At 42.1% G+C, this 57,671-nt stretch carries 50 protein-coding genes, 4 pseudogenes and 1 other annotated feature (2 of these 55 cut by a window edge); of the genes and pseudogenes, 18 read left to right on the forward strand and 36 right to left on the reverse strand.

Annotated features, from left to right (window positions below):
- From BM415_RS07660 to BM415_RS07685, 6 genes are all read left to right on the forward strand, one after another.
- Window positions 1-557, forward strand: partial view of a hypothetical protein gene (locus BM415_RS07660; RefSeq protein WP_091156475.1) — the 3' portion only. It extends 163 nt beyond the left edge of the window; the window shows 557 of its 720 coding nt (coding positions 164-720); its start codon lies off the left edge, out of view; it ends in the stop codon at window positions 555-557.
- A 193-nt stretch (window positions 558-750) separates the two neighbouring features.
- Complete coding sequence (locus BM415_RS07665) at window positions 751-2,064, forward strand: extracellular solute-binding protein (RefSeq protein WP_091156478.1); 1,314 nt, start codon at window positions 751-753, stop codon at window positions 2,062-2,064.
- Between the two features lie 57 nt (window positions 2,065-2,121).
- Window positions 2,122-3,003, forward strand: a complete 882-nt coding sequence (locus BM415_RS07670) for a carbohydrate ABC transporter permease (protein WP_091156479.1) — start codon at window positions 2,122-2,124, stop codon at window positions 3,001-3,003.
- 135 nt (window positions 3,004-3,138) lie between these two features.
- On the forward strand, window positions 3,139-3,963 hold the full coding sequence (locus BM415_RS07675; RefSeq protein WP_244533265.1) for a carbohydrate ABC transporter permease: 825 nt from the start codon (window positions 3,139-3,141) through the stop codon (window positions 3,961-3,963).
- Window positions 3,964-3,996: 33 nt separating this feature from the next.
- Complete coding sequence (locus tag BM415_RS07680) at window positions 3,997-5,766, forward strand: sensor histidine kinase (RefSeq protein WP_091156484.1); 1,770 nt, start codon at window positions 3,997-3,999, stop codon at window positions 5,764-5,766.
- Window positions 5,763-7,325: a helix-turn-helix domain-containing protein gene (locus tag BM415_RS07685; protein WP_091156487.1), complete on the forward strand. Its 1,563-nt coding sequence runs from the start codon at window positions 5,763-5,765 to the stop codon at window positions 7,323-7,325. Before BM415_RS07680 ends, BM415_RS07685 begins: the two co-directional genes overlap by 4 nt.
- Before the next feature lie 91 nt (window positions 7,326-7,416).
- On the opposite strand, the gene BM415_RS07690 is transcribed toward BM415_RS07685, so the two are convergent.
- Entirely contained in the window at window positions 7,417-7,845 is a 429-nt protein-coding gene (locus BM415_RS07690; protein WP_091156489.1) for an EamA family transporter, read from the reverse strand.
- 369 nt (window positions 7,846-8,214) lie between these two features.
- Here BM415_RS07690 and BM415_RS07695 point away from each other — a divergent pair, with 369 nt between their 5' ends.
- The 3 genes from BM415_RS07695 (at window position 8,215) to BM415_RS07705 (ending at window position 11,336) form a co-directional block, all read left to right on the forward strand.
- Entirely contained in the window at window positions 8,215-8,643 is a 429-nt protein-coding gene (locus tag BM415_RS07695; protein ID WP_091156492.1) for a MarR family winged helix-turn-helix transcriptional regulator, read from the forward strand.
- A gap of 384 nt (window positions 8,644-9,027) precedes the next feature.
- Window positions 9,028-10,224, forward strand: coding sequence for a TraB/GumN family protein (locus tag BM415_RS07700; protein WP_091156493.1), 1,197 nt, complete (start codon window positions 9,028-9,030; stop codon window positions 10,222-10,224).
- Window positions 10,225-10,433: 209 nt separating this feature from the next.
- Window positions 10,434-11,336, forward strand: coding sequence for an SDR family oxidoreductase (locus tag BM415_RS07705; RefSeq protein ID WP_091156496.1), 903 nt, complete (start codon window positions 10,434-10,436; stop codon window positions 11,334-11,336).
- 91 nt (window positions 11,337-11,427) lie between these two features.
- On the opposite strand, the gene BM415_RS07710 is transcribed toward BM415_RS07705, so the two are convergent.
- On the reverse strand, window positions 11,428-11,898 hold the full coding sequence (locus BM415_RS07710; protein ID WP_091156497.1) for a hypothetical protein: 471 nt from the start codon (window positions 11,896-11,898) through the stop codon (window positions 11,428-11,430).
- A gap of 172 nt (window positions 11,899-12,070) precedes the next feature.
- Between BM415_RS07710 and BM415_RS07715 the strand changes: the two genes are divergently transcribed.
- On the forward strand, window positions 12,071-12,796 hold the full coding sequence (locus tag BM415_RS07715; RefSeq protein WP_091156500.1) for a PadR family transcriptional regulator: 726 nt from the start codon (window positions 12,071-12,073) through the stop codon (window positions 12,794-12,796).
- A 476-nt stretch (window positions 12,797-13,272) separates the two neighbouring features.
- On the opposite strand, the gene BM415_RS07720 is transcribed toward BM415_RS07715, so the two are convergent.
- Both BM415_RS07720 and BM415_RS07725 read right to left on the reverse strand, forming a co-directional pair.
- Window positions 13,273-13,602 (reverse strand): hypothetical protein, encoded by a 330-nt coding sequence (locus BM415_RS07720; protein ID WP_091156501.1) that lies wholly within the window; start codon window positions 13,600-13,602, stop codon window positions 13,273-13,275.
- Between the two features lie 324 nt (window positions 13,603-13,926).
- Window positions 13,927-14,433 carry a DUF2247 family protein gene (locus BM415_RS07725; RefSeq protein ID WP_091156504.1) on the reverse strand — a complete coding sequence of 169 codons (507 nt, stop codon included), beginning with the start codon at window positions 14,431-14,433 and terminating at the stop codon, window positions 13,927-13,929.
- A gap of 485 nt (window positions 14,434-14,918) precedes the next feature.
- Here BM415_RS07725 and BM415_RS25445 point away from each other — a divergent pair.
- Both BM415_RS25445 and BM415_RS07740 read left to right on the forward strand, forming a co-directional pair.
- A pseudogene (locus BM415_RS25445) lies at window positions 14,919-15,123 on the forward strand (NADPH-dependent FMN reductase); the annotation flags it as partial.
- A 432-nt stretch (window positions 15,124-15,555) separates the two neighbouring features.
- Window positions 15,556-16,140 (forward strand): hypothetical protein, encoded by a 585-nt coding sequence (locus BM415_RS07740; protein ID WP_091156508.1) that lies wholly within the window; start codon window positions 15,556-15,558, stop codon window positions 16,138-16,140.
- Window positions 16,141-16,690: 550 nt separating this feature from the next.
- On the opposite strand, the gene BM415_RS07745 is transcribed toward BM415_RS07740, so the two are convergent.
- The gene (locus tag BM415_RS07745) at window positions 16,691-17,602 is read right to left on the reverse strand and encodes a tyrosine-type recombinase/integrase (RefSeq protein WP_091156511.1); all 912 of its coding nucleotides are present in this window, start codon (window positions 17,600-17,602) and stop codon (window positions 16,691-16,693) included.
- A gap of 167 nt (window positions 17,603-17,769) precedes the next feature.
- Between BM415_RS07745 and BM415_RS07750 the strand changes: the two genes are divergently transcribed.
- Both BM415_RS07750 and BM415_RS07755 read left to right on the forward strand, forming a co-directional pair.
- Window positions 17,770-17,973 carry a cold-shock protein gene (locus tag BM415_RS07750; protein WP_091156513.1) on the forward strand — a complete coding sequence of 68 codons (204 nt, stop codon included), beginning with the start codon at window positions 17,770-17,772 and terminating at the stop codon, window positions 17,971-17,973.
- 113 nt (window positions 17,974-18,086) lie between these two features.
- On the forward strand, window positions 18,087-18,359 hold the full coding sequence (locus BM415_RS07755) for an HU family DNA-binding protein (RefSeq protein WP_091156516.1): 273 nt from the start codon (window positions 18,087-18,089) through the stop codon (window positions 18,357-18,359).
- A gap of 765 nt (window positions 18,360-19,124) precedes the next feature.
- Here the strand turns inward: BM415_RS07755 and BM415_RS07760 are convergent.
- From BM415_RS07760 to BM415_RS07770, 3 genes and pseudogenes are all read right to left on the reverse strand, one after another.
- Window positions 19,125-19,265, reverse strand: a pseudogene (locus tag BM415_RS07760) (helix-turn-helix transcriptional regulator); the annotation flags it as partial.
- A 196-nt stretch (window positions 19,266-19,461) separates the two neighbouring features.
- Window positions 19,462-20,118, reverse strand: a complete 657-nt coding sequence (locus BM415_RS07765) for a hypothetical protein (protein ID WP_091156520.1) — start codon at window positions 20,116-20,118, stop codon at window positions 19,462-19,464.
- A gap of 108 nt (window positions 20,119-20,226) precedes the next feature.
- On the reverse strand, window positions 20,227-21,171 hold the full coding sequence (locus BM415_RS07770; protein WP_091156523.1) for a DUF4097 family beta strand repeat-containing protein: 945 nt from the start codon (window positions 21,169-21,171) through the stop codon (window positions 20,227-20,229).
- Between the two features lie 221 nt (window positions 21,172-21,392).
- On the opposite strand from BM415_RS07770, the pseudogene BM415_RS25450 reads away from it, so the two are divergent.
- Window positions 21,393-21,685: pseudogene (locus tag BM415_RS25450) on the forward strand (IS4 family transposase); the annotation flags it as partial.
- 15 nt (window positions 21,686-21,700) lie between these two features.
- On the opposite strand, the gene BM415_RS07780 reads toward BM415_RS25450, so the two are convergent.
- Window positions 21,701-22,294 (reverse strand): TetR/AcrR family transcriptional regulator, encoded by a 594-nt coding sequence (locus BM415_RS07780; RefSeq protein WP_091156525.1) that lies wholly within the window; start codon window positions 22,292-22,294, stop codon window positions 21,701-21,703.
- Between the two features lie 348 nt (window positions 22,295-22,642).
- On the opposite strand from BM415_RS07780, the gene BM415_RS07785 reads away from it, so the two are divergent.
- Window positions 22,643-23,107, forward strand: coding sequence for a transposase (locus BM415_RS07785; protein ID WP_280142867.1), 465 nt, complete (start codon window positions 22,643-22,645; stop codon window positions 23,105-23,107).
- An 829-nt stretch (window positions 23,108-23,936) separates the two neighbouring features.
- On the opposite strand, the gene BM415_RS07790 is transcribed toward BM415_RS07785, so the two are convergent.
- From BM415_RS07790 to BM415_RS07815, 5 genes are all read right to left on the reverse strand, one after another.
- Complete coding sequence (locus BM415_RS07790; RefSeq protein WP_170862398.1) at window positions 23,937-25,817, reverse strand: alanine--tRNA ligase; 1,881 nt, start codon at window positions 25,815-25,817, stop codon at window positions 23,937-23,939.
- 110 nt (window positions 25,818-25,927) lie between these two features.
- Window positions 25,928-26,171 (reverse strand) — a binding site (T-box leader).
- A 783-nt stretch (window positions 26,172-26,954) separates the two neighbouring features.
- The gene (locus BM415_RS07800; RefSeq protein ID WP_091156532.1) at window positions 26,955-27,854 is read right to left on the reverse strand and encodes a CPBP family intramembrane glutamic endopeptidase; all 900 of its coding nucleotides are present in this window, start codon (window positions 27,852-27,854) and stop codon (window positions 26,955-26,957) included.
- A 105-nt stretch (window positions 27,855-27,959) separates the two neighbouring features.
- Window positions 27,960-29,132 (reverse strand): hypothetical protein, encoded by a 1,173-nt coding sequence (locus tag BM415_RS07805; RefSeq protein WP_091156535.1) that lies wholly within the window; start codon window positions 29,130-29,132, stop codon window positions 27,960-27,962.
- 528 nt (window positions 29,133-29,660) lie between these two features.
- Window positions 29,661-30,443, reverse strand: a complete 783-nt coding sequence (locus BM415_RS07810) for a hypothetical protein (RefSeq protein ID WP_139236966.1) — start codon at window positions 30,441-30,443, stop codon at window positions 29,661-29,663.
- A gap of 764 nt (window positions 30,444-31,207) precedes the next feature.
- Window positions 31,208-31,600, reverse strand: a complete 393-nt coding sequence (locus tag BM415_RS07815; protein ID WP_091156539.1) for an SDR family NAD(P)-dependent oxidoreductase — start codon at window positions 31,598-31,600, stop codon at window positions 31,208-31,210.
- Window positions 31,601-32,038: 438 nt separating this feature from the next.
- Between BM415_RS07815 and BM415_RS07820 the strand changes: the two genes are divergently transcribed.
- Window positions 32,039-32,590 (forward strand): TetR/AcrR family transcriptional regulator, encoded by a 552-nt coding sequence (locus tag BM415_RS07820; RefSeq protein ID WP_244533179.1) that lies wholly within the window; start codon window positions 32,039-32,041, stop codon window positions 32,588-32,590.
- A gap of 491 nt (window positions 32,591-33,081) precedes the next feature.
- Here BM415_RS07820 and BM415_RS07825 read toward each other — a convergent pair whose 3' ends face one another.
- The 12 genes and pseudogenes from BM415_RS07825 to BM415_RS07880 form a co-directional block, all read right to left on the reverse strand.
- Window positions 33,082-33,336 carry an RHS repeat domain-containing protein gene (locus BM415_RS07825; RefSeq protein WP_170862478.1) on the reverse strand — a complete coding sequence of 85 codons (255 nt, stop codon included), beginning with the start codon at window positions 33,334-33,336 and terminating at the stop codon, window positions 33,082-33,084.
- 179 nt (window positions 33,337-33,515) lie between these two features.
- On the reverse strand, window positions 33,516-34,055 hold the full coding sequence (locus tag BM415_RS07830) for a cysteine hydrolase family protein (protein WP_091156544.1): 540 nt from the start codon (window positions 34,053-34,055) through the stop codon (window positions 33,516-33,518).
- 943 nt (window positions 34,056-34,998) lie between these two features.
- On the reverse strand, window positions 34,999-35,475 hold the full coding sequence (locus BM415_RS07835) for a GNAT family N-acetyltransferase (RefSeq protein ID WP_091156546.1): 477 nt from the start codon (window positions 35,473-35,475) through the stop codon (window positions 34,999-35,001).
- Between the two features lie 50 nt (window positions 35,476-35,525).
- Window positions 35,526-37,619: a preprotein translocase subunit SecA gene (locus BM415_RS07840; RefSeq protein WP_091156549.1), complete on the reverse strand. Its 2,094-nt coding sequence runs from the start codon at window positions 37,617-37,619 to the stop codon at window positions 35,526-35,528.
- A 332-nt stretch (window positions 37,620-37,951) separates the two neighbouring features.
- Window positions 37,952-38,506 (reverse strand): DUF4825 domain-containing protein, encoded by a 555-nt coding sequence (locus tag BM415_RS07845; RefSeq protein WP_091156550.1) that lies wholly within the window; start codon window positions 38,504-38,506, stop codon window positions 37,952-37,954.
- The gene (locus BM415_RS07850) at window positions 38,506-39,177 is read right to left on the reverse strand and encodes a hypothetical protein (RefSeq protein ID WP_091156553.1); all 672 of its coding nucleotides are present in this window, start codon (window positions 39,175-39,177) and stop codon (window positions 38,506-38,508) included. The genes BM415_RS07845 and BM415_RS07850 overlap by 1 nt, the downstream gene beginning before the upstream one ends.
- Window positions 39,174-39,524, reverse strand: coding sequence for a PadR family transcriptional regulator (locus tag BM415_RS07855; protein WP_091156556.1), 351 nt, complete (start codon window positions 39,522-39,524; stop codon window positions 39,174-39,176). The genes BM415_RS07850 and BM415_RS07855 overlap by 4 nt, the downstream gene beginning before the upstream one ends.
- A 505-nt stretch (window positions 39,525-40,029) precedes the next feature.
- Entirely contained in the window at window positions 40,030-41,031 is a 1,002-nt protein-coding gene (locus BM415_RS07860) for an NADP-dependent oxidoreductase (protein ID WP_091156558.1), read from the reverse strand.
- Between the two features lie 95 nt (window positions 41,032-41,126).
- Window positions 41,127-41,459, reverse strand: coding sequence for an ArsR/SmtB family transcription factor (locus BM415_RS07865; protein ID WP_244533180.1), 333 nt, complete (start codon window positions 41,457-41,459; stop codon window positions 41,127-41,129).
- Window positions 41,460-41,518: 59 nt separating this feature from the next.
- Window positions 41,519-41,728, reverse strand: a pseudogene (locus BM415_RS25455) (hypothetical protein); the annotation flags it as partial.
- A 220-nt stretch (window positions 41,729-41,948) separates the two neighbouring features.
- A complete protein-coding gene (locus BM415_RS25460; RefSeq protein ID WP_244533268.1) occupies window positions 41,949-42,143 on the reverse strand; it encodes a hypothetical protein in 195 nt (64 codons plus the stop codon).
- 1,001 nt (window positions 42,144-43,144) lie between these two features.
- Window positions 43,145-43,474: a winged helix-turn-helix transcriptional regulator gene (locus BM415_RS07880; protein ID WP_091156563.1), complete on the reverse strand. Its 330-nt coding sequence runs from the start codon at window positions 43,472-43,474 to the stop codon at window positions 43,145-43,147.
- Between the two features lie 104 nt (window positions 43,475-43,578).
- Here BM415_RS07880 and BM415_RS07885 point away from each other — a divergent pair, with 104 nt between their 5' ends.
- A complete protein-coding gene (locus tag BM415_RS07885; RefSeq protein ID WP_091156565.1) occupies window positions 43,579-43,962 on the forward strand; it encodes a RidA family protein in 384 nt (127 codons plus the stop codon).
- A 727-nt stretch (window positions 43,963-44,689) separates the two neighbouring features.
- Here the strand turns inward: BM415_RS07885 and BM415_RS07890 are convergent.
- The 10 genes from BM415_RS07890 to BM415_RS07930 all read right to left on the reverse strand — a co-directional run.
- Window positions 44,690-45,475 carry an ABC transporter permease subunit gene (locus BM415_RS07890; protein ID WP_091156567.1) on the reverse strand — a complete coding sequence of 262 codons (786 nt, stop codon included), beginning with the start codon at window positions 45,473-45,475 and terminating at the stop codon, window positions 44,690-44,692.
- Window positions 45,468-46,370 (reverse strand): ABC transporter ATP-binding protein, encoded by a 903-nt coding sequence (locus BM415_RS07895; RefSeq protein ID WP_091156570.1) that lies wholly within the window; start codon window positions 46,368-46,370, stop codon window positions 45,468-45,470. Before BM415_RS07895 ends, BM415_RS07890 begins: the two co-directional genes overlap by 8 nt.
- Window positions 46,371-46,375: 5 nt before the next feature.
- The gene (locus BM415_RS07900; RefSeq protein ID WP_091156573.1) at window positions 46,376-47,302 is read right to left on the reverse strand and encodes an ABC transporter ATP-binding protein; all 927 of its coding nucleotides are present in this window, start codon (window positions 47,300-47,302) and stop codon (window positions 46,376-46,378) included.
- Between the two features lie 668 nt (window positions 47,303-47,970).
- Window positions 47,971-49,068, reverse strand: a complete 1,098-nt coding sequence (locus BM415_RS07905; protein ID WP_091156575.1) for an L-dopachrome tautomerase-related protein — start codon at window positions 49,066-49,068, stop codon at window positions 47,971-47,973.
- A 281-nt stretch (window positions 49,069-49,349) separates the two neighbouring features.
- Entirely contained in the window at window positions 49,350-49,499 is a 150-nt protein-coding gene (locus BM415_RS25020; protein WP_170862399.1) for a hypothetical protein, read from the reverse strand.
- Between the two features lie 91 nt (window positions 49,500-49,590).
- Window positions 49,591-52,098 carry a hypothetical protein gene (locus BM415_RS07910; RefSeq protein WP_091156577.1) on the reverse strand — a complete coding sequence of 836 codons (2,508 nt, stop codon included), beginning with the start codon at window positions 52,096-52,098 and terminating at the stop codon, window positions 49,591-49,593.
- A gap of 19 nt (window positions 52,099-52,117) precedes the next feature.
- On the reverse strand, window positions 52,118-53,995 hold the full coding sequence (locus tag BM415_RS07915; protein WP_091156579.1) for a hypothetical protein: 1,878 nt from the start codon (window positions 53,993-53,995) through the stop codon (window positions 52,118-52,120).
- Between the two features lie 35 nt (window positions 53,996-54,030).
- Complete coding sequence (locus tag BM415_RS07920) at window positions 54,031-56,259, reverse strand: hypothetical protein (RefSeq protein WP_091156581.1); 2,229 nt, start codon at window positions 56,257-56,259, stop codon at window positions 54,031-54,033.
- An 87-nt stretch (window positions 56,260-56,346) separates the two neighbouring features.
- On the reverse strand, window positions 56,347-56,850 hold the full coding sequence (locus BM415_RS07925; protein WP_091156584.1) for a hypothetical protein: 504 nt from the start codon (window positions 56,848-56,850) through the stop codon (window positions 56,347-56,349).
- A gap of 604 nt (window positions 56,851-57,454) precedes the next feature.
- Window positions 57,455-57,671 carry the final stretch of a class I SAM-dependent methyltransferase gene (locus BM415_RS07930; protein WP_091156585.1) on the reverse strand. Its footprint extends 596 nt past the window's final position, so the window shows 217 of its 813 coding nt (coding positions 597-813); its start codon lies off the right edge, out of view; its stop codon occupies window positions 57,455-57,457.

Consider the following 57,671-nt stretch of genomic DNA (forward strand, 5'->3'; position numbering starts at 1 on the left):
TCACCATTTATGCAGAAGGATTGATTACCTTTGATACCTATCCCATCGGGTTCTATCGTAAACATGTATTATGTATTCTTCCTCCGCCGGTTCAAAGAAGATTCTTTCAGCGTCGTAAAGAAGTGCTGCTGCCGGTACAGCATCTAACATGCACGATTGAAAGAATAAATAAGACAGATGAGGCTGGATCCCTGAATGAAGAAACAGACTCCTTATGCGAGGTGAAAAATTTGAGCATGAGCGAGATCTTGTTTGCTGCCGGATCAGTTCTCGGACTACAAAGAAATGAAAGAATCTACCTTCATCTTGGGGAAGATCTACAGCTTGAAGCCGTAATCCAGCATATCAAGCATAGCGGAGAACAACCACTTTATTTAGCCGAGCTTCAAGAAGTGACGAAGTCTGCAAAACAGAATCTTAAGTCCTTAATGATTAGTCAATTAGCGATACATAGAAATGAACAGATCAGATCAGAGCAGGATACGATCGAGCAAGATATCAAATCGAATGAGATCAATTCCTACATATTTAATAATTTTAGACCAAATAAGAAATGATGCATGGAGATCCAATACAGCAGAGATTAGACCAACCCTACTCCATCACATTTGTGTTCAAACTTCAAGCCGCGTTCATCGCGGTTTATTTTTATCCGTAATTTTTCTACCTTCTTACCGAGGTTATTCTCCTTATCAGATGTAAGCGCTTCTATTAAAATGAGACTAACATATTTAAGGGGGTTAGCCATACATGAAGAAATGGAGTATTGTCCTAAGCTTGTGTTTGCTTATCTCGGTAGTTGTCGCAGGATGCGGTGGAGGAAGTGGAACGAGCGGAAATAACGAAGACTCAGAAAAGGTGTCCATTACAATATGGCACAACTGGACAGGTCAGGATGCCAAGGCAGTAGCGATGCGCGGTATTATTGATCAATTTCGAGCAGATCATCCCAGCATTGAAGTCATCGATGAGGGTCTTCCATCGGATGGACTTCGTACACGTCTGCGTACAGTAGCTGCCGCCGATGAAATGCCCGATCTATTTGTAATGTGGCCGGATGCCATGACCAAGGAATTTGTTAAGGGCAATCTGCTTCAGCCCATTAACGAAGAGCTAGACAATAATCCGGAGTGGAAGGATAAGTTCATTCCTAATGCTCTTGACGGCTATACCGTGGATGGAAATATTTACTCTGTACCGATGAACCTGGCACCAAGCTCTTTTATTTATTATAACGAGGCATTGTTCAATGAGCACGGGGTCAAGGTGCCAACAACTTGGGCGGAATTGGAGACTGCAATTCAGACATTTAATGAGAAGGATGTTATTCCAATTGCGCTGGGCAATAAGGCCAACTGGGTTGTCCAGTCTACGCTATTCAGCACACTTGCTGACCGAATTACAGGAACGGAGTGGTTCTTATCAGCCATCGAGCAGGACGGTGCTGAATTTACAGATCCAGAGTTTGTGGAAGCACTACGCGTGCTTAAGAATCTCGGAGACTCAGGTGCTTTTCAGGATGGCTTTAACAGCATAGATGAGACGCAAATGATGCAGCTCTATTTTCAAGGCAAAGCGGGGATGGTGATCAATGGCGGATGGGCACTGGCTAACCTGGTGAATAATGCCCCTGAAGAAGTGCTGAACAATACGCATATCACGATATTGCCTCCGATCGAAGGAGGAAAAGGCGAGGAGAATGTGACCGCTGGTGTCGTCGGCACAGGCCTTGGTGTAAGCAAAAAACTGACGGGCGAGCGAAAAGAAGCAGCCATGAAATTATTCTATGAGTTAGCCGGGCCAGAAGGTCAAAAAGCAACCCTTGAGAGCAGCACACTCGTCAGCTATGACGTTGAACTGGATCGAAGTAAAGCTCATCCGCTTTTTGTAGAGCTGTACGAGCTGATGCAGGATGTAAAAATTACGCCTGTATATGATTCCAAGTTTGGCTCAGCCGCAACCGAAGTGGTAAACAATAGTTTGCAGGAGCTGCTGATGAACGGAAATCCGGAAGAGGTTGCCCGTAAAATTCAGGAAGCGCAGGCTGCAGCCATCGGAAAATAGAATAATCCCCTTCCCGAAAGGGGAGGGGTATTCTCATTTAAAGGGAGTGTCAAAGCCATGAATGCATTGCGAAATCGCCGCTTTATTCTTATAGGACTCGCTCCAGCGGTTATTCTATATGCTCTATTTGTGTTCGTACCCGTGATATGGTCAGCGTACTACGGTTTTTTTGACTGGTCTGGGATAGGAGACGCGGTCTATATCGGGGTTCAGAATTACGCAGAAATTTTTAGAGACCCGATCTTTTGGCGGGCGCTAAAAAATAACATTATCTTTGTCCTTGCCTCTGTCTTTGGTCAAATTCCCCTTGCGCTGGTCTTGGCCGTCCTGCTGCATAAGAGCAGCCCTTTGCAAAAGTTTTTACGGTCATCCGTGTTCTTACCTATGGTCTTGTCGACGGTTGTTATTGGTATGATCTGGCAGTATATCTATCATCCCCAGATCGGTATCTTAAACTTTCTCCTGGATGCGTTAAATCTGGAGGATTGGAAGATGGAATGGCTGTCAGATCCGGCAATTGCGATATATTCGCTCGTTCCACCATTACTATGGAGCTTTGTCGGACTGTATTTAATCATCTTCGTCTCGGCACTTCAGAATATCCCGAGTGAAATTCATGATGCAGCCAAGATTGACGGAGTAACAGGGATTCGAAAAATATGGAGTATTACCCTGCCCATGATAAAAAACACGGTGCAGGTGGCTGTCATCTTGTGTATATCCGGAAGCTTGAAATCTTTTGATCTCGTCTACATCATGACAAAGGGCGGACCCGCACATACCACAGAATTGCTGGCAACCTACATGTATAACTCCACCTTTACGACCTATCGGTACGGTTTCGGGAGTGCTATTTCCACAACGATTGTACTGATCAGTCTCTTATTGATTGGAACAAGCCAGTGGCTCACTTCTAGAAAGAGAGAATCATCGGTGTAATCTACATTTTACAGATAAAGAGTATAGGCCAAAATACATTTGCAAATTTAATTCATGCCAATAGAATTGAAGGGAGGCATACAAATGCAGCCGAACATTGCTGGTTCAGGACCTGCCATTTCCCAAGGTTCCTCTATGTTTCGTAGAATAGGAAGATCCTTATTCTGGTTCGTGCTTTTGCTCTATGGAATTTTGACGTTGTATCCTTTTGTATGGCTTGTTACCAGTGCATTTAAGACCAATGAAGATTTCTATAACAGACCCTTTGGACTTCCGGAAGTCTGGAGATGGGAGAATTTCTCTGTCGCCTGGGAGAGCTCCAACCTTGGAAATGCCTTCAATAATTCAATGATAGTATCCATGGGCTCCTTGGCACTCACTTTGTTTATATCCGCACTTGCCTCATTTGTTCTCGCTCGCTTTTCTTTTCGGTGGAAAGGCATGATACTTGCATTTTTTGTTATCGGTATGCTGATTCCAATACATAGCACATTGGTTCCTTTATTCATTCTGATGAAGCAAATGCTTCTATTAAATACGTATTGGGCTCTAATCTTACCTTACACCGCTTTTGCGCTGCCAACGGCCATCTTCATACTCACTGCTTATTTGACCAGTATTCCTCGCGATATTGAAGAAGCAGCCTTTATGGATGGAACAGGGCTATGGGGATTATTTTTTCGCATCATGCTTCCTATGTCACTGCCAGCCTTGTCTACGGTAACAATTCTTAGCTTCTTGCATGCATGGAACGATTTTTCTTTTGCCTTGGTGTTCATTAATAAGACAGAACTCAAGACACTTCCATTAGCCATCGCCAATTTTGCCGACGGTTATCAGACTGATTATGGACTTACGCTTGCTGCCATGACATTGTCTATTATCCCAACGGTTCTCCTCTACCTGTTGTTTCAGGAGCAGATGATGAAAGGAATGACAGCCGGAGCAGTTAAGGGATAACCAATAACCGCATTATGAAGGAGGGGTAGAACCTTGAGGAGCTGGCTACGATCCTCATTACAGCGCAAGCTGTCCGTGCTCATTGCTGGTTCGATCATTGTCCCCCTCGTGGTGCTTGGTTTATTTGCCTTTGATACAGCGGCACGCATTTCCGAAGAAAAAGCGACGCTGTCGGGGATTGACTATTTGAAACAGCTCGAAGCCAATTTGAGATTTATGCTGCAGGATGTAGATAATTTGTCTATCTATTTGATTGGTGAGCGGGATATTCAAGATTATCTTGTGCAGAACGAGGATCAAGAAGAAGAGAGGCAAGAGATCATAGGCAGAATGACCAATCTTGCCGCCTCTAAATCTTATATCGCAAGTATTGTGATTAAACCCGAACACTTCTCTGCTGATTTGACTACGGCTAATTGGTATGAAGCGGATACACCCGAGGAACAATTGACCCCAATAAGAGAAAAGCACTGGTCTCCCGTATATCGAATTTTAAATTACGCCGGAGAACAGCATGTGATGACTCTGACGCGACCCATCCGTAGCATCCATAACTATAAACATCTTGGATGGCTGTCTATCAGTTTAAGCGAGAAGGATATTTCTCATCGACTTGCTGAAAAGGACTTTGCCAGGGGCAGCGGTCGAATTGAACTCATCGATTCAAATGGTGTAATTCTATCTTCTCCTGATAAGACCCAATTAGGAATACGAATAGAAGATCAATATCCAGGACTCTTATCCATGCTGAACCAAGGAAATAACGGTTCTGTTGTTTACGGAGAGAAGCAAGAGAAGAGGACGATCATGTACGTGCGTGAGCCTTCTACGGGATGGACATTGATAGGCTCTATTCCGTATGACCTCTATCGAGAAGAGAACCGCTACATCTTAACCATTACCGCGGTTGCTGTTGCTATGTCGGTTCTTATCAGCGCATGCTTGGCCTGGGCGACCGTACGCAGAATTACTCGACCGTTGCTGCTTCTTACACGTCATTTGTATCGGATTAATCCCCACGAGCCGCTTCCCCATTTCACAGTTACGACCGAGGATGAGATTGGTAAGCTCGGACAGAGCTATAACATGCTCGGAGCACATATTGAGCAGCTCAAACAGGATCTGATTCGTGAAGAAGCACGTAAAAAAGAAGCGGATATGCATGCTCTTCAAGCGCAGATCAATCCTCATTTTCTATACAATACTTTGGCATCCATACACTGGATTTCACTAATGGCCCAAGAGAAGAGAATTGCAGATATGGTGGAGGGGCTGAGCCAATTTCTACGTATCAGCTTGAATCAAGGGAAGGAGTATTGTCCTGTTTCGCAAGAGATAGACCATATCCGCCAATATGTCCGGGTACAGAATATTCGCTATCCTGACAAATTTAAGATCCAGTATATGGTTGATCCGGAGCTAGAGAACAAATGGATGCTCAAGCTGCTCCTTCAGCCATTAATCGAAAATGCGATGATTCACGGTCTTAACAAGAAGGAAGGTCCGGGCTCTATTCTGATTATGGTTCGTCAGGAGCAGAAGCGAATGGGTTTTCTAATCCTAGATGATGGGGCTGGAATGTCCATGAATCGCTTGGCAGATGTCCGCAAAATGATAGAAGCTCCTAAACATGGGGATGAATCGATATCTGATCGTGTGAAGGAGGGGAGTTACGGATTAAGAAATGTGAACGAGCGTCTGTTGCTGCATTACGGACCTGATGCTCATCTCGAAATTGACAGCAGGGAAGGCGGAGGAACCCGAATTGCTTTCACCATACCGATTATGGAGGAAACGATATGAAAGTACTCGTCGTTGACGATGAAGAAATTATTAGAGAAGGATTAGCGTGTGTTATATCTTGGTCCGAGCTTGGACTTGAGCTGCTTCAGCCCGCTGCTTCAGGAGAAGAAGCACTTCTGCGACTTGAACAAGAGCGTCCAAGTATCCTACTGACCGACATTCGTATGAATGGAATCTCAGGACTTCAGCTTTGTGAACAAGCTAAAACCATTCTTCCCGATTTAGAAGTGATCATATTATCTGGATACGATGATTTTTCATATGCTCAAACTGCAATTCGTCAAGGAGTATCGGATTATTTGCTCAAAACTAGTCCTCCTGAAGATATCATTCGCACGGTTCTTGAAGCTAAGCGCCGGATTACGGAGCGCTGGGCTGAGAAGGGAAAGGATGTACAACAGGCCCGTGAGGAATTCGAAAGAAAATGCATTAGATGGATCATCCATGGTGATGTGACAGAAGGAATCGAGTCCTTAACAAGTGGTTTGCCAGTGAACAAAATAAAAGATCATTCAAGTTTAGGCTGTAAGGTATTCATCTTGGAAGCCAGCGGATGGAATGGACCCAACTATTCTTCGACACTACTGTTATTTGCACTTCGAAATTTGCTTCAAGATTTATTGCCGAGCTGTATCTATTTGATTCATCAACAAGCCTTGGTCTGCCTTATCCCTGCTGATTATGGTCCAGAGTTACCCCGGTACGGAACATGGTCAAGACTGCTCGAACGTGTAGAAAGCTTGCTTAAATGCACTATACGACTGGCAGCGGGAAGGTCCGTAGCTGACTTGGAAGATGCACATGAGAGTTACGAAGATGCTGCCTATGCTCTACGGTATTTCCCTCTCTTGGACGATAAGATAATCGATTACAGCGATATAGTACATCGTAAAGGTGGAAAAAACATTATCAGTCCAGAAGAAGAGAACCGGCTGGGTGTCATTCTATTGGATAATGATCCTGTCGCTCTAAAAGCATGGACCTCACAGTTATATGAGAATTTGATCATGGATCCGGAATGTACCTTTGAAACGACGCTGGCTTGTTTACGTTCCGCTGCCGTTGCCGGACATCGATGGATGGACAGGACATTTCGAATGCTCGGTTCAGATGGTGAGATCCATATCGATTCTAGCTTAGATGCAGATAGAGACGGGTTTATTAGGGAAGGAACATTATTCCGTTATCTTCATGCCATCATGTCCGGCTACCATGCTCAAGTCAGTCAAGGCCCGGAATCTCATGTGGATCGAGCAAAAGCGTTCATGGAAACCGTGTCATTGAGAGAGGTGAATCTTCAGCATGTAGCGAATCATCTGCATCTTCATCCTGGTCATCTTAGTGAACTATTTAAGAAGGTAACAGGCAGATCATTTGTGGAATTTGTCACTGATTTAAGAATGAAAAAAGCAGAAGAGCTCTTATCCGTATCTCCTGCCAAGCTAAGCGAAATCGCACTGCTCATTGGCTATGAGGATGTAAAATATTTCAGCAGGCTGTTTAAGAAGCATTATGGCTTAACCCCTAGTGATTATCGTGAGATGCGATCTTCTATTTAATGGAACAGCTTAATATAAAATTCGACGTATCTATATTGAGATTTACAGCCATCATAGTTTGATGGTTTTTTTATTAGAACCTGGCCTTTATTTACTTGATTGCAACAAGGATGGCCCCGAGAGCGATAAGAATGACACCCATACCATTTAACCAGGTTATTTTCTCACCCAAAAAGACAACAGCCAGGATGACTGCGACCACTACGCTTAATTTATCAATAGGACCAACCTGAGACACCTTGCCGTACTTGAGAGCCAGAAAATAAAACAACCATGACAATGCCCCAGCGACTCCACTAAGAACGATAAAGCTCAGTGCTTTTTTCTGTGTCAGTATTTCACCGACCTCAGCAAACTTACCTTGTACAGCAATGACACCGACTAAGAATATTGCCATAATGACAGAACGAATTGCAGTGGCGGAATTGGAGTCGATGTTCTCCAGGCCGATCTTGCCAAAGATCGCTACAAGTGCAGCGGTAATGGCAGACAGTATAGAATATAGAAGCCACACAGGCATTTTTTTAAATCCTCCTTAACAGAGAAGTTCCCTGTACCCTATCTTTTTCTGTATCCAGATTATATATAAATATCCTGGTATAATAAGTATGGTCTAACATTCCATTTTCTACGCAGCTTAGAGGATCATTTGGTGAACCGGCACTTGCATCTAGTTGCACCTCATACAGCTGCTTACATATGAGTCTTCCCCTTCACGTTCATAATATTGATAACGATTACAATTTGATTACACCTTTGGTTACATAATAAGATATAATTAATGTTTGTAATAAATCAGATCAGTACGTTTTAATTGATATCAAGCTGATTGATTATCTAACAGAGCCAAGCTCTAGATTATGATATACACGAAGTAGGAGTGAGAACGATGGAAGGTTTTTTTCAGCGCTATCTTGGTCTTTATCGGCCTATTATTACGAAACTCAATGAATTGATGAGCACTTATGAGCTCTCCTATTCGTTATGGCAGGTTATCTATTATTTGAAAAACAATGGACCCGACACGCTCATCGCAATTTCAGCGTATTATCAAGTAGAGAAACCCACGATCACAAGAAGAGTCCATCGACTTCAGGAGCTTGACATTGTCCGTCAGATACCCGGTAAAGACAAACGAGAGAAAATAATTGAGCTGACCGAATCAGGTGAAGCTATCTATCTAGAGTGCAGACAGAAAATAACAGCCTTAGAGCACCGTATTATGGATGGAATCACTCCAGCGCAGCAGGAAGCATTATTTGAGGCTGTCCCTCTGCTTCGTCAGAATATCGTGAATACGAGAGAAGATATGGAGTAATTGATGTAGACAAGCAAGATTGCAAGAAATGCGTTGAGAGATACACCGGAACTTAAGTACTGATAGAGGGCAGGCTTTGATTAAATTTTAGCATTCAAAATAAAAGGAGCGCAGAGGGAAATCTGTGCTTCTTTTTTTGTTAATCCCAAACCTATTAAAATCTAAAATCCAGATTATGGTTGACGGATGATCATAGCAGAGTGTATAGTGTGTATATTGATATGCACAGTTAATTCGTTTAACAATTGTTTTATTCAAGCAGGGTGAAGCAATACATCATTTTGAATTGAAGTTTGAGATTCGTATTCCGTTGTTTTCTTATAGCTGGTTTATCCTGCATCTGCAGGATTTCCAAATATATTATGATTGAGGAGAAAGTAACCTATGAAGAGAAAGAAATCATCCATTATTGCCTTATTATTATCCGCAAGCATGCTGGTACTTCCTGTAGTTCCCGCAGCTGCCGCCGTTCCTGCCACGGATATTGAAGTGAATGGACATGAGATTGATTTTACAAGCAGACTGCCATTGATTGAAAAAGGCGTTACGTACGCACCACAGAAGGATCTGCTTAAAGCACTGAATGCAACACTCGTCCAATCCGATACGACGGGAACGATCACCGTACTTGTGGACAATGAGCAGTTAACGGTGAATGCAAAGACGAAGATCGTAAACGGTACTACATATGTTCCTGTACGAGTGGTGAGTGAGCAGATTGGCTACAAGGTGGAATGGGATCCTGCAACCCGCACCATTATTCTAACTACAGGTGGCAAGGGCTTCTTGTGGGAAGTGAGCAACGGTGACAATACGGTCTATCTTGTTGGTTCGATGCACATTGCAGACGACAGCTTCTATCCGTTAGACCCATCATATGAAATTGCGTTCGAAGATTCGGAATATCTAGGAGTAGAGATTGACCTGACGCAAGCACAGGATGAAGCCCTGCAGAAAATGATGCTGGATCTCGGAATGTATCAGGACGGATCGACACTGAAGGATCATATCTCAAGCGAAACGTATGAGCAGCTTGGCGCTATCCTTGCTGAGAATGGGATGCAAAAAGACGCGTTAGATGGTTATAAACCGTGGGTTGTTGAGATGACGATGTCACAGCTTAAATCCATGGAATCCGGGTATCAAGGTGAGATCGGTATAGATCTTCATTTCCTGCAAAAGGCCGTAGAACGCAAGATGCCAATCATCGAGCTTGAGTCCTTTGAATCCCAGCTGGAACTATTAAGCGGATTCTCAAATGAATTGCAAGAAGCCAATTTGAAATCAGTCCTTGATAACTATCATCTGGTAGATGATTCTATCGATCAAATGGCGAATATGTGGAAGCAAGGCAACGATGAAGCTCTGCTCGAGATCACGAATAGCATGAAGACGAATGAAGAGTACTATAATGGCATGCTGGTGGACCGTAATCTGAAAATGGCAGACCAAATTATTGGATATTTAACCGCAGAAGATGATGCAGATTACTTTATCGTCGTAGGAGCAGCGCATTATGCTGGTGAAGACGGTATCGTGAAGCTGCTGCAGGATCGTGGCTATACTGTAACTCGTAAATAATGCAGACACTACGTAGATCATAATTAATGTGAATTGATTGGGAAACCATCCCTCAGCTGAGTTTGTTCTAAGCGGGATGGTTTTTTCATGTGTGTATCTTTTATATGAGTTCGCCGTGTGCATGGTTTTAAATCGAGAATTTTCGGTTACAAAGAAGAGAGCTGCACCTTTACTAAATCCTAATGTTGTAACTTAAGGAGGTACTAATAATGGCAAATCAAGACCAATATACGATGCAGGATCCCACGAAACAGTATCCAAAGGCTACACCAGAGTGGAAGCAGAAGCAGCCTGAGCCTGGCATTCAATCGAAGATGGAGCCTGTTCCCGATTGCGGAGAGACAAGCTATCGCGGAACGGGGCGTCTAAAAGGACGCAAGGCAGTCGTCACTGGAGCGGATAGTGGAATCGGACGCGCAGCAGCCATTGCTTATGCACGCGAAGGGGCAGATGTTGTACTGTCTTATCTTCCTGAAGAGGAATCTGATGCCAAAGAAGTGGTTAAGCTCATCGAAGAGGCAGGACAGAAGGCCGTCGCCATCCCTGGTGATCTGAAGGATGAAGCCTATTGCGTGAAGCTGATTGAGAGTGCGGTAAAAGAGCTTGGCGGTATTGACATCCTAGCGAATGTCGCAGGGAAGCAGCAATATGTGGAGCAGATCGAGGAGCTCACAACAGAGCAATTCGACGCGACATTTAAGACGAATGTGTATTCCATGTTCTGGCTGTGCAAAGCGGCTGTGAAGCATATGAAGCCTGGAAGCTCCATTATTAACACATCCTCCATTCAAGCATATAAGCCGTCGCCAATACTGCTGGATTACGCAACAACGAAGAGCGCGATTAATACATTCAGCAAAGCTTTGGCTCAGCAGCTTGGAAGCAAGGGGATTCGTGTAAATGTAGTTGCACCTGGACCGGTATGGACACCTCTTCAGATCGTAGGCGGTCAGCCGACAGAGAAGCTCGCAGAGTTTGGTTCAACAACTCCGCTTGGACGCGCGGGTCAGCCTGCAGAAATGGCTTCGTCTTATGTATTCTTGGCGAGTCAGGAATCCAGCTACATTACCGGTGAGACGATTAATGCAAACGGTGGATCACCTACACCCTAATAGATATATACAGAAAGAACGGGATCTTTATTGGATCACCGTTCTTTTTTGTGAAATCATAAGATAAACGTTTTATTTAATCCGAATGTAATCAGGAGATACCAGTAGATAAAACGTCATTATTCTTAGCCAAGCTTTTCAGCATATTCATCAAATTCTGCCTTAGACTGTTCAATCCATTCTTGGCGGTCTTCACTTTGGCATTCCCTTGGGTAAGCAGTGTACGGTTAATGGTGTACTTCGATAGTGCGCGCTTATACAACAGGTATCCTTCGAGCTGATTGTAGCTTCCACGAGTTAATTTGGTATGGATTTTTTGCAGCTCAGCATTTTCCGGTTTGATCTGCTTCAGCTGTGATACATATTTCGTATAGTTAGGCACTACGGTATTGTTAAATTTAAGGAACAGAGACTTACGATTGGAAGAGGATATGTACAACGTACTCGGCAGTGCTGAAGAAGCTTTTTCCTCGTATTGTGCAATCGCAAGCAATTGATCGAGATAGTTCTCATAATCCAGTTCATCTGCTGTTAATTCTACTTCTTCTTCCTCGCTAATCACAGGATCATCGGTTTGACTGTAAGGGTAGGGGACTAAGGAATGAGTTAAGCTAAGATTGAAATATAGTCGAGTTGTCTCATAAAAATATGCGTAAGAAGCCAAATGATGGGTTGACTATAACGATATATCGCTATATTATTACGATATATCGTTAATAGGGAGTGAGTGTCAGATGAAGTTTCAAGACAGACACATGGAGTGGAGACATTTTGCAGGGCACAGAGATATATCTCATTTTGAGGGAACATTTATAAAGCACCGGCATGGAGGATCACGCGGAGATCATCGAGGCGGACGAGGGGAAGGCAGGCATCGATTCTTTGGGAGAGGTGAATTTAAATTTGCTCTGCTGGAGTTATTGATCTCTGAACCTATGCATGGATATCAGTTAATTAAGGCTATGGAAGAGAAGACAGGTGGATTATATGTTCCCAGTGCAGGATCTGTATATCCCAATCTGCAGCTGCTGGAAGACATGAAGCTCATCACAAGTACGGATACGGATGGGAAGAAGCTGTATCATATTACCGAGGAAGGCATAGCTGTATTGGCAGAAAGAAAGATAGGTCAGGATCAACCAGGAGGACATTGGGAGGAGCGTAAACGTCATCTGCGTCCGGATAAAGAAGTGGGAAGGCATCATCTACGTGGATTAATGAAGGAGCAGCCAGATCTTTTGTTTCTAATGGCAGGAGCAGTGAAAGAAATCAAACTTAATCCCGAATCAGCACAATCTCTGCAAATCAAAGAGCTACTGGGTCAATTTGAGTCTCGTCTAAGTGAACTATTAGGAGCCCAACCGAATACACATCGTGAAGATGAAGCTGCAGGCTCTAACATTATAGACTCGGATTCAGATTTAGCTACAGATAAGGGAATGGATCAATCTCAAGAGTAAACATGAATAATACAAGGGGATTAATATCATTGCACAAAACGAAAGTTAGCGCTTTCATTTTAAGATGGTCATATAAATACATAAGGATTATAAAATCTAATTTTCACTATATGTTCACAAAACCCGTATTTTGTACATATGTATGCAGGTTAGAAAAATCCCCTTTTCTCAGGGCTCTATCGCCAGTGATCTGGCATCATGTGACCTTCTATGACTCATTATCACCAAAAGAAAAGCTAGGAACACCAAAATATTCTTCATGTATACTCCCCCATATTCTTGTTGTCTTAATATAGACGAAATAAAAATATTAGTAGTTCCGTAGCTTTTCAACATTTCAAGTTCTTGCCTTTCGAAAGCACTAGTTAATTACATAATCCATCTACTGTGAAAGGAAACAAGTAGTGTAGAATGATTAATTCAAAGTAACTTCTCTCATATATGGTGTAATAGAAAAACAATTATCAAGTTCTTCTTCAGTTAAACGACCAAAATATAATTGTTCCTCTATGCAAATTCATATCTTCTATTAGATGTTTCTTTATGTTTTTCCAAGTCTTTAATTCGTAATTGCCTTCTGTTATTGCGTCATCAATTGATGAAATTATTAAGTTCATTAAGGCGAATTTTTCATCTCGATCCAATGCAGCAGTTCCATAAAAAGAAATGAACTCATTCACTCTTGATGAATTTACAGCTTCAAATTCCCAATCTTGAGAGTTCTCATCTAATTCTGGAAGCCTTAATTTATTGTAAAGGGACTCAATCGCTTTTCTGGTAATAAAAAAATCATGCAAGCTATTCAAGCTGCTGTTACCTCCACTCTCATTAAACTAACCTGCCCGTTAGCTTAATGAAAAAGCTGTAAAATTTAATTAGATATCTATCTAATCGGTAATAGGAACATGTTCTTGTCCATTCCGGCAATCGGTACAAGTTCTTGTCCTTGACTCGGGACACGAACTTGTACCGATAACATAAAAAAGCCGCTAAAATAGCGACTTCAATGGGAATATGTTCTTGTCCCCCGACAATTAGGTATTATGAATAAAAGGCATCTAAAAGGTTAAACCAACCGCATAGCAAGAAAAGCCTTGAGGATTGCTGCCCTCAAGGTCATAACATGTTAATCATTTCTTATGATATTTATCTTCTTCGTGTGTTAAATATGATTTCCATTCACGAAATAATTGTGCAATATTTTCCTCATACAAATCAGATATAGGTTTTTGACTAGGCATATATCGTACAAATTCAGATATTTCAGTTGGATAATCAAAATCCGCATATATCACTTCGACCATGCCAAGAGGATCGGAATATTGAGTCTTATGCTCGTATAACCAACTCAAAATTAAATACAGAAACTTTTTCTTGCTCCCATTGTAATCTCTCTCTGTGGAGCTTATTATTCTGTCTAAATAATACAGCACTCCTTTATCATCTTTTAGCCAAGTTAAATCTATTACATCTTTAGAAGGATTGGGTTCTTTGCTAATAATTTCAAAGGCATGTTCAATAGCTGATATTCTTGACATGAAACCATTTTCAATAGCAAATGAAACATCATTCCAAGTTAAATTAGTTAACTTATCAACATATTCATAAGGTAAAACTACGTTCAGAGTATTCATCATTCACCTCTTTAGTTTGGCTTACCATTTATAATCCCACCTACTTTAAACAATTGGTGCAAATAGTGATACCCAATTCATTATTACATTTCTTTTCAATACTCTTAAGAAATATTGCATACCTCTCGCATAATTCTTGATAAAAAATTATGTCTTCAAGGTCCTCAGATTCATCGATTTTTTTAGATAGTCTAAGCAATTGTATTTTTATATCTTGATGTTTTCTTCGATAACTCAATAATTTTGACATAAATACCCCTCCTTTATATTAGAAAGTGTATCAAAACATAAATTTAACAACCTAAATTTAAAGTGAACTCTGGTTTCAATGGTGTATCGTGAATTTACTTGCAGATCATTAAAATATTTAAGGAAAGAAGTTACCGATAAACACAATAAATTGTGGCTCAACCCGCAACGGGTGTATCGCTCAATTTCCCGCCCATCCGATCTCCGTTCTCAATGCGGGAATCGTTGGCAATCAAATATTGAAGAATGGGCCAGCCCTAGACTATATAACCGGAAACCAGGTTGCGGGCAAGGCAGTGCTTTCCGTAAGTTCCGCAGGCGGTCCGCTGGGAGTTTAGCTCGCTGTCGCATTTGCAGACTATCGTATGCAATTTACACGGAATCAACTGTTCACAGTGGATTTCGATCGGGTATGGATTGAACACGTACGGTCCCGGTGGCGCTCCTTTAGAGGCTTCAAAGGGAATAGTTATTATCCCCCAACAACATGGGTTCTATCATACAAACTCTTCTTGTGCCATCAACGAAAATAATCGACAGTTTGGGTGGCGATAACCTTCCCAAGTGGTGAGAATATCCAGAGAATATGCCCATGCCCCTCTTCCAGATCATACAATGGATCAGAGAGAGTCGTGTGCCCGTGTATTAATATACAAGTTGCCTTTTAATCTATGATCAAATCTGCAGAAAACTTTACCAAGTTACACTGGGATCTAACAAGTCGCCAATTCTAGGAGCACTTCTACTCATAAGTTTTTGGATTAATTACCAATAGACTAATTTTATTGATTTTCTATATAATGGTATTGCTTATGTATGGCCATACATAGTAAATAGGGATGCCCGTTGCCCAAGTAACTAAAAAGTGGCAAATAAATGCAAAATAGTTCTACTATGAAAAATATCAACTGTATTTTAGAAAGGGGAGAAATTTTGAGAAAATTTATTAGTGCGTTACTCCTTATTATATTATTTGTGTCTATCTTCTTAAATGTTTCTATGTTGTATCAAGATTATAAATCGACTCCAAACAATGGTGATATAAAAGGTTCTTATGAGTTGTTTATGGTTGACATTCGTGCTGCGCAAACAAGTCTGAATACCTATTTTGAGGAAACGGATGAAAAAAAGAAACAACTAGCGCTTTATGACTTGCTAAGTTCCACTTACAAGATGGATTCGGATTTAAAACTTCTAGATGTAAAAAGTAAATTGTTGTACAAAAGAGGGCTATCCCCTCTTCAGAGTTTTACTTCAGATTTTGTAATAATTTCTTCACGATTATTTACTAGTTATACCATGGAAGGTAAAGATATTACGGGTGATGCGAAAAAATACAAATCCTACATTGATGATTTGAATAATGTGTTAAAGGATACAACCATGCAAGACAAGAAGTCCACCAAAAAAGTTTTCGACAAAGTAGATAATTACTCAAGAAATCATACTCCAATTTATTAGGTTAAAACATGCTTACCTCTCCTTGAGGCAGTGGTTCCATTTAAGAGGAATGTCCTGTATCATTGTATTTATCGTGGCTCAAACTACATGTGCTTCTATTTAGATATCCATCTAATCGGCAATCGGATTAAGTTCTTGTCCTTGGCTCGGGACAAGAACTTGTACCGATAAAATAAAAAAAGCCGCTAAAATAGCGACTTCAATGGGAATATGTTCTTGTCCCTCGACACCACTAGCTCAATATCTCTATAACCGTTGTGAAGATACAAGGCAACTTCATAAAATTTCATTATGTTTATCCCTCCCGAGAAACCCTTATAATCATCAAATACCATACCAACTTTACTTTCACTCGAATCTTACATTAATGTAACTAACCTGCCCGTTAGCTTAATGAATTAGCGGTCAGATACCGATTAGATATTTCATCTAATCGGTAATCGAATTATGTTCTTGTCCCCCGACAACCGTTCCCCAGTTGAATACCGATAAACGGTTAGTCTCGTTTGTTTGTAATCATTTATAATCTATAACACGTCTGTTCAAGTTTTCAAAGTAACGATTCAACTTCTGATTGCAGATCCACACGAGTCGCCTTGAAGTAAGTCATCGTTGTGTTCAGACTATCGTTCCCCATAATTTGCGCCAAACGGTGTAACGGCGTATTCTCTGCCATTACGTAACCAAACCGGTGCCGTAGATCATGGGCGCTTAATCCTTCGAGCATTGATGCTTTCATATATTTTTGAATCAAATGTCGTAAAGCGCGTTCAGTCAATCGATCACCAGTTTTCTCCGAAGGAAACAGATATTGACTGTCCGGAGGGAGTTCTTCCAAATATTTTTCTATAGCAACTCTGCATGTAGCGTTCAAAGGTACTTCACGCTGTTTATTTCGTTTTCCGGATCGAACTATAAGCTGGGCACTATGTGTTCCGATTTGAATATCCTTTGGAGCTAAATCACATAATTCCATTGTCCGCAAGCCGGTGTGAAGCATCACGATTAGGATAGTCTGATCCCGATGAGAACCGCCTTGCTCAGCTGCAGCGATCAATGCAGCTTCTTCTATATCTGTCATCTTGCGCGGGCTTACCTTTTCTTCGGGAATCAATTTGACCTGCTTGGAAGGATCGCGGTGAATCCTGGATTCCGACATAGCCCATTCAAAAAAACGTTTTAGAGTTATAAGCCGGCGGTTAATGGTCGCTGGTTTCAATTCCATCACTTTTTGCGCGGAATCTCGATATCGTATTATTGTTGAAGCGGCAACTTCTTCAATTCGGAATATAACTTCTTCCTCTTGGTTGTAGGCTTTCTCAAACCAACTAATAAAATGTTTTAAGTCGCTTGCGTACTCTTTTAATGTTTTAGGATTCAAATTTCCATGGGTGGTGAGAGCGAAAACAAAGTCCTGAATCGTTTGCTTACCCTGTTCTGAAATCCCGTTCGCTTCTTTCATTAGCAAAGCCTCCAAATCTTGACTTACATTAGCGGACATGGTATTCTTATATTAACCTAAACATTAGCGGACATCAACTTGTATGCATTGATAACACCTAATGATCGTTAATATATATTAGCTGTCAATGAAATGGTTATGGTTAAATTTATTTTAGGAGGAATTCTATGCAAACAGGTACAGTTAAATGGTTTAATGCTGAGAAAGGCTTTGGCTTTATCGAAATCGAAGACGGAAATGACGTATTCGTTCATTTCAGCGCGATTGAAGGTGATGGTTACAAGTCATTGGATGAAGGTCAACGCGTTCAGTTCAATGTGGCCCAAGGTAATCGTGGACCGCAGGCTGAGAACGTTTCTAAAATATATTAAAATCTTTTAAGCTGTCCTAAAAGTGGGATAGCTTTTTTGTTTATTCTTGGTTGCGTCCATACAAGAGGTCTTTCATTTTCATAATTTATAATCATAAAAGTGAGGTATCGCAAATGAATAATGAAGAATTAATAGAAGCAGTGTATAAGTCTAGTGGGTTTTCAAAAAAGAATGCCGAAAAAGCTGTAAGTCAAGTGCTGGACTCCATCTTTGAAGCTTTAAAGCAAGGAAAAGAAGTTCAACTAGTAGGCTTCGGGAAGTTTGATGTCCGCTATCGTGAAGCACGCATGGGAAAAAACAGCAAAACCGGTGAAAAGGTGCTGCTTCCGGCAGGTAACGTTCCTGTATTCACGGCAGGCTCTGCTCTTAAAGAAGCTTTAAATTAAGCTTAAAGTCACCAAATTCTTAGAATAAAAGATGTTACTACATCAGAAAAGTGGTTTTATATCGAAATAAGTACACTTGATTCAAATACAAATGTCCCATTTGCTACTATCGATGACATTATTAATTATTATTCCAAACAGGGCTTGCAAACAGAAACAGCTAATCTGGGCATTTTAAGGAAAGACATATGTAAGGAAGCTACTGCACTGGATTACGAGGAATATCGGCTGCCACTCTATTCATCATCTGGACCTTCAGGTGCTGAACTATAGAGCAACGCAGCCATGCACTACATTCCTGCGATCGGAATTCGTTTGAGCCTGCAGACGTTTTCAACCGGCATAACTGCTCCTTCCTGTTTTTGAACTAACGCTTCCCCTCAGTTTAATCATGACCGAATGTAGAAGTCACCTCTTCATTTTTCTTTCTTCCATATAGCAGTTACTACAAAAGCAAATGCATAACCAATCACTTTAAACACAGCGTTAATAATCTCCATCTTGAACCATCTCCTCTATGGAGATTGTATGCGAAACCCCGCGTTAACCTGACCGTTAGCTTAACGGTATATTACTGACTTCGTTAGATAATAGTTATTTAAATAATTGTGCTATTGTCTTCGGAACTAAGAGAAGTAACTCACCAATCGTCAAAGTATTCTCCAATTTATCAAATCTATCACCACATGTATCATTTTTTCCTCGGACATTAGAAATGGTATCATTTGAACAAAGCAAATAGCGGTAAAGATATGCCTTTTAAAATTTCCATATAATCGTCAAAGTTGGATTTGTTTCGCCACGTTCGATATTCCCCAGAGTAAGTTTGCTTACGCCCGTTAATTCAGCTAAGTCGTCTAAGCTAATATTTTTTTCTTTTCTGTACTTTTTCAAGGCAGCGCCCATTATAATACAATTTGTTTTGATTCATAGACTTCATCCATTTAATATTCACCTCAACAATAAACTGTTATAGCTAGTATATTGTCGTCTTACATCTTTCAGTAATCAAGGCTCTTCTACAAAATATTTAGTAATCCGGTTGAGCCACGAAGCATGCCTGGGTGTATAGATAAATTGAATCGCATTGGCCAGCTACCTACTAAAAGCTACCATCTAGCAAAGCGTTCCATTGCAGTCGCGTTGTGCGCTCCACACTGCCCGCTGCGGCGCAGAGACCGAGCGCGATGTTGATCCACATCGGCAGAGCAATGGGCGAGTTGAAGGTCCCGAAGCGCTGAGCTATCAAAGGCACCTGAGTGACCGCATCGATGATCTGAGGGATGGCGAGAACCATAGGAACGATGAGCATGATCAGCGAAATAAATCCGATCCATCGGCTCAACGACGGGTGCTCGCGATCAAGACGAGCGCGCCGCCCTTCGGCGGAACTCTCGTCCGGGATGAGCTGGTGCACGGCTCCTTCGTCGGTGACGTAGTGGCAACGTTTGAGGCCGAAAACCGTGGACGCTACTTCGATCGTTCCTCCAGCCACGGGGAAGTCCGCAGGGAGTTTGGACTCGGCGTGATGTTTGCCATCGAGGTATAGATGGGCCTTGCCCTTACCATCATCCGCCAGAAACTGTTGCCAATACGAGACGTCAACGGCGAAGACCAATTGTCGGTCATCATCGTTTGTCAACGTGAGGTAGTACAGGGCACGGGAGAGCGGCTGCCACCAGCGGAAGTCCTTTAGTGGACGCCCGTTCCCGGTCTTGACCCGTCGCGCGGCTTTACGTCGACTCCTCTCTTTGAACACTTCTTCACATCCTTTTTGTTTATTAAATTAACAAATTACCGCTATTTTTCAACAGAGGCGTAAGCCTGCCTCAACTCTTTCACCATGATCTCTCACTGACGGACACCTTCACCGGATCCGAATATCGCCCGAAGCTGCCCGTACCTTGATAACGTCCGTCGTCTCTTGCGGGGATTCGGGCGCCGTGATGTGTCCGGATGTGGTCTTCAGGTCGAAGAACCCATTGAACTCCGGATCGGGCGACAAAGTCACGTCACCGGTACGGACGGAGATGTCAAGGCTGTCCGAACGCTGCCCCGTCAGAGTAATGTTGCCAGAGGCCGATTTAAACACGCCGTGTCCGGTGAACCGGTCAAACTTGATATTGCCCGAATGCAGCGAGGTATCGGCCGAGCCGTCGACGTCCACGGCGGTAATGCTGCCGGAAGTCGACTGCACTGTCAGGGCGCCCTTCAGCCCATCCACCTTGATATCGCCGGAGTGCAGCTGGATTTCTGTATCCCCCTGGATCCGCTCCGCAGTAATATCCCCGGATTTTGAAGTTAAACTCAACCGTCCGGCGGTGATAACTTCCGCGCGCAGATTGCCGGAAGAAACGGACAAGTCGATCATTTCCGCCTTCAAGCCGGTAAAGCTGGTGTTGCCGGAGCCCGATTTATAACTGATCTGCTGCAGCCGGGTGTCATCCGCCAGCGCTACAATAATCCGCGTATTGATGGACTTGTAGTTGGGGGCGACTAATTTCACATCCTTCAGCAGCTGGAGTTCCAGCGCATCCCCTGTGATTTCTGTCGCTTTCAACTGATCGATCGTATTTTGCTGCATATTCCCGCTGATTTCCACGTAGTTGGTGTCGTCGGGGCTGGCGATGAACTCCATGTTCACGTCATATTCACTGTCGATGACGAGCGCATTCAACTCGTGCTGCGCAAACGTCCATTTCTGCTCGTGCGCGGGCAACTTGTCGACAAAATCGAGCGGCTGACAAGCCGTTCCGGCGAAGCTCAAGACGATCAGCGAAATCCCCAGGAAAAACCACTTCTTATTGTTCACGATTAATTCTCCCTTTTTAAAGGTTCGGATGTTCCAGCGCAGATAGGCGGCGCCTAGCCGGAGCATATCCGTAAATACATACTGCTAGCCAGCGCCAGCAAAATGCCCGTCTCGTAACAGTTGAACCTTCTTCCTGTTAAAGCCTCCGGTAGATCCTTGCGCCCTGTTCTCGATATTATAATCAGTAATCCCATGCCTGACGAACGTAATTGATGTCACCGCTGCAGCGACTGCAAAAAGAGTTCTAAGGCCGTTCATACGATTTGCTCGTAAGCCACACCACCGTTGTGTTCTCGCGCTATATCTAGCTCGCTTAGCAGCATCGACAAAGCACGGATGATTCGCGCTCGATTGGGCGATCGCTCTGCAACAGCTGCTTGCCTTGATCCATGAAGTGGTGTCGAAAGCGGGCAAAAAGCTTTCGTTCCTTATTCGGCGTCATCTCCAGCAGTGGATTGTCGCTTTGCCCAGTTGCATCAAGGCTTATCTGCCGATTTCAAGCTGCGAAAGTTGAGTTGCTTTCGGTTTATTATTTAATCATTTTTAAAAAGCTCTTTATTATCTTTTCACTGTAGTCTTCAAGGCTTAATTCATTTTGAGGCAATGACATTGACGCTGATAAAGCACCCCGAATGACAATTGCAATCACTTGAGGATCAAAATCACCAAATTCTTTAGACTCTTGTCCTTTGTAAAGAATCTCTTTCAACAAAACATTTAATTGATCTTCATCATTAATTTCTGCCAGATAATAAGGGACGTTGTCTGGCGTGCGAGCATTAAAAACAATTTCAAGTAAAGCAGTGTTATATCCACGGTTTGTACCCTGGTAGGCTAAACTTGCTTCTATAAAAACCATTAATTTCTCCATATACGTTTGTTTCTGTTCTACTTTTCCCTTAATAAACGCTCGCTCTTGTTCAACCAAATACATCAAAGTATTTTTCATCAAATCTTCCTTACCAGAGAAATGATAAGATATAAGTCCTGTACTTATATTTGCTTTATTTGCTATTTTGGAAAGGCTCGTGCTGAGATAACCAATTTCTGTTAAAACCTCTATAGCAGCTTTAATGATCTGTTCTCTCCGTGCATCAGCTATCAAAGATTGTTTGTTTTCCATTTATTCATCCACCTTCATTTTAAACTGATTGTTCATTTTTTATTTTGATCGTTCAATCAAATTTTATTTTAAGCACTTTTCAATTTCCTGTCAATGTTTTGTTCTTGGCCCTCTACATTTCTTGAAAATTCTTGATCAGTCTAATCATCTTTGCTAACCTCCGTCAATGAAATCATATCGGGAATGAAATAAAATTCTTGTCATTGTGTGTTGACTTTTAATTAGGTTTGTGACAAATCGGTAATCGGACCATTTTCTTGTCCCTCGTCACTTTTTTAAAATTGACACAAAGTTCCCTTAGCAAAACGGCTCGCCCCTTTCCAAAAAGACCTGGATCGTCTGGATAGCATTCCGGGAATCGCAGCCCGAACGGCCGAGCAAATCCTTGCCGAGATTGGCACGGACATTGCTTCTCGTTTCCCGAGTGCAGCTCATTTATGCTCATGGGTTGGCCTTGTTCCAGGTCACAATGAAAGCGCAGGCAAACGCAAGTCCTCCAAAACACATAAAGGCAATAAATATTTCCGATCCGCACTCATCGAAGCTTCTCACTCCATACGGGGATCAGATCATTATCTCGGTGCCCAGTACAGGCGAATTGCAGCTCGCAAAGGAAGGCAACGCGCAGCTGTTGCCGTAGCCCACTCCATCATGACCATTGCTTACCATTTACTAACCAGGCAAGAAGATTATAAAGACTTAGGTTCCGATTATTTTGAGAAACGGCACCAAGACGCGATCGTCAAACAGACTGTTCGAAAGCTAGAAAACCTTGGATTTACTGTAACTCTGGTCACTTCGGAAGCATCCTAATTAACCTTCTCAAACCAAGAGACGCAGCTTTTTTAAAAATCTTGTAAGCTGCGCCTAGTTTCGTATTGTTTTTTAGAGTTACGCTATGAGTTAATTTTCAGGGTAGCTTAACAAAAAAGGAGCAGCGCCGACTGGCAAACTGCTCCATTACTGTTTTGATCTAACGTTTCCCGTTATCTTAATCATAAAACCCTTTTGGTGCAGTTGCCTGGCGTCATTAGACCTATTTCGCTTGCGGTGAATGAATTATGCTTTTAGCATACCACACTTGAACCTTTGGCCACATCCACGCCTACAACAGGTTCCATTTCCTCACTCCTCGTCTTTGATTTCGCCGGCTAGTTCCACGATGGTTCCAAATCCATAGCTTCGCTTGTTATGCGAGGTCATCGTCCCTACCAGCTCAAACATGGAGTTTTAGAGGTCGTGGGAGAACCGTTTTTATTACGAGGTCAAAGCCCCTAAAGCCCCTGCGTTCTCCCGGCTTCCCCCATCGTAAAACGACCACAAAAAAAGGCCAACCAGTAATTACTGGCTAACCTGATAATAAGAAAAGCAGCTAAAATAGCGACTTTCAATGGGAATATGTTCTTGTCCCCCGACAAACGTTAATCGACACTACTACTGAATTTTCATTTAGTCCCCTTTCTTGCAGTAAAAAAGCAATTCGGATTTAATCCGAATTGCTTTTTCTTTGAATACTGTGCTCCGGTACCGCCAACGGAAAGGCGAAGCGATGTCAAACCCTCTTCGTTTGCCGGATTTATCATTCATCCTGGATTCCCGGCAACTCATAACGTTGTTACAAATGGCAATCCTAAAACATCAGCTATTGTTCCGCGTTCTGGAAATATTTATTAATTACTCCTTTAATCCTTCTAACTCCAGCAGCAGAAGATTGTTCTTTTTTAATACTGAACTTTCCTAAGTTTGTTGTATCTTCTACATGAGGTCCTCCACATACTTCTCGACTCCAAACTTTCCCTTCGTTATCTTTGATTGTATACACCTTAACGATATCCGGATATTTATCCCAAAAATTCCCTTCAACATTACTTTCTTTCGCTTCAATTTTAGGCATCTCTGAAATATAGGTAACTGCTTTTGATAAAATCGCATCATTCACATACTTTTCCACCTCAGCTATTTGCTCTGGCGTAAGTTTTTCATCATGATTGAAGTCAAACCGTAATCGTTCTGAAGTAATATTACTTCCTTGTTGATGAACATGATCACCTAAAACTTCCCTTAAACCAGCAAGTAATAAATGAGATACCGTGTGCAGCGCTGTTGTTTCTGTTGAATGTTCAGCTAATCCACCTTTAAATTTACCCGCAGAAGCAGTTCTGCTCTTTTCAGCATGTTTCTTTGCCGCCTCTATATAAGACGCCTTGCCCTCCACGCTATATCCATTTTCAGTTAGAAACTCTTCCGTCAACTCCAAGGGAAACCCATATGTTTCGTAAAAATAAAAGGCATCCGCACCTGTAACTTTACCCTTATTCTTAAGATGTTTTTGTATTTCAATTTCTCCTTGTTGTAAAGTTCTATAGAAAAGATTTTCTTCCTTATTTACTATTTCGATAACTTTCTTTTTATTACCGATCAAATCTTCATAAGCTGTTGCTTCATCTATATAAACTTCAGACAACTCACCCACAAAACTTCCTTGTATACCTATTTTTTTACCTGCACGAATCGCCCTTCTTAATAACCTTCTTGTTATATACCCTGCATCACTATTAGCTGGCTCCGCACCATCATTAATTAGAAAAGTAGCCGCTCTCACATGATCAAGTATGATTCTAAACGACTTTAAATCGTCAGTATATTGTTTACCACTTAACTCCATCAATTTTTTCTTGGGATTAAGGAAGAAAGCCGTATTATAAATATCCTTGTCACCATTAAGGGCTGTTGCAACCCTTTCTAATCCGCCTCCATAATCAATATTGGGATTTTGCATTTTTACAAATCCTGTGTCTTCTTTTTTGTAACACATAAATACGTTGTTCCCAATTTCTAAAAACCTCTCGCTTACAGAAGCAGGATGATCCAGTGAATCACCGCCTGGTTCAAGATCATAGAACATTTCACTATCAGGCCCACCCGGTTCACCAACAGGCATATCCAATGGACTTCCGGCTCGGCTCCACCAATTTTCTTTTTCATCGTATAAGAATATTTTCCCACCTCTAGATGCCCCATATTGATAGGGATCATCTTCAATGATAGGTTCTATACCAACTGATTTAAATTTTTCTGACCAGATTTGAATGGCTTCCGTATCTTTCTGTATATTCAAATCATCACTTCCTATAAAAGCACTGATATACAGCCTGCCAGGATCAATTCCTAATTCGATAATATGCCAATTCCAAATGGCATCGATTTGCTTTTTCTTATAGTTATTTTCATTTGCTTCAAACTCCCATCGACCTATCATTTCAAAAAATGTCAGATGCGACGTATCTCCTACTTCATCAATATCCACTGTCCTTAAACACTTCTGAATATTAGCAATCTCATTACCTATCGGATGCTTTTCCCCCAATAAATATGGAACCATAGGTTGCATTCCACTTCCTGTAAACAACGTTGAGGGATCATTTTCTGGTAACAAGCTAGAAGAGGGCACTTGGCTAGCCCCTATTCCTTTCATAAAATCAATATATGACTTTCTTAAGTCATCTGGTGTCATTTTCACCATGTTCAATACCTCCATTTCAATTATTATTTATTCTCGGAAAATTATTTTGCAAATAATTAAACGAGAAGAAATAAAACAAAAAAAGCCCTGAGCTGACATATTTCTTGTCAACTTAGGGCGAACTATTATGTCCGTGTTACCACCTAATTTCAGATTTCTCTGCACTCTATCAATACGGGATATCTCCGATATTGTTTCCTGAATAACGGTGGAACTCCGTTGAAGCCTACTAAGATTCCTCTGTTCGGTTCACAGCTCCGAGACTGCTTCACTATTAGATCAATGAAGATTCGCACCAACCATCTTCTCTCTGTGAGATCCCTAATACCTACTATTTCTCATCATAGCCTTTTCGTTTTAAGTTAAACCAATGGTATCACACCCAACTTGCTCCGTAAATTAACATTTTTGTTAAATTATGAAAAGGAAGAAATTAGTTGATCTGCCCTTTTCTTTGAAGGTTATTGCTTGTTAAAGAGATAGGATTCATTCGTTGATAAACTTCACAAATTCACTTTTCAGCCAATGCTGATTGGTTATTGATCCAGAAGGAATAGGTATCCACCAAAACACAATTCGTAAGAACCAAGAACTTTAAACCAACACTGGGTGTGCTTCTGAGAGAGGGAATTGCTGAACAATTACCTGGAAAGCGGTCAGCAGGAGGCCTTCCGTCAGCCTTTGATTTGTCCAAAGCAGTTCGGTAAGAAACTTGTTCGCAGTGGAGCCTCACTAGCCATAACTGCCGTGCTTTTATATTCGCAATTGAAAACGATTGAGAATCAAAATTATCTCTACAACATGGAATTTATCAATTTGACTTTCATAATAGCATTTAAAGGCATATTACATTATCAATTGTTTTCACTTTGTATTATTTCAAAAATTCTTTTTTTATATATGCCTCAACAGTTTTTTGAAGCTGCTTATGCTCATAATTGCCATTTTTTGTGGTGTGCAAGATTTCATTGATTGAATATTCATTTTATCTAATTCATGCTGATATGGGCATTCATAGTTAAAATGTTCCACTTCTTTGGCTGCTAAATGCTAAAACTCAATCCTGCAAGATGAACTGCTCTTTTTAAAGGTGTGGTAATCCATTGAAATTAGAGGAGCATTTCGAGTAAAAAACAATCAAAAATACAATAACTTTAGGATAAACACCCCGACGGATGCAACAATAGGGACAATCCACTGTACCGAGGAACTCATTTTCTGCTCTTTTTCCTTCTCTCCTGGCGGGTCAAATCGGCTTAAGAGCCATTTGCAAATAAAGAAGCAAATTATTGATGCACCCAAGGTTAGTAAAAGGATACCCGCACCGGGACCCTCAGGTCTCGAAATTCCCTCAAGCATATCTCCGCCCTGTAAATAGGAACTGAGCACATAAACCGAATTGGTCAACAAATGAACGATGATCCCCGGAATGATGGAGCCTGACTTGATCACCAGCAGTGAAGAGACAAAGGCCGCTCCGAATAATTCGATCAGCCTGTAAGGATTATCGTGGAAAATAGCGAACAAAAAAGAGCTGGCCGCTGCTGCAAACCACATTCCACGCCATGCATATCCCGTTATCAGCACTCCCCGGAACAACAGCTCTTCGCAAATCGGCGGGATAATTCCAATACTAACCAATAGGATAAATAAAGAGAGCAGGGAATCCGCAACCGGATAATGCGATGTCTGATAAGGAGCGCCCAACCATACAGAAAAAACCTCGGTAACCTGATGAAAAAACAATAAAATAATTTGACATAGGGCGTAGATTAGCAGTGAAAGCATAACATTTTTAAATGAAACTCTATGAAGTCTGAACACGGTAATAAGAGATATTTTCCGATACCGGCACCATAATACGGCGGGGAGCACGTTCAGTCCGATCTGCCCTACGGCAACATAACCCATAAATAAGTATAGGTCCTCATGGTGCCTATTCCCTTGCCCGCTCATCCATGCAGACAGAAGGATCCCGGTGACATAGGAAACAAAGAATATCCAGCCTGCACTCTTCATTGTTAGTTGGTTATTCATTTTATTTGTACCTTTATACGCTTTGTAGATAGTTCATCCTCCTTGCTGCAATACTGCAAGATCAAAGTGAGCTTGAAAATCCATATCTAAACCTTCTTTCTATTATTATTTGACTAGCATCTTAAAATCGTAAATATGAACACTATCTTTTCCGATTTGCTCTTTAATGCCCTTTACGGGTAAGATGGATTTTTTTTCACCATCCAGTGTATAAGTTTCGATTATATGATCTCCGCTCTCTTGATTTTTCCTGAAAAAGTACACAAGATTGTCGGTAAAATGAACTTGCTCATCTTGAAGCATAGAAGTTCTCGTATAGTTTTCAAAATGGAACTTTTTATTCAAGGACTCTGCTTCAGGATCATAAGCATAGACATCACCGTAACCGTCCGCATAATAGATCAACCCGTCGTGAACATGAATGCTGTCCTTGTTATAAAGGAAATAATCTGAACTATAGCCGGGGTAACTCTTTAATTCATGTATCTTGGCATCAGAAGGTTCTTCAGGGTTAATCTCCAATAACTTGAGCTCAGCATTACCTAACGACGAGTCTGAGAAAATACCTAAAAGCCGATCCTTATACGGTATAAAGCGAGTGAACATGATTCTTGCATCTGACTCCATACTGGTTAATTCTACCGGGTCGCTCTCCGTAATCTCGCCATCGGAAAGCGTCACTCTTCGGAAGTTTAATTTCTCCGGATCTACTGAATCTCCGCTGAACAAATAAATGAATTCATCGTCATTCCCAAATGTCTCAAAAAAACTCCCAATCTCCCCACAGTAGTTGCTCTTTCCATCGCCCCACCTGATTTTGGAGGTATAACCGCTCATATCCTCGGTGAAACCGACATTAAATAATGAATAATGATAGCCGGGTCCTTCCAATACGCCCGAAGATTGACCGTACCCGGACGGCGCATTACAATCTTGAAACTCAATCCGGTTGATTTCGCTATCTGCTTGTATTTCTACCAGTTCGCTCTTTTGATGAAGCAGCAACTTATCCTGATAAGGAATGAGCGAATTGAGTTCCAAACCTCTATCCTTGACCACAGATATGCTCCCGTCATCTTTAACAAGAAAAAGATAGCTAATTCCAGAGCCTAACCCCTCTCCAGCGACGTCCGTTGAGTATAGAATAGAAGCTACAGCCTCTGAATAGGTCACTTTCTCTGTTTCCGGAGCCTGATCTCCAGAACATGCCGCAAGCATGATGACGAGCAACAATAGAACGCATAAGAGTATAATTTTATAGCTTGGCAGGTTATACATTGTTTGAAATCTCCTTCGACTGTGTTAAGAGTGTGATTCATCCCCGGTAAAAGGTCCCGAACAACTTTGGCAAGTTAGCAACATTATGCATATGTACTGTATTGTGAATGGTACGAGGCCAGGACACATGTACTCCTGACCTCGTTATGGAAGTACAGCCTTTGATCCCGGCTGCTTCGATCAGTAAACTTGAATATCTTAAACCGAAGACGCCGAAACCGTAATCCTTGTCTAAATCAATGCCGGTAGGTGGATGTTGCTGTATCTTTATTCGGTTTTGCTTTTCTAACCTTCCGGGACATTTGCAAGTAATTTAAAGTTGTCATTTTCTTTTCCTGAATCAATTTCAAAATACCTTTAGCTGCTTAAATCAAGAGTATATATAGATCAAAATGATTTAATTTGTCTATTATAGTTTCGAATCCACCTTTTTAATGAGTTATGAAATTGATTCACCTATGTCTGTTTTTTGGGTGTGATGTAGAGTAGATTGCACTTAAGATGATTAGAGGTTATATAGCGGTTACATTAATACACTTTGATGTCATATACATTGGCATGATCACGAATGTCATTCGGGTAGACACCTGCTCCCTTATTCTTGTCTAGATCGATACCGGCTTTTTGTTTAAATGAACACCATACGAGCTGTGAGCAATTGTACTTAGGTCCACCGCAGGAACGGTTGACCGCAAAGTTGCTGTTATATCCGTTGCCTTTTTTGCTGTATGCCCAATTCGCAGCATTACTATCTTCGGTTAGTGTAGTAAGAGAAGTAGACATGACTCTGGATCCCTTCGCTACTTTGCGATTTGCAACTGAGGCTGTTCTTATTCCATCATCAGGATTGGCTGCCTCAATAATCGTCGTTGTAGTATAGTACATTCCGATATGGCCATGGGTGAAACCCCAAGTTGCCGCCGGCTGGTAGAAGAAGGTGCCTTTACGGCTTTGAATTAGTTGATAACTTCCATCATTTCCATTGTTAGAGAATGGATTGATTTGACTAGAATACAGGGAAACAGCCGCTTTATCTTTTTCAGGAATCTCCGTTATTGTTCTCATGGGCTCGATCGCTGCTTTACTAGTCTGCAATTCTTTCAAAATCTGGTCTGCTGCTTGATCCTGAGTAATTCCTTCTTGATCGGAATAATCTGAAAGGCTCTCTTTCAATTCTTCCTTGGTCAGTCCATTGCCATGCAGTGAAATGATCTGATCCAGCTTGTCTACCGATTCGGCTCCAACGGCTTGAAAAGGAACGGTTAGCATTAATGCCATGCTTAGCAAAAATCCTGCAATTCTTTTTCTCATAAATCCTTCTCCTCCAAACAATGTCATATTGAAAATCTTCTGGCCAGATCAATTTTCATACCTGAATATAATAGATTGATGACTAGAAGGTCAATCCTATTTTTACAAATATTTGTAAATTATTTCTCGTTCTGTATTAGTTATATTATATTAATGTAAAATCAATCAAACGGATGATCTATTTTATTCAAGGCAGAGAAAATGTAATTTAGTAGGGAAAATTGTAGAACTAGCATGAATAATGTCTTCAATCTTTATTTTTCGCATTTATGATATACTTATCGCATTATTAACAGATTAATAATCTCTTGTTTTTTTCATTAATGTGTAGATATCACTTCCATGCAATGATTAATTTACTAACTTTGAATACTAGAGAAAAGAACTAGAGAAAAAGTCTGCTTAGACAAGCCCATCCTCATCAAATCCTACGCGAGCTTTTCCCTCATTCCATGGTGTTTTGGAGGTCGTGGGAGAACCGTTTTTATTACGAGGTCAAAGCCCCTAAAGCCCCTGCGTTCTCCCGGCTTCCCCCATCGTAAAACGACCACAAAAAAAGGCCAACCAGTAATTACTGGCTAACCTGATAATACGAAAAGCAGCTAAAATAGCGACTTTCAATGGGATAATGTACTTGTCCTCCGACAAAAAGCCGTCCTTTTTTAATTTAATGTCTCCCATTTGCCTAATGACCTGGCATATATGATAAAGTTCATCTTAACGGGTCTATAAGCGAAAAAAAGGAGCCATCTTTGATAGTTTTTTTACAAGTCATAATGTACTCCGGTTAACTTCTCGGATAGTAACCAAAGTTTTTCAGCAAGCTGCACATCCAATGCCTTTTTGGGGAAGTCTACAAACTTCGGTTTCTTAGCCTTTAGAGGATTCATTCCTAGCCCTACATATATATCTCCGGTGATTGTCGAATCCGTCGCCGCAATAAGTGATGGCCAAGATGATTGATCAGGAGGAGTTCCGAATATTTTCATTAATAACAGTCCGAATGCTTTGGTTCCCTTCGGTGCGTTTCTCCCGATTCCTGTAGGACTTGTACCAGGATGTACTGCTATAGAAGTGATACCTTTCTTCTTCGCACGTCGATTTAATTCTCGGGCACACAGTATGTTTGAAAGTTTCGAGCGATTGTATCCTGCCATTGGTCTATATTTCTTGTCCATTTTTAAATCAGAAAAATCTATCTCAGATTAAATTGATCACCGAAAAATCCCATGACGAAGGATAAAATCACGAACAAAATTCCGCCTATGTAGTACCAGTTTCTGCTATAGAATTTCATAATAGCCTCTCCTTTACTTTAATGTTATCCAAGAAATCATTCCATTTTGTTTAAGGGATAGCGATCGGGAATTCCTAGTGGACCAATAAGGCCATATAGTAAAATCAAAAATAACGCCAATCCGACAAATAGAATGCCTCCGATGTAATACCAGTGTTTCAATAAAACCTCATCATTATCACTCCAACTAGTTTAATCCAACAACATGTCGTGTTATAATTTTCATTATAAAATACACCACGAATTCATCAACCGACAATAAAGCAACTTTTGTCGTTTTATTTACGAAAAGAGGATTTTGTATGAAAAAAAACCTGAAGTCACTGCTGTAACAAAAGAAAAACTGATGGCATCATTTTGGAAGTTTTATTGGGAAAAAAAGATTGAGAAAATAACAGTAAAAGAAATAACAGATGAAGCTGGGTACTATCGCAGCACGTTTTATGATTATTTTATTGATATTTATGATGTCCTTGAGCAATTGGAAACACGACTTATCCTTACACTAAAAGAAAACGTTCAGAATAGTCTCGTAATGAAACAGCAGAAAGATATAATTGAAATACTTGCGAATATGTATGAGACTCAAGGAGAATATTTAAGTATCTTATTAGGAAAAGGCGGCGACCCCAATTTCCACCAAAAATTAAAAGAATCGCTTCGGCCTATGTTGTTTCATGAGTTTGGATTATCAAAAAACGATGTGTACAATCAACTAATTTTTGAGTTTGGAATTGCCGGCATTATTTCTACCATTGGACACTGGTATGATAATGAGAAACCAATAACTAATGAGCAGTTGGCCATTTTAATTCGTTCAATGTTGATGAATGGTACCACTCCTCTCTAAGCGTTCCAAGAGTGATTTATTCGAACGATTCTATCCCGCCCAATAGCTGAACAAACTGCTGATCAAGCCGGCAGGGCGATTATAATGAGAACGCATTGTTATAATTCGAGTCTTGACATCACACTTCAAACTGCATGGATCTCTTTAAATCGGAACTAAAAAAATCAGGGTATCTCATCGTCACTTAATGACTTATGAAATACCCCAAACATTTATTTGAAATTTTCAAACTGAGATTTAAGCCATGTCTGATTCTGCACTGCAATAAATAAGCACTTCCACAAGTTCTAAGTATAGATCCGTATTGTTTTTGACGCTATTTGGGTGAATATGTGAATACTCTTTCCCGATACATCAAATTCCTTTGATCTTTCTGCAATATTTCGATAGGAAATTGTTTTTGAATCTCTAAGCAAAGAATGAATTGATTTAACACCAAGTTTAAAGATTCTACTTTTTGATTCCTCATTATTTTCTATTAACCATGGCATTCAGTTGTTGATCTTAATTTTTGTCTCATAACGATCATCCTTTTGAGTCTTTGTTTTGTTTCCATTTGAATCATACTCATAAACGTAAGAGTTACCTAAAACATCAGCTGCTTTGATGATATTCCCTTGAGAATTGTATTTTAATTCTCTGGTTTGGTCATTTGCATAGATTGTTTTGAGTAAATTACCGTTTGCATCATACTCCATCTTTGTTTCTTTACCATTTGCATCAGTAGCTTTAATTAACTTATACATAAAATGCCCCCAAATCGGGGGCATTTCCCCAAACAATGTTGCATTTTCAATGAGAATCGTCCCTCTTCCATCAAACATATGTACCTATCGAAATTGACTGATTTTTTAGTGGGACAATTATATGAAAGCAAAGCATCTTCTCTGCTGTATCTCCAACAAAAACATAGATGGATATTTGTTTATCTTGAAACCGACATTATGATATTCTGAGTATCGCTTAAAGAAACAAACCAGTTTTGTAGAACCATATTATGGTGTGAAATGATTTGATCTGCACTTAAAAAGGAAGAGTCCGCGGTACTGTGGGCATCTTTTACTAAAATAACGTCATATCCCAAGCTAAATGCTCTACGACATGTCGAATCAACACATATCTCAGTCTGAATTCCCGCCACAACCAGTCGATTAACGTTAAGATGAGTTAAATGTGATTCAAGGTTGGTACCTTGAAATGAATCTGGAAAGTCCTTTTCTATTTTCGTATCTTGAGCTAACAAGGGTAAGGCGGGATGAAGACACCACCCTGAAGATGTTTTTGAGGTAATCGTCCCTAATTTCCCATTATGCTGAGTAAGTATGACTGGAATCTTACTTATGTGGGCCCAAGTAATAAGTTGCTTGATATTGGTTAATAATTTTTCACTGTTATGAATAAAGAGAGGATCCATAAAAGATCCGGTTTGTACATCTACGATCAATAAAGCTGGCTTATGGATCATAACTATCCCCTCCTCATCTTCTTCATTAATTTCTAGAGGTTAGAATTGCCCGTAATCATAATTATATTCATCATTTTTCACACTGAAAGATCGACAGTGACTATGTAATCGAAGCAGACCACACAACAACGAAATGTTTCAACAGGCTAATACTCTTATTCCTCGACATTCAAGGTCATACATACAATTTTACTTAAGTACGGCAGAAAAAGCAGATTTTTCATAAACGGAAAAATTTAAATTGTCAGCATAATGGAAAGTCCCTAGTGACTTCTAAATGCTACAATGATGAACTCAATACAAATACCTAATGTCATCCGTTGTGTTTCCATTCCGAGTAAATTGGAAAAAGCTTTTGCGGGGGACGCTACGTCACCATCTATAAGAGGCTGTTCAAAAAGCACCATTTCAGTTTAAAGAGAGCAGCATAAAAAAATGTTGAGCGACCAATATTGGAAATGAAAGGGAGATCAGCATAGCGGGCAGTCACTTCTCATCCCGATTCCATTTCAGTCGCTAAATTTGAACAGACGTATCCCCTGTGCCGTAATGATCCTTTTTTCGATTATGCGTGGAGACAATTTTACGCTGCCAGAGGCAGCGAGAGTTGCTCGACCTGCATTTCTTGCAGCTGTTTGAGGGTTGCCACATGATTCGGGGGCAAAACTGTTTCCCATGCGCAATCATCCGTTCAATTAATCGAAACGCATCCCGCAGGATGAACCAACCTGATAACATTGCAGAAGTAACAACAATATCGCTAAGACTTAATTTGTTGTAAGATGTTGGAGGTTCATTTTTCGTCTGCCCTTTTTCAGAGTATTTTCTCAATTCCGAATTATATATTCTACACGCCTTCGTGCTGTCCTGATCGTTATTTTTAAAAAAAGAACAGCTGCCGATCGGCAAACTGCTCCATTCTATTTTGAACTAACGTTTCCTGTTAGTTCAACCTAAACTCCATTTTTCTACTCTTCGTTGTCATCCCGAATGATTCATAAAATAAAATTGCAGCAGCATTGTTCTCCGATACCCCTAATTCAATACTATCAACTTTCAGACTTCCTCCGAAATCAATTACATATTGCATAAGTTTCTTTCCAACGCCCTTATTTCTGTACGTTTCGGAAACAGACAAACTATTTATATATAAAATCTTTCTCGCATTAACAAAAGAATTTTCAATTATTTCTTCTTCTTTCGTCACAACCAGGCCGATTATTTCTAAGCCTATGGTAGCAACAAAAATATGCTGTTTGGGATCAATCAGCTGGCATAAGAAGAATTCCTTCCCGACTGGAGTTGAGTTTTTTTTGTACAAATCGGGTCTTTCAAAAACGTGGAGATCATGAATCTGCCTAAATAAAGGCAATAAAGACTCGTAGTCATCTTGATGAGCGTTTTTGATAGATATATCCATATATTAATGCCCTCAGCTAACGATGAATTGAGTGTTCGCTCTCGTCCCGATTATAATTTTCCCCACCCAAATATCGGCCTTAACATTTTGCGAATATAATAAGCAAATACGGTCGTGGTAGTCCATGAGCTGCGCTTATTCTGTATGTATTGATCGTTAATAATATACGTCCGAGTGGAAGTAGGATTCTTTAGACCGAACATTTCCCACTTCGCTGGATCATCTGAACCTTCGAGCTTTATAAGCATATTCGTAGACTCACTATTTACTTTAGCCGGAATTTGCTCGTATGCTCGGGTGATTTGCGCATGAAATTCGTCGATCGGATTACGGCTAGCAAGGCTCTCCAGATGAATACCTTCGCGAAGGTAAGAAACGTATTCTAGATGGTCAGCCCAGAACTGGTCGATATAAAATAGCCTTACCCGCTGCTCCGAAGGGCTCATCGGCTTCTCGCCTTTCAAAATTCTGAGTCTCTCCTCGTATAGAATTCGCCTCTGATCCTCCAACATATCCGAATAACCGTTCAGTTCCTTTTGTATATCGAAGTTTTGGCCCATAATAACACGCTGAATATGGGCGATTTTGCTGTGGAGTACCGGCTCTTCGAGAGCTTCATCCTGCCTGGGCTTGCGAATCATTTTATCAATGCCAAACCGAAGCAACAACTCATCCTCCAAGCTTACGAAAAATACGGAAGCTCCGGGGTCGCCTTGGCGGCCGGAACGCCCGCGCAGTTGGTCGTCGATCCGCACGCTTTCGTGCACATGTGTACCAATCACGTACAATCCGCCTAACTTGGCGACAACTTCTGCTTGCGTGGGTTTGCCACCCCCTAGCCGAATGTCGACGCCGCGTCCCGCCATATTCGTAGATACCGTCACCGCGCCAATTCCTCCTGCATTGGCGATAATCCTGGCTTCTTCTGCGTCATTTTTTGCATTAAGTACTTGACAAGGTACGTCGGCAATCGCTAGCGCCTTTGCTAGTATGTCAGACTCCTCAACGCTTGAAGTGCCAATTAGAATTGGACGTCCCGTCCTATGAACGGACGAGATTTCGTTTACAAGTGCCTTAAGCTTGGCTTCTTTATGGGTATAAATCCGGTGCGGATGGTCAATCCGTATGTTTGGACGGTTCGGTGGAATTTGCACTACCTGCAGCGAATAAATATCTTCGAATTCTATTGCGGAAGCGTGCGCAGTAGCCGTCATTCCGCAAATCTTCGGATATAGGCTTATGAAGTGTTGAAGGGTAATCGTACCGAGAATTTTCCCGCCGGATTTTAGCTGTAGTCCTTCTTTGGCCGCAAGCGCGGCTTGCAGCCCTTCCGCTTTGGTAGATCCCGCTTCATTCAAATATACATTCCGCATAAACTCGTCGAAGTCGTAATGCTCATATTGAACGATCTGCTTGGCCACTTCTGCGAAACAAGTGCCCTCGCTTATGGAAAAGCCCGGCTCGCCGGCAATGACTAGCGGCACCCGTGCTTCGTCCAGAAGAAGCGAATCCGCTTCGTCGACGATAACGTAGTGGAAGGGACGATGCACGGTTTGGGCTTCTCCCAGTGCAATCGTGTCGCGCAAATAATCGAATCCCGCCTCTTTAGCCGTAACATAGGTTATATCCGCGGCATACGCTTCTCGTTTCTCGGACAAGCTCATGCCCGCTTGGACCGATTTTACCGTTAATCCGAGAAAACGATAGATCGGACCCATCCAATCCGCATCCCTCTTTGCCAAATAATCATTAAAAGTCAGCACATGAACACCTTCGCCGGTCAGCGCATTTAGATAAGTAGGCATAACCGCAGAGAGCGTTTTTCCTTCGCCCGTATGCTGCTCAATTAAAAATCCCTCGTGCAGAGCGATGGCAGCCATGATCTGGACAGCGTAGGGCTGTAATCCAAGCGTTCTCTTCGCTGCCTCGCAGACTAGCGTATAGGCATCGACCAGCAGCTCGTCCAAAGGAGTACCCGATTTTGCTTCCTTTTTCAGCCTGAGAGATTCTGCTTTTAACTGCTGGTCGTCCCATACTTCCAAATTCCCTTTTCTAATGAGTTTCGCTTTGTCCTGATAGATCTTCAGCTTGTTCTGAGTTTCACGGTTATTGATTTTTTGTATCAACTTGGCGGCTAAATTCATCGGAATTTGATCCCTCCTCGTATATATACCCGACTCTAAAGTGGCTAAAGTATACTCGAAATCTATAAACAATAGCCTTTATATCTCATACAATTACAAAACTTTGCCCTTATCCTTTTCTAAATTAGATACGCTATCTATACCATAAAGTTCCAACATGGAGCTGTTCTACAAATACTGAGTTGTTAGCCCAATAAAGTTAACCTAACAGATAGCTTAATGAAAAAGAAGCAGCTGCCAACCGGCGAACTGCTCCTTCTATGTTGAACTAACGTTTCCCGTTAGCTTAATCTTTGCACTCTAATCTAATTTCATAGATAATAATCAATCATTTAAAACAACGTCTTCATTCCCATATCCACGTATTTAGAATCTTCTAATTTACTTTGAAATTCAGTTCTCCATTTATTAGGTGAATTAATTAATGGAGAGTCGGCTTGCCCCTGCCACATTTCTACATCTTCTCTAGATACTACATACGATAAGTCAGAAAATGTATAACGAATCTCCTGCAAGTTATCAATTAATGCAAAGGTTGCTGTTGCATTATATATTAATGAACGTTCCATCAGTTCTGGTGTGATGTCAGCAGTAGAAGATTTATATAATATATTTGCTGTCAGCGTATCAGGAAAGAGTTCAAGTTCACTCTCAATATTGCCTAGAGGAAGAGAATGAATTAAACCCGATAAATTCCCCGCATTACCCATGTATTTATTTTTATATCTGATGGATTCTTCAATATTGTGAGTTAGGGGGTCAGTCTGTTGAGCTGCATAGACTTGATCTTCGCGTTCCATTCTCGGCAATAAGATTCCATAAACGGTGACAAAGAGAATAACCCCTATCGTTGCGAGAACAAAAATCGCTGTGTTTTTTTTATTCATTAAGATTCACCTACCATATGTTTTTGTTTTATTTTCAATGAAGCTTGGAACAATAATGGAATAATACCAGTAATTAAGGGCCAAATATAATGAGTTGCAAGAACTGCAAACTGATAGGGTCCTAGTATCTGGATACCTCTTCCAAACCATATATCGCTTCCAAAATGGACAGCTGTCGTGAACAACGATTGGATAAGGAAAAATACAGTCCAAATAGCCCAAGCTATATTGCGATGACGCTTATTCGAGACATCATGAGAAATAGCTACAACTTTATTATTTTGATTTGAATTAGTATTCATAAGATAACTTATATAACAGACTGCTGCCAAAATCGGCAGAATGACGCTTAAGAGAATACCTGCTTGTTCGATAAGACTAAAAGGTATAGTTACAACCCAGGCAATTAAAAAATAGAGCGCTGCGGTTTGAAGAAGTTCCGCTTTGTATTTACTCACGTAATATGGGAAATGTCCTTCCACCAAGCCTTCTACACTCTTGATGCTACTTTTTGCTTCTTGTACTGCAACTTCGTATTCCACACCATGTGCTGTCAAATCATCTACTTTGGCTTGAAGATTGCTTAGAATCTCATTTCTAAGTTCTTGCACTTGCCGAGTCTTTTTATATCCGGTAAATAAATGGTCCACATATCTTTCTAATTTGTTCATTTTGCTCCCCCCTCTGATTCAATTAATTGATCAATTAGCTTTTTGGCGTTTTTCCATGCTAAGAGGTTATGTAAATATACTTCATGACCAGAAGAAGTAATAGTGTAATATTTACGCCTACCTCCATGGCTTTCATCTCCCCAGTACGATTTTATGTGACCATGGGATTCCAATCTTTTGAGGCTCGTATAAAGTGATGGTTCTTTTAATTCATACTGGCCATAACTATATTTCGAAATAGCTTTTATAATTTCATAGCCATAGTTATCTCCTTCGGTTAAAACACGTAAGATGATCGTATCCATGTTACCGCGAAGCAAATCTCGGCTGATACTGCTTTCCGTCATTTTGTTCACCTCCACATACATCGTACCACATATTACTATGTAGTACAATGTAATATGTGGCGAGATGCAATTTCATCTTAGAATAAACTATAACTACTACCGGTTTTCTGTTTAGTAATGACTGCCAACAAAAAAAGTAACTAATTGCTTTGATTGGCAGTCCTGGTGCAATGCTTTTTTAAACTAACCTGCCCGTTAGCTTAATGAAAAAAGCTGTAAACTTCAGTTAGATATCTATCTAATCGGTAATCGGTACAAGTTCTTGTCCTTTGCTCGGGACACGAACATGTACTGAAAAAACAAAAAAGCCGCTTAATTAGCGACTTTCAATGGGAATATATTCTTGTCTCCTGACATGTGTCAAATAGTGTTTGTACCTCTATTACAACAAACGTCTTACACAACTGCGAATCGACCGTTCAAGGTTACCGCCAGCAACCTCGAACAGCCGCCGAATCATAGATGGTGAACATGTTCGCATACGTAGTTAGTATAAACATAGGAGTTACTTAATTTTAATAACCACCTTTCCTTTGGCACTTCCGCCTTGGAGGTACGAGAATGCTTGCGCAGTCTTTTCCAAATGATACACCTTATCAATAACTGGCTTAATGTGGCCTCCTTCAATAAATTCTTTTAAAATCTTCAGTTGTGTTCCACTCGATTTCATAAAAAGGAAATGATATCTTGTATCGTACTTCTTCTCAAGCGCTGTGATCTTTCGGCTCACGATGGACAAAATGGCTGTTTTCATCCAACCTAACTTTGTTTCTTTGCCAAATCTTGCGTTTGGCATGCCGGAGATGGATACGATATGTCCACCTGGCTTTAGAACTTGGAACGATTTTTCCAAAGCAGTTCCTCCAAGAGTATCAAAAACAGCGTCATATCCGGTAAGCATTTCTTCAAAGTTATCTTTTTTATAATTAATGATCAGATCTGCGCCCATCGACTTGACCAACTCATACCCTTTCTCGCTGGCTGTTGTTGCAACAAAAGCTCCCATCAATTTAGCCAGTTGAATGGCGAACGTCCCCACACCTCCTGAACCTGCGTGAATCAAAATTTTTTGGCCCTTTTGGAGATGCAAAATATCGGTAAAGGCTTGGTAAGCCGTAAGTCCAACCAGTGGAATAGATGCAGCTTCTTCAAAGTTTAGATTCTGCGGCTTTAACCAAATATCTTCCTCATGTACAGCAATGTATTCCGCCAATGTACCGATACGGCTCTTGCGTGGTCTACCATAAACTTCATCACCGGGTTTAAATGCACTTACCCGTTCACCAACCTTAACGATGACCCCGGAGAAATCATTGCCTAATATTAGAGGAAAAGAGTAACTCAACAGGAGTTTTACTTTCCCTTCCTTAATTTTATAGTCGATAGGATTTAGGCTGGCTGCATGAATTTCTACTAACACATCATGTTCTCCGATATGAGGCATTGGTTGTTCAGTCAAAACCAAGGGAACATCTTTCCCATATTTCTCAATGGTTATAGCCTTCATTTAATATCTCTCCCGTTATGATCATTAGTTTAAACGAATGAACCAAAAGAACAAAAATAATCTGCTCTACAGTATTCACTTAAGTCATTTTCTAGTCACTGAGGCCAAGTGCACTCTGCTTCAATGACAGTAATCAAGTTTTTCAGTTGTTCCAGCGGTTTACGGACAGTTAATATATAATAATTTTCTACGCCCTTTTTCTCGGATTGAATAAAACCAGATTGTTTCAGCACCTTCAGATGATGGGAAACAGCTGGCCTAGATAAATTGATATGACCTGATATCGCATTTACATTAAGTCCCGATTTGTTCTGTGCCAGCACCATAATAATAGCTTGACGGTTTTCATCAGTCAGCACTTCCAACAACGGGATGGACTCTTTGAATTGTTGTAAAACTTGCTCGGTTCCCTGGCTCATACGATCCATCCTTTTCGCTCATTCGTTTAATCACTTAAACATAATTATAACTACCTGTATAAAAAAATCAAGCGTAGTGCCATTGCGACTGGAATACCACCCATTTCTAGTCCCACAAAAACCTCGGTTCCAGAGGGAATTAGCTCTGACAAATGTTCAAGTAAGGCGGGATTGGATTCAAACAGATATTTATCAAAATAATAGTTTGATTCTTTTCCAGATCTTACACGGATCCATCGTTTCCTTGACCAAGAGTTGGAGACTAATCTGAATATTATCTTAAGAGAAAAAGAAGCAGCAGCCAACCGGATAGACTACAACTTCATTCGATATACCCCAGCCTCACCAAGAAAATCTTTTCTGGTCAATCCATTTTCTCCAGGCAATATCCGATAATTTTATCGTACCATCATGTGAAATAATGAAAATTTTTTATAGCTTCCCCGATCCAATCTAATAACTCCTTAGCATATCCTTCAAAGATAAAGATATCTTGTTCTATCCTATTAATCCCTTCTTTCCAGCAATCCAAATTGAAATCAAGAATTTCAATATCTCCTCGGACCAACAAATGGAGAAATAATGAAGTCCACACCATTTTTTTATAATAGTTGCCGTCTCAATTGTACGTTTAGTTGGACTGACAAGAACTAAATCTTCAGGATCAATTTTTATTTCATTTCGTAGCTGCATTACTTGGAATTTACCGTACTCTGTAAGACTAGGATGCAGAGTATTTAACCGATTTGGATAATCGTTGAGAATTCTATGATTGTATTGAGCAATCCTGCCCGTTAGATTAATGAAATTCCATGAAAACACAGTTAGATACTTATCTAATCGGTAATCGGTACGGCTCGGGACAAGAACTTGTACCTATAAATAAAAAGCCTTCAAAATAGCGACTTCCAAAGGGCCTATGTTCTTGTCCTTCGACATTTTTTGAGGTGTTAACGTGTCAAAAGTAAGAAGATTGTAATCTTATAAAAGTTTACTTTCAATTAAAAAATGGGCAAATGCCCTCTTATTTCCCGATTAGCAAGGCCACAAAGAAAGACCATGCTGTCATTGTGAAGCTAAAGGAGATAAACATTCTGCTTCCTGTTGTTCTCTTCTCGCTCAATAGAAGATAAATAGAAATGAATAGAAAAATTGGCATGAAAATAAATCCATAAGCCACTGCCACATCTTGCATTCAATCACCCAAAATATTAGATACTTTGGACATGATACTGGAACTATTTATATAAGTCCATGGATAATATTATCAAAACCATTACAATATTAAACAAGTAGGAAAGGAGATGAGATTATCTTTAGTTGCAAATTTTTTCTATTAAGTCTCTTCTCACTTGAATATAATTTCTTTCCGTCTATACTTCGGGGTGAATACAATGTGGCATTTGCACATTACTTTGTGTGAGCTAGGCTGTAGCTCTTGTTTGCCATCTAAGACCATTCCTTTTTTGAGCCTGAACATCTAATGCCGTCTTTTATACCAAACGCTGCAGAATTCTATACCTGTACCGGACGTAATAAGGGCGTAGAAAGGCAAGCCAATCCGTTTAAGCTCCTTCTTGTTCATGCCGATGCTGTCTTAAGAAAATAAAGTCTTAGACTACCGCTGAATCATTGAACTAACGTCTCTCGTTAGCGGAATGATATCGACACATTCTTGAATTATCCTCCCATTTCTAGGATTGATTTTTCATTCCCCACTCACATAACTCTTCCAAAACGGGTAAGAGTGTTTTTGCTTTATCTGTAAGACTGTACTCGACTTTAGGGGGAACTTGAGGATACTCTTTCCGTTTTACCATACCGTCATTCTCTAGTTCTTTCAGTTGTGCACTCAATGTTTTATAAGTAATAGCACCTATCCGCCTTTTCAGGTCATTAAAGCGAACCGTTTGGTTTTCTGCCAGAAGGTAAATAATAAGCAATTTCCACTTGCCGCCAATCACAGACAAGGTGTAACCAAAAGGTGTCTCTTTAATATTACCCTTATAGTCAGCCACGCTCATGTTTACACTATCCTTTCGGGTAGTACCTATCAAAATAGTGCGTACTACATAATAATTTGTGCTCAGTTTATACTGATCTTACTTTGAAGTAAAGGGTGAAATAAATGACCAATATTAAAAGCTTTAATCACGATCTTTGGGATCACGGGATCACCCAAGGTTACAGTGTCAACGGTACCATCTACATTTCGGGACAATTTTCTCACGATATGGAGGGCGTATTCATTGGCGAGGGAGATATCGAAGTACAGACACGGCAGACGCTGGAAAATCTTGATCGTGTACTGGCGGGATTTGGTGTCACGAAGTACAATCTCGCTTATGTGGAGATATATCTAACAAACGCGCAAGAGCATTCCGAGTCAGTCGTCCATTTGTTCAAAGAATACGTGGAACAACATCGGCCGGCCGGCAGTCTTATCGGCGTGACTTACTTAGCGTCACCTGAGCAACTGATCGAAATTAGAGCCGTCGCACACACGGACTAACCCAGCACGGCTGCCGGGGAAATGTAGTCCAAAAAAACGAACAATATTTCCCCGGTCATTTCGGAATTAATTATAGACGAACTACCAGTTGATGATTTAACCAAAATTGAATATCTATTAGGTAACGCCATGATCATTGTTACAAGGAGAAGCAGTTGAGATTACAAACTAGCTCATATTCATTAAAGGAATATACTTTGTCGAACTGGGAATGAGCTAGCCAATTGCCCGATTCCCTCTAATTTGCTCTCTTCTCGTGAGTTCTTTTTCTTGAACACAAGTCAATTGCGGTATCGACGATGACATTTATCCCTGCCTTTGCGATTTACTCCGACAGCGTACTATACCCGGAGTAACACAGTTATAGAAATAAAAATACGAGTGATGAGCCCATATACCACCCCTCGACATTTGAAGAGTAGTTCTATCCTCTCAACACAAAAGTCCATATTGTTGATTGAATTAGGAATAACGGACGCACTAAGATTTAATTAGAACGACAATCAACACGTTGTTCAATAATTAATCCTATATCTGTTCATAAACATTCATAGTCATAGTCCTCTTCCCTTTCAATTAACGATGACATGCGAAAGTAAGTATATGCATTAGTTATTATAAGATCATTATAAAAATACACCCCCTTAAATTCATCGATTAGACCCGAGGGTTTTTCAATGTCTATTTTAAGGGGGGGGGCTTTAAGCTCATGTTACAGATCCAAACTTTACAGCGGTAAATCCTTTTTCATAAAGACACGCATTCCGAGTATATAAAGCGCAAGTCCAACAACCGCAAGAATGATAAATTGAATGGAGTAACTACCACCGGTCGTAATCGCATTGGTGTCGAATAACGTGTTCAGAGATACATATTTCAATCCTTCTAAGCTGCTATCCACATCTCCCATCAACTTCAGGAGGAAAAATGCCATTGGTATTCCCGCGCCAAAAGCCAAAGAGTTCTTCGTGAGATTGAATAAACAGGAGAAGAAGAACGAAATCCCGCTAGTTGCAAACATTAAGAGAAACAAACCTAAGTTAAGCATAAGATATTCCGTCATGTTGATGTCAATCTCACTTTGGAACACATTGATCGATACAATACCAGAAACAGTAACAATTAAAAACATGACAATAAGCGACATAACCAAGTAAACTGCTTGAGTCCGCACAACGGTACTTCTTTTGGTAGGTGTAGACAACAAGTATGCCATGGAACCTCGATCCACTTGTGATGCGATCAGACTGTTAGCGGTCATAATGATGAATACAATCGGTATGAGAACACCCTGAATGCCATAAAAGGTTTTGGAAAGCATCCCTAGGAAAGTGGCATCTCCAAGCAGACCAGCAAGCGGTGTATCCTTTACCATACCAGACATGTCCGTTAGGGTACTTGGATTGAATACCGCAATTAGAGCAACATGAAACACGGTCATGATCAACGTGAAAACAATCCACAATTTTAAGTTCGATTTGAGTGTTTGTTTGAAGATTGGTTTGCTAAACATTTGCTCTTTCCCCCTCATATAAACCGTTGAAATAATCAGCAAGCGTATATTTTTTCTCTACTATAAATTTGATGGGGTAATCTTTTAGTGTTGTAAACAGCAAATTGATATCCCGATCGTTTATTTTAATGAGTACTTGGTTCTGACTCTCTCGTTTCTCCGTGAACTGGAATGGTTCAGATAAGAAACGTTCATAATCCTTAGGCGTAAGAAATTCGATCTTATACTCTTTGTTTTCATTATGCTTAACCTCAACCGTTGGCTTGACCGCTATTAATTGTCCTCCCTTAATTAAGGCAACCTTGTCACACGTATGCTCTACCTCCTCAAACATGTGACTCGACATAAAGATCGTCTTTCCTTTCTTCTTCTCTTCATTGAGGATATCAACGAATTGTGATCTCATAAGGGGGTCGAGTCCCGTGGTTGGCTCATCCAAAATCAATATCTCAGGGTCGGCCATTAATGCTGCGACGATCGCCGTTTTCTGTTTCATTCCTTTAGACATTCTCTTTAAGTTGGCTGTAGGATCAAGCTGTAGCTTCTTTATAATGCTTTCAGCATACGACATATCTTTTAAACCCAAAATTTCTGCTTGTCTCTTCAGAAACTCTGTTCCTGTAGGGGCATCGGGAAATGCAATTTCTCCGGGTATATAGCCGATCATCTTTTTGATCTCAGCAGATTCAGTCCAACAATCCATTCCATTAATGGTCACTGTACCGCTTTTCGGTTTTAAGAAACCCATCATATGGCGAATGGTCGTCGTTTTACCGGCTCCATTGATTCCAACAAATCCAAATACCTCGCCTCTCTCAATCGACAGGTTTAGATTAAACAATCCTCGCCCTTCTCCAAAGTCTTTAGTTAGATTATTAATCTCGATAAATGGCATTAGGATCATCCCCTCCCGTCTGTGTTGGTGTTGCGATCATAAAACTTCATGAAATAATCCTCTAGTGAAAATTTTATCTCTGTAAAAAACTTCACTTCATAGTCTGCGATGAAAGAGATAAAATGGTTAATATCCGCATCGTGGATACGGAGTGTCGTTTGACGTTTACTTGGGATCAAAGTAAGCACCTTAATCTTGGGCTCAGCTTTTACTTCCTTATCAAAACGATGAAATGAGTCCTCTGTTTTAAATTCAATTTCATAGGTTTTTATTTCACTATGGCGTAAATCATTCGCCACGAAAGAAGAAATTAATCGACCATCCTTAATAATCGATATCTTGTCGCAGGTTGCATCGATTTCCGAAAATATATGACTCGATATCAAAATGGTTTTGCCTTTTTCTTTTTGCTCTTTAATGAAATCTATAAATAAATTTTGCATAATGGGATCCAAACCACTTGTAGGTTCATCAAGCACAAGCACAGATGGATCATGCATAAACGCTGTAACGATAGCTAGCTTCCGCTTCATGCCGAGCGACATCCGCTTCAAGCTCCCACTTGGATCGAGTTCAAACTTCTTAATCAAGGATTCCGTGTGGGACATATCCGTGATACCACGTAATTCAGCCATCATATTTATGAATTGAGTCCCCGTAAGAGACTCTGGTAAAGCAATCTCACCCGGTAAATACCCCAGCTCCCTTTGAATATCTCCCGCGCGTTCCCAACTATTAAGGCCATTTACTAAGGTTTTCCCTTGTTGTGGACGGGAAAAGCCCATGATATGCCGGATGGTCGTCGTTTTCCCAGCACCATTCGGACCTAAGAATCCGTAAACTTCTCCTTTTTCGATACTAAAGGAGACATCAAATATACCTCGATTATGACCATAATCCTTGGTCAAATGCTCAATTTCAATGACGGGCACTATGTTATCCACCCTTTCTGAATATAATAATCGAAAACAAACAACGTGTTGTTTATCTCTATGTATTTTATTATAATTACAAAACAAAGAGTCAACAATAATCAATAATGTCTATTGTGCTGGATATCCAACACCATTTGAGATTGTGTACGTTTTAAAAAAAGGAGTGAATTAGTTTTGCGAGAACAGGATAAGGATTTACGAATTATTCAAACGAAGGAACTCATTCGAATAGCACTGATTTAATGGCAAAATGCCAAGAAGAAATTTTGGCTGACATGGCTAATATTGTTGAACAGAACTTTACCAATATGAACCGTAAAACAACAACGGATGGAGGAAGAAGCTATTCGCTGAACAGCAGTAGTTTCAAAGATATTTTACTGCCTTAAGGCTTCAAAAGGTATAGCACCTACATTTAATATAGCGTTTCGAGCAGAGACCCTTCTCTTGCTGTGTATTCTTGAATGATACGTAGCAATTCTTCCGGGAAAATAACACAATTTCAGTTTATTAAAGTACCTGCCCGTTAGCTTAATTAATTTGATGTAAACTCCAGTTAGATATTTATCTAATCTGTAATTGGACCCAGTTTTACAAAAATATAATTTTTAACTGACAAAAAAGGCAGCTCCCTGATGAGGGGTAGCTACCTTCGTTTAAGATTATTATGAAAAGGTAGGAGCAGGGAATTGATCAATTCTCATACGAAGTAAACTATATGGTTTTTCCCGCAGGTCTCTTCCATAATGAAATCTCGCCTGCCGATGTAATTGATTCACAATGACATATAAGTATTGATCGGGGCCAATCGAGAAAGTATCCGGCCATAAAATTCTCGGGTCATGTGCGATGGTTTCCATTGCGCCATTCGGCAATATCTTCCGGATACTGTTGTTTTCATAGTCTCCCGCATAAACGGTTCCTTTTGCGCCGGTGATCATTCCATCAGACGCACCTTTTCCCCCCCAATACTGGACATATTGGGATAAATTCATGTCCTGTATCCTTCTGTCTCTTAGGGCTTCTGTTGAGATCGAGAACAGCTGACGGCTGGTTAGCGGAGCATAAAATAAAACCTTTCCATCAGGAGAAATCGCTAAACTATCGGAAGCCAATCTAAATGGGGAAGTCGAGCCGTCCGGGTTTCGATTCATCAAAATTTCACCTTCTACTTTCGGTAAAATATAGGGATCAGGTGAAGTTGATATTGCCCCATTTAACCGTCTAAACGCGTTCCCATTTTCTAAATCTACGACGATAATAGCCCCCGGCCCTCTGGAAGAAGAATCCGTTATATATGCATAGCCTGCTCTTCCAACCCGAAAATCCAAACGGACATCATTCAGATAAGTTGTTGGTAAGACAACATCTTCTGTAAAGGTATATATTCTCCTTATTTTATTCGTGCTTAAATCAACAGCAACTAATTTTGCTCCCCCTTGAATAGGTTCAGAAAAATTTGGTGCCCCTGTATCTAGTACCCAAAGTGTTCCTCTTCCATCAGCAACGATACTTTGGACACTGACGAAAGACATTGTAATATTATCATTATTAACCAAATTGGTCTTTAAACTGGGATAAGGCTGCAATTCACCCTCAACAATTTCCGCCACAGTAAATTGAACGTCGTCTCCCCATTTCGGAAAGCAAACAAAAATACGATCGGTTTCGGAAACGCTGACACCTGTAGGCATAGCCCCATAAAAAGCATGCACCAGTTCAAACTGCCCAAAATATTTTTCCATAGGTAACATAGGTTGCATGATATCCTCCTCATCAAATCCGAACGGATATCAAATATATATGATGAAAATTTTTATTAGTGCCTAGTTCTTGATAAATTTTTCTATCGTGATGGATGCTGTGGGTTTCAACTTTCCATTATTAAAAATGTTGGTTTTATTAACGATAGAATGAAATTATTTAAGAACCTCAATTAGCGTATCCGTACCAAGCGCTTTACGCAGCTCGCGAATGACCTCGACAAAGCTGTCGCCCGGCGTTTCGCTGCTTCATTATCCAGATCAATGCCGTCCAAGCCCGGTCAGTTCGGATTTCCGTTGATCGACATGACGACCTTCTGGTCCCTGGCTTTAAGAACGGCAATGCCGTTCATGATTTCTTCCCGAGAATGCTTGCTTGTAAAGAAATCCGTTGTAATCGAATCTTCGGGATATGTTACTCCGAACGCCAAAGTGACAATGTCTACCTCTGCAGGAACTTCCTCCAGCTTTGTTGCCTTCTGCTTCGTACCCTAAGTCAATACCCCAATAACCATTCCGCGCTCATAGTCCATCGCCTCCTTGGAGTTGATAGATTTTTAGCCCTCGGAGCCAAAACAAAGTGACCGAGTCGGCATTCACAATTAATGAAGTTGTGTTCGCGCCCGGCCGTAGAATCGGAATCGCCGCCGCGAAGTAGCTGTCAACATAACCGAATCCCGCGCCGGGAAACGTGTAATTGGCAGCAAGCGGCTGATCGTTAAAGCTGATTTCAACCGGCGCTTTTCCTGCTTGATTGCCGTTTCGGGAAACGAGTCCGTTATAGTTGACAACAATCGGGAAAGCGTAGCCTTGTTGAAATTCCATTGACGCTTGAAAAGTGCCGTTTCGGTAATAGACAAAATGATCCCCTGCGAACCTCCCGTCATTGCGTTGAACCGATACGTTGTGGGTAGCCGGCGGGTTTGTCGACAGATTGCAGCTAGCGGTTTCCTGATAATATGTGAGTCTTGTAATTTGCAAGTTATACAGCCAAAAGAACGTTCGTGCATCAGGAGCGACCTGCAATCGGGCTGTATTTGTCCCATTAGCCAGCTGTGACGAAGGGATCACAAATTGAATCAGATGCGGGGCGAACCCTGCTCCTGGAACTGTGAAGTTGGATATGATCGGCTGGCCGTTCACCGTTAACGTAATGGGAGAGTACCCTTCACTTTCGCTGCTTCTGGATACAAGCCCATAGACCGAAAACAAGATGTGGCCGAATTGATTCTGAAACTCGCCCGAACCGAACTCAACGGCAACGCTGTCGTTATTTCCAATCCGGATATGATCGCCAGCAAACTCGCCGCTATTCTCGATCAGCCGCAGATTTTGGTTCACTGCCGGGGGGTTTTTCGAGAAATCCGCGACATCGTTTTCTTGAACATAACGAAAGATTTTCAAGTTTAAGTTATACAGCCACAAGTAGGTTCGAGCAGCCGGGGAAGTCTGGATTTGCAACTGGTTGGCTCCTTGAAAGAGATAGACTGGCGGAATGATGAAGAAATTGGGATAAGCGCCGTAACCACCGCCCGGAATCGTGTAGTCGGTGATAACGGTATTTCCGTTAACCGAAATAGTAATGGGCGAATACCCTTCACCTTCCGATGTTCTGGATACGAGCGCGCTTAGAGATAAGGCTGCGGTGTCCGATGTATGGGCTGCGGCGTCCCAATTGAAGGAAAGAGTTACATTTTGGCTAATGCCTAGCTTAATATGGTCGTTTTCAAAGGCGCCGTCGCTATGGACCATGCCGAACCCATGCAGCTGAGGCGGGTTAATGCTGAAGTTGGCTTCCAGACCGGATTTGCCATTGGTAAAAGGAACCGGTGCAGACCAAGGTCCCGCTTGTACTTGGAACATGCCGCGCACTTGGGCGTTATAACGTGCAGGGCGCGGAAGAAGCGTCATATCTACTTTTCCTTCGTTTCCGGATATAGCGTACTTTGGCTGTAGATCAATCGGTTGACCCGCCTCGTTCGTAACCCGGATCTGAAAATCGGTTGTTCCCGCCAAGGGGCTCCAGGATAGCAGAAGCGTAGAATCCGATTGTACAGCGATCGCCACTTGCTGCGGCGGCTGAAGGCCAATAATCGTCACCGGGCTGCTGTGTGTGCTCCAGTCGCTTGAGTAGCCTTCCACTGTAACTTTCACTTGCGCTGAATATTGATCTCCTTCCGCAAAAGGCTGACCGTTATCCAGCGTTAATTGTGCTTCTGGATTCGTCAGGCCGTCCATTTGCGCAGCCGTCTGATCCGTGTAACCGGCCGAATAGAGCCGGATGGAATATAACGCGGTCTTCCCTTGTAAAGCCGGAGGAAGCACGGAGGCTTGCCATGTTGCTTCGACTCGCTGTTGAATCGCATCATACTGCAGGGATAACCCTGAAGGCGGCTGCAGCACGATCGGATCGGGATACAGCGCAGCGAGCGCTTCAGCGATTTCAGTATCATTGAACTGGGCCGACTGCAGCGCATTCTTCATTGCTTCTTTATCCAGTTGAGGAAATACATGCGCCGATTTCAGTACCTTCGCCGTATCTAACGCATGAGGGCATTCTGGAAACACGCCGGATAAATGAAGCGCTTGGGCAACAGCCGGCGGCTGGCCATAACCGACCTCCGGCCGAATCAGCACGGAAGCGGTGGCTTCCGGCGTCAAATCGGGGAAAACGGGATATGGCTCGCCATGCTTCAAAACCAGCGTCATCTGAACGGAAGTAAGCGAAGTGTAGGATACGTGAATCGCTTGCGCAATGTCGGCGGCTTCCGTCTGCGGAAACGCCAGGCGCAGCAACCATGCTTGGTAGGAGGCGGCTTCAACCGCTGTGTCATGCTCCGTTGAGATTGTGGAAGTATCGGCTTCAATGAGAGCTGCATACTCAGCACCGCCCGACGGCCGTATTAAGTGCCTGAATGCATCCGAGGCTTCGTTCAGCGTGATTTCCGGGAACACCTTACATATGTTAGCGGCAATTTCCTCGGGTCTCTGGTCAAGATTGTTCTTGACAAACTGTACGTAAAGGTTCATTCTCTCCCACTCCTCATGATTACGATTTGTTGAATGCCGAATCGATGGCGTTCCGAATGTCATTTGAGGCTGACTGTGGGAACAATGTGGCCAGCGCTGCCGACAGTGCCTCTTTGTCCTTGTACCCTGCGTTAAAGAAAGCTTGCGCCATCAGCAAAGGCGTATTGGAGCTGTCCGTAAAATAGACTCGCAGTAGGATGCCTAACTGCACAGGCTGAGTGTCGAACTGCGAATTGCTTTCTTTAATCGCCGCGACCGCCTCTTGAGCCGTTTTGCCTTGCTGCTGAAGCTGTAGAACTACTTGTTCTACTGGTGGCGCCGGAAAGGAGCCGATTGTGAGCGTAATAAAATCCTGCATGCTGATTTTGCCTTTATAAAATACGCCTAGAGCCGCGCTCGCGCGAGCAGCGGAAATACGTGCCGCGCTCAGCGACCAAGCCACTTGGGCGGGCTGTGCTGCAGATTCGGGAAACACCTTAACCAACAGTTCGATAAACGAAAGCGCGTTGGCGTGAAGTGAAGGCTGTTGGCCTGCCAAAATCGGAGCCGCATCGGGGGCGATTAAGCCGTTGTTCTTAAGCTGCTGTGCCAAAGCTTCCACCGTCGGAAGTGAAAAAGACGGGTTGGCGGCAGCCCAATATTGAAACGGCGACACGGCGTCACGGATGTTGGCGACGATTTCTCCAATGCCTATAGTAGGGGTTACGGAGCCTTGATACCGCTGCGTTCCGTAGGTGACCAAGCCGATGATTTTGTTGCGGTGTTCGGGAGGCAGCTCGGATTCCGGCGTCAGCAGGGAAAATTGCAACGCCTCGCTCACACCGGTAAAGGTCAAGCCGGTCACAGTCTCTTCGGCCGTCCCGCCTTCCGCAGCAAGATTGTATTGTAGACGATCCGAGTACACGTTGCATTTGAGCCCGGAAAACATCAGCTCGTTGGAGGCAAACGATACCAGCGTTTGCGGAAAGCCGATGCCCATCGAGTAATAAACATTGCCTTTGTCCGTCACGGTATGCAGCAGCCCGATCACGGTTCCCTCCTCTTTGCCGGCAGCGAGAGGGTAAGCTTTAAGACCGCTGCCGTGAGGCACGACAGCGACGCTTTGCGCCCAGTATGTTGTAAGCTCGGATCCGGTTAAGCCGCTTATTTTGTCCGCCGGAAGCGTAGGGATCCGGTCCGGACTTAGCGTGCCGGACACGATTCGGTCCGCGTCCAAGCCGGGCAGCCGTTCAACTGCAAATTGCCCGGAATCAATCTGATCCGCGCTTAATTTCGGAATCCGGGCAACATCAAGCACCCCCGACTGAATCATCCCGGCATCGAGAGCATCAAGCCGCCCGTCTTGCAACGTTACTTGCTTACGAACTGAAGTGTCGATGTCTAACGTATAGGCTGCGGGAGCGGACCCGTCTACAGCGTGAACGGTTAGCCTTGCAAGAGGAATTTGACAGGGTGTCAAGCTGCTACCTTCTTCCGTCAAGCTTAACAAGGGAACGCTTTGGAGCTGATTATCCGTCAATGGGATCGGCTCTTCATTCGGTTCGATAGACAAAATCCAAGTTTTCCCCGCATAGTCTGTCGTCCCCGCGTGAATCGTAACTACATTGGACTGCACGGTAACTTCTTGACCCGCAAAAGATGCCCGGTTGGATAATGGGATCAGTTTACCTGCCGCATTCAGCGCAACACCGGTAGAAATTTGGACAGCACCGGTATTGTCGTTCACAATCGTACTCACGGCCAAATCGAATAGTATACCGGCTTCCAGTAAGGCGCCGGCGAGAAGCTCACGCTCCGATACGTGATAATCCCGTTCTCTTTCAAAATCCTCGACGCCCAAAAGCTGGTTTGAATAATACCGTTCTTTAATGATCGTCGGAACGGTCGTTATAGCCATCGTTCATCATCCTTTTTCGCTTATCGTGAGTCGTGCTAAGGGATTCGGGTGTTTTGGCCAATCCGGCTTTGCCCGATGGTCATATAATCCGGAATGGCCGCCTTGGCGTAGACCGTATCCGTTATTACTCCGTTCGTGTTGTAAGACTTTAACTGCTCGATCTGGCAGCGAAGATCGTCGGCATATTCCTTGGCTTTGTCATTATCGATGCCCGCCAATTGGTCGATGGCAACTTCAAAGCCTTTAACGGTGTCCGGATATATAAACGTAAGGTTCTTCACAACCGCATTCACAGATGCGTTCATGCCATACTTTTCATACCGGGGGATGCTATCGAAAGGCACGTCGTACCTCAACTCGTTACACACTTTTATTGTGGTCCCGTCCCAGATCGGCGAATGGGAACCGATTTCACCTTGCAGCAGCTGGAAATTATACTGGATCACGGCATTGTCGCCCAAATTGTAACCGGAGTCCCCGTCCATCTTCCATTTAGCGTGAAAGTCGCCGTTTCGTGCAATGCCTACGGTTAAGCCTTGGACCTGAACATTCGACTTGACCTGACGAATAACGGCCATCACCTTGTCGATAGCGTCCTGAATTTTTTGCCTTGCCGCATCGAGCTGTTCGTTGGCTAGCTGCTCCTTCTCTTTGTCTTTCCCCGTAAGCCAATCCCACAGATCTTCAAACAAGTCTGCCAGTCCGCTGATTAATGCCGGGATCCCAAGCAAAGCTACGGCAGCTAGTGCCGCAGCCAATTCGGCCAATTCGGCGAGCGTTTTCGTCACCAATTTCTCAGCTACATCGGCCAGCGCCTTGGCGAGATTCTCGAGCCCTTTCCCCAAGGCGCGGCAGATGAAGCGGGCGAAGGCACTGCCGCCACCCTTCAGCGCGGCATATTCGGCAATAGCCTTATATGTATCTTCCTGCTGCAGCATTTGACCGATGACAGACTCTGAGCTGGAAACCAAGGAGGTCCATAATGCGTTCGGCAAATCATGCACACTGTCAGGGATGGCGAACTTGACTGTAAACGTGATTTCATTGTTTGCAATTTGGGAACCGACGGCTTTAATCGTATAGTTAAGCTTGAGCGGAATTTCCATCAGTCCGCTGTCATTTTTTCTCGGGCTGCCGTTCAGTTCGGGCTTCAACGACGTTTCCGTCAACCCGTCGAGCCAATCCGATACGATTTTCCGGCAGTCGCTTCCACTATTGAGGACAGACAGGTAATCATTGATCCAGTCCACGGTGTTGGTAGGCAGCCCGTCCAGCTTCGAAATGCGGAATCCGCTGTTTGAGCCGCTTCCCCGAGTCCATGTAAACTCTATGCCCAGCGTAACGTCCTGCCTGCTGCTTCCATTTCCGGTAGGCAATTCGACGCTGCCCAAAGAAACACTGACGCTGCCGACAAACGCGCTTCGGGACAAATCGTAGCTGGCACTGACGGTACCTTCGATCGGGGTGTTCATAATGACGACGGAGGTGCCCAGTCTGAAATATTTGTGTCCCGCCGTTGAGCTTATCTCAAGAAAGGCATCCTTAAGCACGATAAAATCGAAATCGAACCGCTGTACGCTTCGGGTCATCAGCTTAAACGTATGCTCCGTGACACCGAGAGATACGGCAAAGTCATATTTTCCGAAAATAGTCAGAAAGGCTTCGACATAGTAACCGGGCTTAAGCTGGATAGTCTGGGACGGGTTCTCGGGGTCGGTATAGGGATAGGTGTATGTATCGGGTGCATTGGGAGGAGGTTTTAGAGCGTATAAAGCTCCTCTTTTAAAAGCGAATTGATTCGTCACTTCATCTGCCCAGTCCCATGAACCGCCAATCACTTTAGTAATGAAGTCGGTTAAAGTCAACTGCGGATCGGCGGATAACTCTACCCGGACCAATCTCGGAGAAGACGCTTCAAACACAATAAGACCGGACAAGGTAAATGCATCAAGACTTGGGAATGTAGCGGTTGCCTTGAACGTCGTATCTGCCGTCACGCTGCCGTTAAGCTTATAGATCCTTGCTCTTACATCGAACTCGTTCAAGCGTACGCCGGTCATGTCCAGCGGATCGTCCACAGACGTTGTTATGGATCCCGGATAAAGCATAGACTGCTCAAAGGGTATTGTATTGGATACGGTAAAGAAAAGATCCTCCCCCGTGCTCACTTCCATGCCGCCGTAAAGGAGGACCGGAGAACCTAAATCGAATTCCATCAAGGATAACAAATATAACGTGCCTTGCGTCGTCGTATGGTAAGCCATTATTCTATCCCCTAACAAGGCTGAAGATAAAAAGAAAGGGCGGACTCCCACCAGATACATTGTCGAAAATCGCCCTTTGCTTTGTGATTATTCAGTTGTTGTTGTGTATGTACGATTCACGGAAATGCCTCCGCCTATTACGCTGAAAAGGCCGTCAATAATCGGAATCGGCTTCGGCTCATGGGTATCCGTATCCATTGAGGTGCCGGTTACAGCCAAGTTCAGCTTTATCGGCGGGTAATTGCCGTCGGTATCCTGCTTCTCCTGATCGATGGAGAGGCTAGTTACTTTAACGTTGGTATTAAGTATGCCGTTAAAAATATCTTTGATTGACTCCGGCCATTCTGAGCCTGCCTCTGTAGGAATGGTTTCATCTATTCCTATGTTCTTGAGCTGGTCGTTCAGCCAATCGATCAGGTCGCTCAAACTGCCGAGATCCACCTCTGTGTCGGGCGGCAGTTGGAAATGCAAGCCTCTCTCTTTCACATGGTTCAGATCCTGCGCCGTAATGTTAACTTCCTTGTTGTCCTTGCCGAGCCCGATCGTGATGTTGAATCCATAGCTCATGCTTGAGGCATACGTCGTTGTCATTTTACTTGGCCCCTCTCACATTATCAATTTGTGGAACGCTGACCGAACATGACAAAGCCGCCAGAAGCATGGAATCCGATGTTGTAGATCCCATAAGGACTGACGGCTCATAGTTGTAAAATTATTCTAAAGTCTATTATGCGGAGCAGTTGGACATCCGTCAAGTGGAAGTTAAGGAAAATATTATTAAATTTTACGTAGATTTACTGTATAACACGAAAGAGTATGGTCCGCGGAAAAGATCTGTTCGTTTTTAGTAATGCACCATATCTTCGCTGTTATCCTCTGCCTATATGTATTTTCTTAACTGCGAAATTCTTCCCTGAGTAAGACTCATCATTTTAACAATGATCACCACCATCTGCTTCTGTTTTTATTAAGGAACTGAGTGCTTCCAGCTCAGAATCCATCCCTTTACCTTCAACGGCTTAATGGGTTCAGCATCCTTCATATACCAACATATTTCCATACATTGGAACTATCCTGCCCGTTTTTAATAAAAGGGCGTCTACCGCCATCGATGAAATTATATCGGGAATGTAACAATGTTCTTATCATCGCATTGCCGGATTCCTTTATGTATGTTTCGCTTTGTCATCAGATATTATAGTTTTCTTGCCTTAATCACAAAAGTTACTGGAAACATCTTTGCTCTCTTTGCCAGATCGCTGTTATCGTCCCGCGATTGCATCATCTCATCGTCAGTTTGCTCAATCATTTGCTCAATTACAAATCCCGCTGTCGCCAGCGCGTTCACATAGGTTGATAGCTTGCGATCCGCTAATAATAATTCACCTTCATCAACAGCTACCGGATACCAA

This window comes from Paenibacillus sp. 453mf (genome assembly GCF_900116105.1).
Classification (GTDB): Bacteria; Bacillota; Bacilli; order Paenibacillales; family Paenibacillaceae; genus Paenibacillus; species Paenibacillus provencensis.

Coding starts and splice junctions, on each gene's coding strand:
- BM415_RS07800 (WP_091156532.1), bottom strand. CDS start 27,854: ATGAATAACCAACTAACAATGAAGAGTGCAGGCTGGATATTCTTTGTT.
- BM415_RS07825 (WP_170862478.1), bottom strand. CDS start 33,336: ATGTATAAGTTAATTAAAGCTACTGATGCAAATGGTAAAGAAACAAAG.
- BM415_RS07725 (WP_091156504.1), bottom strand. CDS start 14,433: ATGATGAATACTCTGAACGTAGTTTTACCTTATGAATATGTTGATAAG.
- BM415_RS07920 (WP_091156581.1), bottom strand. CDS start 56,259: ATGGCTTACCATACGACGACGCAAGGCACGTTATATTTGTTATCCTTG.
- BM415_RS07715 (WP_091156500.1), top strand. CDS start 12,071: ATGAAGTTTCAAGACAGACACATGGAGTGGAGACATTTTGCAGGGCAC.
- BM415_RS07705 (WP_091156496.1), top strand. CDS start 10,434: ATGGCAAATCAAGACCAATATACGATGCAGGATCCCACGAAACAGTAT.
- BM415_RS07815 (WP_091156539.1), bottom strand. CDS start 31,600: ATGGCAGGATACAATCGCTCGAAACTTTCAAACATACTGTGTGCCCGA.
- BM415_RS07685 (WP_091156487.1), top strand. CDS start 5,763: ATGAAAGTACTCGTCGTTGACGATGAAGAAATTATTAGAGAAGGATTA.
- BM415_RS07880 (WP_091156563.1), bottom strand. CDS start 43,474: ATGAGCGTGGCTGACTATAAGGGTAATATTAAAGAGACACCTTTTGGT.
- BM415_RS07860 (WP_091156558.1), bottom strand. CDS start 41,031: ATGAAGGCTATAACCATTGAGAAATATGGGAAAGATGTTCCCTTGGTT.
- BM415_RS07755 (WP_091156516.1), top strand. CDS start 18,087: ATGAATAATGAAGAATTAATAGAAGCAGTGTATAAGTCTAGTGGGTTT.
- BM415_RS25460 (WP_244533268.1), bottom strand. CDS start 42,143: ATGCAGCTACGAAATGAAATAAAAATTGATCCTGAAGATTTAGTTCTT.
- BM415_RS07910 (WP_091156577.1), bottom strand. CDS start 52,098: ATGAACCTTTACGTACAGTTTGTCAAGAACAATCTTGACCAGAGACCC.
- BM415_RS07665 (WP_091156478.1), top strand. CDS start 751: ATGAAGAAATGGAGTATTGTCCTAAGCTTGTGTTTGCTTATCTCGGTA.
- BM415_RS07850 (WP_091156553.1), bottom strand. CDS start 39,177: ATGAACAAATTAGAAAGATATGTGGACCATTTATTTACCGGATATAAA.
- BM415_RS07805 (WP_091156535.1), bottom strand. CDS start 29,132: ATGTATAACCTGCCAAGCTATAAAATTATACTCTTATGCGTTCTATTG.
- BM415_RS07855 (WP_091156556.1), bottom strand. CDS start 39,524: ATGACGGAAAGCAGTATCAGCCGAGATTTGCTTCGCGGTAACATGGAT.
- BM415_RS07830 (WP_091156544.1), bottom strand. CDS start 34,055: ATGATCCATAAGCCAGCTTTATTGATCGTAGATGTACAAACCGGATCT.
- BM415_RS07895 (WP_091156570.1), bottom strand. CDS start 46,370: ATGCCATTTATCGAGATTAATAATCTAACTAAAGACTTTGGAGAAGGG.
- BM415_RS07835 (WP_091156546.1), bottom strand. CDS start 35,475: ATGGATATATCTATCAAAAACGCTCATCAAGATGACTACGAGTCTTTA.
- BM415_RS07925 (WP_091156584.1), bottom strand. CDS start 56,850: ATGACAACGACGTATGCCTCAAGCATGAGCTATGGATTCAACATCACG.
- BM415_RS07845 (WP_091156550.1), bottom strand. CDS start 38,506: ATGAATAAAAAAAACACAGCGATTTTTGTTCTCGCAACGATAGGGGTT.
- BM415_RS07790 (WP_170862398.1), bottom strand. CDS start 25,817: ATGGTGAAAATGACACCAGATGACTTAAGAAAGTCATATATTGATTTT.
- BM415_RS07670 (WP_091156479.1), top strand. CDS start 2,122: ATGAATGCATTGCGAAATCGCCGCTTTATTCTTATAGGACTCGCTCCA.
- BM415_RS07750 (WP_091156513.1), top strand. CDS start 17,770: ATGCAAACAGGTACAGTTAAATGGTTTAATGCTGAGAAAGGCTTTGGC.
- BM415_RS07890 (WP_091156567.1), bottom strand. CDS start 45,475: ATGTTTAGCAAACCAATCTTCAAACAAACACTCAAATCGAACTTAAAA.
- BM415_RS07745 (WP_091156511.1), bottom strand. CDS start 17,602: ATGAAAGAAGCGAACGGGATTTCAGAACAGGGTAAGCAAACGATTCAG.
- BM415_RS07905 (WP_091156575.1), bottom strand. CDS start 49,068: ATGCAACCTATGTTACCTATGGAAAAATATTTTGGGCAGTTTGAACTG.
- BM415_RS07865 (WP_244533180.1), bottom strand. CDS start 41,459: ATGGATCGTATGAGCCAGGGAACCGAGCAAGTTTTACAACAATTCAAA.
- BM415_RS07690 (WP_091156489.1), bottom strand. CDS start 7,845: ATGCCTGTGTGGCTTCTATATTCTATACTGTCTGCCATTACCGCTGCA.
- BM415_RS07700 (WP_091156493.1), top strand. CDS start 9,028: ATGAAGAGAAAGAAATCATCCATTATTGCCTTATTATTATCCGCAAGC.
- BM415_RS07780 (WP_091156525.1), bottom strand. CDS start 22,294: ATGGAAAACAAACAATCTTTGATAGCTGATGCACGGAGAGAACAGATC.
- BM415_RS07915 (WP_091156579.1), bottom strand. CDS start 53,995: ATGGCTATAACGACCGTTCCGACGATCATTAAAGAACGGTATTATTCA.
- BM415_RS07675 (WP_244533265.1), top strand. CDS start 3,139: ATGTTTCGTAGAATAGGAAGATCCTTATTCTGGTTCGTGCTTTTGCTC.
- BM415_RS07740 (WP_091156508.1), top strand. CDS start 15,556: ATGCAAAATAGTTCTACTATGAAAAATATCAACTGTATTTTAGAAAGG.
- BM415_RS07885 (WP_091156565.1), top strand. CDS start 43,579: ATGACCAATATTAAAAGCTTTAATCACGATCTTTGGGATCACGGGATC.
- BM415_RS07810 (WP_139236966.1), bottom strand. CDS start 30,443: ATGAGAAAAAGAATTGCAGGATTTTTGCTAAGCATGGCATTAATGCTA.
- BM415_RS07695 (WP_091156492.1), top strand. CDS start 8,215: ATGGAAGGTTTTTTTCAGCGCTATCTTGGTCTTTATCGGCCTATTATT.
- BM415_RS07840 (WP_091156549.1), bottom strand. CDS start 37,619: ATGAATTTAGCCGCCAAGTTGATACAAAAAATCAATAACCGTGAAACT.